57 protein-coding genes (2 of these 57 only partly in view) are annotated in these 57,671 nt (G+C 44.7%); 49 read left to right on the plus strand and 8 right to left on the minus strand.

The window, feature by feature from the left end; translation table 11 throughout:
• The 24 genes from CD05_RS19820 to CD05_RS0110845 all read left to right on the plus strand — a co-directional run.
• Positions 1–560, plus strand: the 3' portion of a protein-coding gene (locus tag CD05_RS19820) for a GNAT family N-acetyltransferase (protein ID WP_051588955.1). Its footprint begins 175 nt before the window's first position; only the last 560 of its 735 coding nucleotides appear in the window; its start codon lies beyond the left edge, outside the window; the stop codon is at positions 558–560.
• A gap of 532 nt (positions 561–1,092) precedes the next feature.
• Entirely contained in the window at positions 1,093–1,563 is a 471-nt protein-coding gene (locus CD05_RS0110720) for an RNA polymerase sigma factor (protein ID WP_051589118.1), read from the plus strand.
• Positions 1,553–2,518, plus strand: a complete 966-nt coding sequence (locus CD05_RS0110725) for a zf-HC2 domain-containing protein (RefSeq protein WP_028510494.1) — start codon at positions 1,553–1,555, stop codon at positions 2,516–2,518. The genes CD05_RS0110720 and CD05_RS0110725 overlap by 11 nt, the downstream gene beginning before the upstream one ends.
• 1 nt (position 2,519) lies before the next feature.
• Positions 2,520–3,452, plus strand: coding sequence for a DUF4097 family beta strand repeat-containing protein (locus CD05_RS0110730; RefSeq protein WP_028510495.1), 933 nt, complete (start codon positions 2,520–2,522; stop codon positions 3,450–3,452).
• Between the two features lie 44 nt (positions 3,453–3,496).
• Positions 3,497–3,805 carry a hypothetical protein gene (locus CD05_RS0110735; RefSeq protein WP_028510496.1) on the plus strand — a complete coding sequence of 103 codons (309 nt, stop codon included), beginning with the start codon at positions 3,497–3,499 and terminating at the stop codon, positions 3,803–3,805.
• A 447-nt stretch (positions 3,806–4,252) separates the two neighbouring features.
• On the plus strand, positions 4,253–4,960 hold the full coding sequence (locus CD05_RS0110740; protein ID WP_028510497.1) for an ABC transporter ATP-binding protein: 708 nt from the start codon (positions 4,253–4,255) through the stop codon (positions 4,958–4,960).
• Between the two features lie 12 nt (positions 4,961–4,972).
• The gene (locus CD05_RS18360; RefSeq protein ID WP_037322953.1) at positions 4,973–5,272 is read left to right on the plus strand and encodes a hypothetical protein; all 300 of its coding nucleotides are present in this window, start codon (positions 4,973–4,975) and stop codon (positions 5,270–5,272) included.
• A gap of 44 nt (positions 5,273–5,316) precedes the next feature.
• Positions 5,317–6,618: an ABC transporter permease gene (locus tag CD05_RS18365; protein ID WP_242841252.1), complete on the plus strand. Its 1,302-nt coding sequence runs from the start codon at positions 5,317–5,319 to the stop codon at positions 6,616–6,618.
• 20 nt (positions 6,619–6,638) lie between these two features.
• Positions 6,639–6,869 carry a DUF6809 family protein gene (locus CD05_RS0110750; RefSeq protein ID WP_028510498.1) on the plus strand — a complete coding sequence of 77 codons (231 nt, stop codon included), beginning with the start codon at positions 6,639–6,641 and terminating at the stop codon, positions 6,867–6,869.
• Positions 6,870–7,036: 167 nt separating this feature from the next.
• Positions 7,037–9,052 (plus strand): M13 family metallopeptidase, encoded by a 2,016-nt coding sequence (locus tag CD05_RS0110755; RefSeq protein WP_028510499.1) that lies wholly within the window; start codon positions 7,037–7,039, stop codon positions 9,050–9,052.
• A 1-nt stretch (position 9,053) separates the two neighbouring features.
• Positions 9,054–11,504 carry an FtsX-like permease family protein gene (locus CD05_RS0110760; RefSeq protein WP_028510500.1) on the plus strand — a complete coding sequence of 817 codons (2,451 nt, stop codon included), beginning with the start codon at positions 9,054–9,056 and terminating at the stop codon, positions 11,502–11,504.
• A gap of 16 nt (positions 11,505–11,520) precedes the next feature.
• The gene (locus CD05_RS18370; RefSeq protein WP_084262165.1) at positions 11,521–11,946 is read left to right on the plus strand and encodes an ATP-binding cassette domain-containing protein; all 426 of its coding nucleotides are present in this window, start codon (positions 11,521–11,523) and stop codon (positions 11,944–11,946) included.
• Positions 11,939–12,142 carry a hypothetical protein gene (locus CD05_RS0110770; RefSeq protein WP_028510501.1) on the plus strand — a complete coding sequence of 68 codons (204 nt, stop codon included), beginning with the start codon at positions 11,939–11,941 and terminating at the stop codon, positions 12,140–12,142. Before CD05_RS18370 ends, CD05_RS0110770 begins: the two co-directional genes overlap by 8 nt.
• Positions 12,124–12,618, plus strand: coding sequence for a DNA/RNA nuclease SfsA (locus CD05_RS18375; RefSeq protein ID WP_278244779.1), 495 nt, complete (start codon positions 12,124–12,126; stop codon positions 12,616–12,618). The genes CD05_RS0110770 and CD05_RS18375 overlap by 19 nt, the downstream gene beginning before the upstream one ends.
• Before the next feature lie 29 nt (positions 12,619–12,647).
• Positions 12,648–12,785, plus strand: coding sequence for a hypothetical protein (locus CD05_RS20365; protein ID WP_242841299.1), 138 nt, complete (start codon positions 12,648–12,650; stop codon positions 12,783–12,785).
• 470 nt (positions 12,786–13,255) lie between these two features.
• The gene (locus CD05_RS19825) at positions 13,256–17,479 is read left to right on the plus strand and encodes a hypothetical protein (protein ID WP_028510502.1); all 4,224 of its coding nucleotides are present in this window, start codon (positions 13,256–13,258) and stop codon (positions 17,477–17,479) included.
• Between the two features lie 524 nt (positions 17,480–18,003).
• Complete coding sequence (locus CD05_RS0110795) at positions 18,004–19,350, plus strand: MATE family efflux transporter (protein ID WP_028510503.1); 1,347 nt, start codon at positions 18,004–18,006, stop codon at positions 19,348–19,350.
• Between the two features lies 1 nt (position 19,351).
• On the plus strand, positions 19,352–19,735 hold the full coding sequence (locus CD05_RS0110800; protein ID WP_028510504.1) for a hypothetical protein: 384 nt from the start codon (positions 19,352–19,354) through the stop codon (positions 19,733–19,735).
• Positions 19,732–21,258 carry a hypothetical protein gene (locus CD05_RS0110805; protein WP_028510505.1) on the plus strand — a complete coding sequence of 509 codons (1,527 nt, stop codon included), beginning with the start codon at positions 19,732–19,734 and terminating at the stop codon, positions 21,256–21,258. The genes CD05_RS0110800 and CD05_RS0110805 overlap by 4 nt, the downstream gene beginning before the upstream one ends.
• 8 nt (positions 21,259–21,266) lie before the next feature.
• Positions 21,267–23,018, plus strand: a complete 1,752-nt coding sequence (locus tag CD05_RS0110810; RefSeq protein WP_028510506.1) for a hypothetical protein — start codon at positions 21,267–21,269, stop codon at positions 23,016–23,018.
• Positions 22,987–23,400, plus strand: coding sequence for a hypothetical protein (locus CD05_RS0110815; RefSeq protein WP_028510507.1), 414 nt, complete (start codon positions 22,987–22,989; stop codon positions 23,398–23,400). Before CD05_RS0110810 ends, CD05_RS0110815 begins: the two co-directional genes overlap by 32 nt.
• 990 nt (positions 23,401–24,390) lie before the next feature.
• The gene (locus tag CD05_RS20650; RefSeq protein ID WP_156947445.1) at positions 24,391–24,564 is read left to right on the plus strand and encodes a hypothetical protein; all 174 of its coding nucleotides are present in this window, start codon (positions 24,391–24,393) and stop codon (positions 24,562–24,564) included.
• 502 nt (positions 24,565–25,066) lie between these two features.
• Entirely contained in the window at positions 25,067–25,981 is a 915-nt protein-coding gene (locus CD05_RS19830) for a hypothetical protein (protein ID WP_028510511.1), read from the plus strand.
• Positions 25,982–26,059: 78 nt separating this feature from the next.
• The gene (locus CD05_RS0110845; RefSeq protein ID WP_028510512.1) at positions 26,060–27,286 is read left to right on the plus strand and encodes an IS256 family transposase; all 1,227 of its coding nucleotides are present in this window, start codon (positions 26,060–26,062) and stop codon (positions 27,284–27,286) included.
• Positions 27,287–27,488: 202 nt separating this feature from the next.
• Here the strand turns inward: CD05_RS0110845 and CD05_RS0110850 are convergent, their stop codons facing one another.
• Positions 27,489–29,384: a hypothetical protein gene (locus tag CD05_RS0110850; protein WP_028510513.1), complete on the minus strand. Its 1,896-nt coding sequence runs from the start codon at positions 29,382–29,384 to the stop codon at positions 27,489–27,491.
• Between the two features lie 129 nt (positions 29,385–29,513).
• Here CD05_RS0110850 and CD05_RS0110855 point away from each other — a divergent pair, with 129 nt between their 5' ends.
• The 7 genes from CD05_RS0110855 (at position 29,514) to CD05_RS0110895 (ending at position 32,869) form a co-directional block, all read left to right on the plus strand.
• Positions 29,514–29,768 (plus strand): C1 family peptidase, encoded by a 255-nt coding sequence (locus tag CD05_RS0110855; protein WP_028510514.1) that lies wholly within the window; start codon positions 29,514–29,516, stop codon positions 29,766–29,768.
• Positions 29,765–30,130 carry a hypothetical protein gene (locus CD05_RS0110860; RefSeq protein WP_028510515.1) on the plus strand — a complete coding sequence of 122 codons (366 nt, stop codon included), beginning with the start codon at positions 29,765–29,767 and terminating at the stop codon, positions 30,128–30,130. Before CD05_RS0110855 ends, CD05_RS0110860 begins: the two co-directional genes overlap by 4 nt.
• A 708-nt stretch (positions 30,131–30,838) precedes the next feature.
• Complete coding sequence (locus CD05_RS20655; RefSeq protein ID WP_156947447.1) at positions 30,839–31,015, plus strand: hypothetical protein; 177 nt, start codon at positions 30,839–30,841, stop codon at positions 31,013–31,015.
• Between the two features lie 215 nt (positions 31,016–31,230).
• Positions 31,231–31,650, plus strand: coding sequence for a Nif11-like leader peptide family natural product precursor (locus CD05_RS0110880; RefSeq protein ID WP_028510516.1), 420 nt, complete (start codon positions 31,231–31,233; stop codon positions 31,648–31,650).
• Between the two features lie 28 nt (positions 31,651–31,678).
• Positions 31,679–32,104 (plus strand): Nif11-like leader peptide family natural product precursor, encoded by a 426-nt coding sequence (locus tag CD05_RS0110885; RefSeq protein WP_028510517.1) that lies wholly within the window; start codon positions 31,679–31,681, stop codon positions 32,102–32,104.
• 27 nt (positions 32,105–32,131) lie between these two features.
• Positions 32,132–32,554, plus strand: coding sequence for a hypothetical protein (locus CD05_RS0110890; protein ID WP_028510518.1), 423 nt, complete (start codon positions 32,132–32,134; stop codon positions 32,552–32,554).
• A 39-nt stretch (positions 32,555–32,593) separates the two neighbouring features.
• A complete protein-coding gene (locus tag CD05_RS0110895) occupies positions 32,594–32,869 on the plus strand; it encodes a hypothetical protein (protein WP_028510519.1) in 276 nt (91 codons plus the stop codon).
• 70 nt (positions 32,870–32,939) lie between these two features.
• Here the strand turns inward: CD05_RS0110895 and CD05_RS20920 are convergent, their stop codons facing one another.
• On the minus strand, positions 32,940–36,977 hold the full coding sequence (locus CD05_RS20920) for a hypothetical protein (RefSeq protein ID WP_028510520.1): 4,038 nt from the start codon (positions 36,975–36,977) through the stop codon (positions 32,940–32,942).
• A 218-nt stretch (positions 36,978–37,195) separates the two neighbouring features.
• Positions 37,196–37,402: a hypothetical protein gene (locus CD05_RS20665; RefSeq protein WP_156947449.1), complete on the minus strand. Its 207-nt coding sequence runs from the start codon at positions 37,400–37,402 to the stop codon at positions 37,196–37,198.
• A gap of 176 nt (positions 37,403–37,578) precedes the next feature.
• On the opposite strand from CD05_RS20665, the gene CD05_RS0110905 reads away from it, so the two are divergent.
• Genes CD05_RS0110905 through CD05_RS0110925 form a run of 5 tightly spaced genes read left to right on the plus strand, consistent with a single transcriptional unit; the run spans position 37,579 to position 41,143 of the window.
• Positions 37,579–37,959, plus strand: a complete 381-nt coding sequence (locus CD05_RS0110905; RefSeq protein ID WP_028510521.1) for a GntR family transcriptional regulator — start codon at positions 37,579–37,581, stop codon at positions 37,957–37,959.
• On the plus strand, positions 37,956–38,834 hold the full coding sequence (locus tag CD05_RS0110910; RefSeq protein WP_028510522.1) for an ABC transporter ATP-binding protein: 879 nt from the start codon (positions 37,956–37,958) through the stop codon (positions 38,832–38,834). The genes CD05_RS0110905 and CD05_RS0110910 overlap by 4 nt, the downstream gene beginning before the upstream one ends.
• Entirely contained in the window at positions 38,834–39,604 is a 771-nt protein-coding gene (locus tag CD05_RS0110915) for a hypothetical protein (RefSeq protein WP_028510523.1), read from the plus strand. The genes CD05_RS0110910 and CD05_RS0110915 overlap by 1 nt, the downstream gene beginning before the upstream one ends.
• Complete coding sequence (locus CD05_RS0110920) at positions 39,604–40,311, plus strand: ABC-2 transporter permease (protein WP_028510524.1); 708 nt, start codon at positions 39,604–39,606, stop codon at positions 40,309–40,311. The genes CD05_RS0110915 and CD05_RS0110920 overlap by 1 nt, the downstream gene beginning before the upstream one ends.
• Positions 40,301–41,143: a type II CAAX endopeptidase family protein gene (locus CD05_RS0110925; protein ID WP_028510525.1), complete on the plus strand. Its 843-nt coding sequence runs from the start codon at positions 40,301–40,303 to the stop codon at positions 41,141–41,143. The genes CD05_RS0110920 and CD05_RS0110925 overlap by 11 nt, the downstream gene beginning before the upstream one ends.
• Positions 41,144–41,175: 32 nt before the next feature.
• Here CD05_RS0110925 and CD05_RS20670 read toward each other — a convergent pair whose 3' ends face one another.
• Positions 41,176–41,346: a hypothetical protein gene (locus CD05_RS20670; RefSeq protein ID WP_156947451.1), complete on the minus strand. Its 171-nt coding sequence runs from the start codon at positions 41,344–41,346 to the stop codon at positions 41,176–41,178.
• 277 nt (positions 41,347–41,623) lie between these two features.
• Between CD05_RS20670 and CD05_RS0110930 the strand changes: the two genes are divergently transcribed.
• The 6 genes from CD05_RS0110930 (at position 41,624) to CD05_RS0110960 (ending at position 47,815) form a co-directional block, all read left to right on the plus strand.
• Entirely contained in the window at positions 41,624–42,058 is a 435-nt protein-coding gene (locus CD05_RS0110930; RefSeq protein ID WP_028510526.1) for a hypothetical protein, read from the plus strand.
• A 239-nt stretch (positions 42,059–42,297) separates the two neighbouring features.
• The gene (locus CD05_RS20675) at positions 42,298–42,462 is read left to right on the plus strand and encodes a hypothetical protein (protein WP_156947453.1); all 165 of its coding nucleotides are present in this window, start codon (positions 42,298–42,300) and stop codon (positions 42,460–42,462) included.
• A 426-nt stretch (positions 42,463–42,888) separates the two neighbouring features.
• Entirely contained in the window at positions 42,889–44,208 is a 1,320-nt protein-coding gene (locus tag CD05_RS0110945; RefSeq protein WP_028510528.1) for a DUF4143 domain-containing protein, read from the plus strand.
• A gap of 245 nt (positions 44,209–44,453) precedes the next feature.
• Positions 44,454–45,710 (plus strand): macro domain-containing protein, encoded by a 1,257-nt coding sequence (locus CD05_RS0110950; RefSeq protein ID WP_028510529.1) that lies wholly within the window; start codon positions 44,454–44,456, stop codon positions 45,708–45,710.
• A 204-nt stretch (positions 45,711–45,914) separates the two neighbouring features.
• Positions 45,915–46,523, plus strand: coding sequence for an ATP-dependent Clp protease proteolytic subunit (locus tag CD05_RS0110955; protein ID WP_028510530.1), 609 nt, complete (start codon positions 45,915–45,917; stop codon positions 46,521–46,523).
• A 2-nt stretch (positions 46,524–46,525) separates the two neighbouring features.
• Positions 46,526–47,815: a VirD4-like conjugal transfer protein, CD1115 family gene (locus CD05_RS0110960; RefSeq protein WP_028510531.1), complete on the plus strand. Its 1,290-nt coding sequence runs from the start codon at positions 46,526–46,528 to the stop codon at positions 47,813–47,815.
• A 43-nt stretch (positions 47,816–47,858) separates the two neighbouring features.
• On the opposite strand, the gene CD05_RS0110965 is transcribed toward CD05_RS0110960, so the two are convergent.
• Positions 47,859–48,098 carry a helix-turn-helix transcriptional regulator gene (locus CD05_RS0110965; protein WP_037322956.1) on the minus strand — a complete coding sequence of 80 codons (240 nt, stop codon included), beginning with the start codon at positions 48,096–48,098 and terminating at the stop codon, positions 47,859–47,861.
• Between the two features lie 210 nt (positions 48,099–48,308).
• Between CD05_RS0110965 and CD05_RS0110970 the strand changes: the two genes are divergently transcribed.
• The 5 genes from CD05_RS0110970 (at position 48,309) to CD05_RS0110990 (ending at position 53,002) form a co-directional block, all read left to right on the plus strand.
• A complete protein-coding gene (locus tag CD05_RS0110970; RefSeq protein ID WP_028510533.1) occupies positions 48,309–49,013 on the plus strand; it encodes a zinc ribbon domain-containing protein in 705 nt (234 codons plus the stop codon).
• An 87-nt stretch (positions 49,014–49,100) separates the two neighbouring features.
• Entirely contained in the window at positions 49,101–50,291 is a 1,191-nt protein-coding gene (locus CD05_RS0110975; protein WP_156947455.1) for a hypothetical protein, read from the plus strand.
• Positions 50,292–50,347: 56 nt separating this feature from the next.
• On the plus strand, positions 50,348–51,199 hold the full coding sequence (locus tag CD05_RS0110980) for a hypothetical protein (protein WP_028510535.1): 852 nt from the start codon (positions 50,348–50,350) through the stop codon (positions 51,197–51,199).
• 165 nt (positions 51,200–51,364) lie between these two features.
• The gene (locus tag CD05_RS0110985; protein ID WP_028510536.1) at positions 51,365–52,030 is read left to right on the plus strand and encodes a hypothetical protein; all 666 of its coding nucleotides are present in this window, start codon (positions 51,365–51,367) and stop codon (positions 52,028–52,030) included.
• 78 nt (positions 52,031–52,108) lie between these two features.
• Positions 52,109–53,002: a hypothetical protein gene (locus CD05_RS0110990; protein WP_028510537.1), complete on the plus strand. Its 894-nt coding sequence runs from the start codon at positions 52,109–52,111 to the stop codon at positions 53,000–53,002.
• 142 nt (positions 53,003–53,144) lie between these two features.
• Here the strand turns inward: CD05_RS0110990 and CD05_RS0110995 are convergent, their stop codons facing one another.
• Together CD05_RS0110995 and CD05_RS0111000 are read right to left on the minus strand one after the other, a co-directional pair.
• Entirely contained in the window at positions 53,145–53,600 is a 456-nt protein-coding gene (locus CD05_RS0110995; RefSeq protein WP_037322958.1) for a GNAT family N-acetyltransferase, read from the minus strand.
• Between the two features lie 470 nt (positions 53,601–54,070).
• Positions 54,071–54,673: a TetR/AcrR family transcriptional regulator gene (locus CD05_RS0111000; RefSeq protein WP_028510539.1), complete on the minus strand. Its 603-nt coding sequence runs from the start codon at positions 54,671–54,673 to the stop codon at positions 54,071–54,073.
• 257 nt (positions 54,674–54,930) lie between these two features.
• Between CD05_RS0111000 and CD05_RS18390 the strand changes: the two genes are divergently transcribed.
• Complete coding sequence (locus CD05_RS18390; RefSeq protein ID WP_037322960.1) at positions 54,931–56,616, plus strand: recombinase family protein; 1,686 nt, start codon at positions 54,931–54,933, stop codon at positions 56,614–56,616.
• A gap of 7 nt (positions 56,617–56,623) precedes the next feature.
• Entirely contained in the window at positions 56,624–56,971 is a 348-nt protein-coding gene (locus CD05_RS18395) for a sigma-70 family RNA polymerase sigma factor (RefSeq protein WP_051588956.1), read from the plus strand.
• A 48-nt stretch (positions 56,972–57,019) separates the two neighbouring features.
• Here CD05_RS18395 and CD05_RS0111015 read toward each other — a convergent pair whose 3' ends face one another.
• On the minus strand, positions 57,020–57,671 hold the 3' portion of the coding sequence (locus tag CD05_RS0111015; RefSeq protein WP_028510540.1) for a CotH kinase family protein. 1,508 nt of this gene lie beyond the right edge of the window; the window shows 652 of its 2,160 coding nt (coding positions 1,509–2,160); its start codon lies off the right edge, out of view; its stop codon occupies positions 57,020–57,022.

Below are 57,671 nucleotides of genomic sequence, written 5' to 3' on the forward strand. Positions count from 1 at the left end.
AAGAGACCTTTCTGAATGATGTGTATTCTCTTATGAAAAGATCACAAAGGCGTTTTGTGTTGTTTTCCGAGAAAGAATACATAACTCGGTTTTTTAAAAAAATGCCGGACATACAAATAAATGAACGCTGTTTTTATGAATACGCAGATCAAGGAGTTTTGACTGAAAGCAGAGCATATTCGATAAAAAAGATAGACATAGAATTGCTCGGGCAGCTTGACGGAACGATTACACCTTCTTTTTCATGGAACGCCGATCAATTTCTCAAAAACGGATTCGGATATGCTGTCATGTATGATAACGTGCCTGTCTCATGGGCGTTTTCAGCAGCAATTTGCAACGATGAAGTAGATATAGGCGTAGAGACTGCCGAAAAATACAGAGGAAAAGGCTTGGCGAAGATTGCCGTAAACGAAATGATAAAAGCGATAATAGCATCAGGGAAAAAACCTGTATGGGCTTGTCACAGCAAGAATATCGGCTCTAAAAAACTTGCGGAAGGTTCGGGCTTTGTAATGACTTTACAATGCTCGACGATAGAGTTAATATCAGGTGAATAACTGCCCGACCACGAAAAGAGGAGACACAATGAACAGCTTTAAGGCAACACCGCCGGGCCACCGGCGGATACCTTTACACGCCATCCACTTGCAAATTTTCCGTCATATTACCCAAATTTACCTTGAAATACGTTAGTATTCCTGCGGTAAATTTAGCCAATCTGACGAAAAATTTGACTGCGTGTCTGACGTACAATGGTTGTGCGGTGTTGCCTTAAAGAAATATGTCTCCGCACAGACAGCAAGGATCCGTATGAGATACTTAAACTTATGATCTCCCAACCCGATGTGCCGATGCAAGGAGCTGTGCATCACATTCTGAACGGTGCGGCATTTTATAGTATTATTATAATAGTACAGACAGGGCAGAAAAAAAAATTTCAAAAAAAATAAAATTATTTTGTAACGAAATGAGACTTTCTCCGTCTAACCTATGTAACAGCAAAACCGCACAAAGACCGCCTGAAGGCTTTGTACGGTGTTGCCTAAAAGAAAGGAGGTGCAATGATAAGTGGACGAGTCCCTTGAAAAAATGTATGAGACCTGTTATATGAAGGTGTATTCCTTTGTGATGACCCTTGCCGGAAACAGAGAGACAGCGCAGGAAATAACACAGGATACCTTCTTTAAAGCGATGACATCAAAGCAGCCGTTTCGGGGCGAGGCACAGCAGCTTTCGTGGCTGTGTGCGATAGCAAAGAACCTGTATACCGATGAGCTGAGGCGAAACTCACGAAACGGCGGCGAGATACCCGAGGCAACTCCCGACGACAGCAAAGACCTTGAACAGAGCCTGACAGATAAAGATCAGTGCTTTCTGATACACCGGGCGCTTCACGAGCTCGAGGAGCCTTATAAGGAAGTCTTTCAGCTGAGAGTTTTCGGAGAGCTTTCCTTCTCTCAGATAGCGAGTATATTCGGGAAGACCGAGTCATGGGCAAGAGTCACTTATCATCGTGCACGGATGAAACTGAAAGAGAGGTTAGACGAAAATGAAAAATAACTGTGATATCATAAGAGATCTCCTTCCGCTTTATCAGGACGACATTTGCAGCGAAAGCAGCCGCAGCGCCGTTGAGGAGCATCTTAAAGAATGTAAGGAATGTAGTGATTATCTCGAATCTATGCGTAAAAGCGGAGAGATCGAAAGCATCATCGAAGCCGACCGCAGCGATGCTATCTCGGCACAGGCAAAGTTCTTCAAGCGCAAGAGTGCAGTCGTAGGAACGGTTTTTGCGGGAGTGTTCATGCTTCCCGTGCTTATCTGCCTTATTGTAGGGCTTGCTACCGGCGGAATATCATGGGTGATGATAGTTTTATCGGCTATGCTGATACCTGCATCGCTTATAGTTGTTCCGCTGCTCGTTCCTGAAAACAAGGCTTTGTGGACACTTGGCTCATTCACTGTCAGCCTGATGCTCCTTTTCGGAGTATGCTGTGCCGTTACGGGCGGCAGCTGGTTCTTTACGGCGGCATCATCGACACTCTTTGGGTTGTCGGTATTCTTTGCACCGTTTGCCGCAAAAGCAAAGCCTGTGTCTGCAATACTCGGCAACCACAAGGGTCTTGCGGTAATGGGGCTTGATACAGCGCTTTATATCATTATGATGCTCTGCATAGGTCTCTCAAACGGGCTTGGTGCAGGATACTATAACTTAGCCGCATTCATCTCACTTCCTATACTTATCTGGGCATGGGGGCTGTTTGCGATAATACGCTATCTCAAAGCAGGCAAACTTATCAAGACCGCCGCTGCGCTTGGCATTACAGCAGTTATAATGACAGTCAGCAGCCTTATATTCAACCTTGGCGAACACACATCACTTATCTATATAGAGACAGAAAATAACAGATATGAATTCGGAACATTTACAGCACTTGCAGTTGTATGCATGATAATCGGTGCAGTATTCACTCTGATAGGTATGCTCAGAGCAAAAAAGAGGAGGAACAAATAATATGAAAAAGACAGTTTTATTTGCAGTAATGATAAGTGTAGTAATGATGTGCCTTTGCGGCTGCTCGGCGGGCTTTGTAAACGGCTTTGCAGTAAGCTATGACAACGCAGACAAATACACGGCAGGCGACCGTGAGATAACAGATAAGATAGACACCCTTGATATTGACTGGGTAAGCGGAAAGGTAACAGTTTCCGCAGGCGGCAGCACGGTCAAGGTGAAGGAAACGACCGATGCAGACCTTGATGACAATCTCAAAGTCCACACCTGGGCAGACGGCAGCACGCTTCATGTAAGGTTCTGCAAATCTGGCGAGAGATACAGCAAAAGCGCAGAAAAGACTCTTGAGATAACCGTTCCCGCAGAGACTGTCTTTGAGGACATAAAGGTGAACACCTCGTCTGCCGATATAGTCTGCGAGGGTGTGGCTGCAAAGACCGCAGAAATGGATTCCTCATCGGGAAAGCTCACCTACAACGGCAACGCAGGCAGCTTTAATGCCGACTCATCATCGGGCAATATCAGCTTTTCGGGTATTGCATCTGATATTGACGCAGACAGCTCATCAGGCGAAGTAACTATTGACCAGAAGGGCGATGCACAGAGCATTGATATAAGCACCTCATCCGGAGAGATAGAAGTAGACTGCGAATACACAGACACTCTTAAAGCGAGCAGTTCTTCGGGCGATAAGGACATCACTCTCAGAAAGATGCCCAAGGAAGTGAGCGTTTCCTCCTCGTCGGGCAAGCTCGATATTACACTTCCCGAAGATGCAGGCTTTACAGCTGAGATAAACACCTCCTCAGGTGATGTAAGCTACGATCTGCCTATGTCAAAGACAGGTGATGACACCTACACCTGCGGCAGCGGCGAAAACAAGCTGAGCATAAGCGCATCGTCGGGTGATGTAAGGATAAACAAGTTAGGGTAACGATCGACAGATAAGAATGACAAAACGTGAAGGGAGGTAACACCATGAATAAACTGAACCTACTATTTCTGATACTTCTGTTTCCGTTCATCATAATCATTCGGCTGTTTACCCCGAAAAAAGACCGCAGGGGAAGAAAGCTAACTGACACAATTGAATGTAAATACCCCAAATGCAAGATCATCAGCATCAAGATGCAGCACGGCGGCAGTTCGTCTTCTGCAAGTGAAGCCGATAAGGCTCATGACCCGAAAGGTTCAGTTGTTATCATCGAAAATAACGGTGAAAGGCGGACTTTGCATCTTTCCTTTACAGATGACATCTGGCAGATCACCCAAGATGTCTCCGAATAATGAACTGAAAACGCAGCCGGCTATGACCGACTGCGTTGTATTTATGCCCTGTTTTCTCAAAGCTATTCAAAACGTGTTTATCCGAAAGCGCTGACAGCTTAACGTCAGACCGTTTTATGAAAACCTTGTCCATTCATTCCCGTTTCAACAGGTATCCGCAGGGAGTGCTGTCCTTTCAGGGTCATAATTCGCAAACACATAGAACCCCTGTGTCATTGATACCAAATCCGGGCAGGAGCATCGGCTAAAAAATGTACTAAGATCCGATTTTCCTCAAAATGCTTGACATGGTTCGGCTGATGTGCTATACTTTGGTTAGACATAACTAACTGTTATTCTGCGACGTAATGTCGCTTTTTCTTGCGGAATAAGTTAGCCAAAACTAATTAAAGCAGCCGGAATATCGGCGGAAAAGGTGTTATGTTAAAAAACAAGGAGAAATAAAAGATGGGAGAGACAGCTGTAGAATTTAAGGACGTTGTAAAGACCTACGGCAAGGGCGAGGGCGCTCAGACAGCGGTAAACAACGTCAGCTTCACGATAGACAAGGGCGAGTTCGTGGTGATACTCGGTCAGTCGGGGGCAGGCAAATCGACCGTGCTGAATATGCTTGGCGGAATGGATGTGCCGACATCGGGCAAGGTGATAGTGGACGGTCAGGAGATATCCTCATTCAATGACAAAAAGCTGTCGCAGTACCGTGCGGACGTTATAGGCTTCATTTTTCAGTTCTACAACCTTATCCCCGGGCTGACTGCTTACGAGAATGATGCACTGGTCAAGGACATAAAAAAGTCAGCGCTTGACGCAAACGAGATGCTCGACCGTGTTGGACTTTCCGACCAGAAGCACAAGTTCCCTGCTCAGATGTCTGGCGGCCAGCAGCAGAGGGTGTCTATTGCCCGTGCGCTTGCGAAAGACCCGAAAATAATCCTGGGTGATGAGCCTACCGGTGCGCTGGATTCGGAAACGGGTAAGATAGTTATCGACCTGCTGCAAAAGCTGTCCACAGAGGGCGGCAATACGGTCATTCTTGTGACCCACAATGCCGATATCGCAAAGTGCGCAAATAAGGTCATTCACATGAAGAATGCCAAGATAAAGTCGATAAAGACAAACGATCACCCCCTCTCGGCGGACGAGATAGAGTGGTAAAGGGGCAGCGGTATGCTAAAGAAAAAAATGCTGCGTGATATCAAAAGCAATTACGCACAGTTCTTCTCCATATTCATTCTTGCTGTTGTGGCGATGTGGTGCTTCACGGGGTTTCAGTCGGACGTTATCGGAGGACGGCGTGCTATGAGCGCATTTTCTGAAAGCAGTAATTTTTCCGACGGCTGGATATACGGCAGCGAATTTGACATTGAGCAGGCTGATAGAGTTAAGGCAACACCGAACAACCATTGTACGTCAGACACGCAGTCAAATTTTTCGTCAGATTGGCTAAATTTACCGCAGGAATACTAACGTATTTCAAGGTAAATTTGGGTAATATGACGGAAAATTTGCAAGTGGATGGCGTGCAAAGGTATCCGCCGGTGGCCCGGCGGTGTTGCCTTAATGCTATAGACGGCATAAAGGAAGTTCAGCTTCGTTGTGTAGTTCTCGGAAAGGCAGACGAAATTTACAACACCGCCGAGATATGGTGCTATTTTCAGAATGATAATACCGTCACAAAGCCTCATACTGTCAAGGGTGAAGACTTCGACCCGTCAGATACGGACGGAGTGTGGCTGTTCGAGGCTTTTGCAAGCACATGGGATCTAAAAGTCGGGGATAAATTCACTGTTCACGTTTTAGGGCAGGATATTGAAAATGAGATAAAAGGACTTATTGAGTCACCCGAGCATATCTTCTCCTGCGCTTCAAGCGACACAGACACGGATTTCCACAACATCGGGTTTGCGTATATATCGCAGAAAGTTCTGCCGGAGGAAATGCGCATAAACAACGAGATAGTTTTTACCTGTGAGGGCAAAGCGCTGTCTTATGAGGACGATATCGACACTGCCCTTGACGGCGGATATTCTTTTATTGCAGACCGCAAGAGCATCGACGGCTTCAACCGCCTTGTGGACGAATTAAATCAGCACGACAGCTTTTCCTACATATTCTCATTCGTGTTCGTGGCAATAGCTCTGCTTGTCATAACCACAACGATGAAGCGTATGGTAGCACAGCAGCGCACACAGATAGGCACTCTCAACGCCATCGGAATGAAACGGCGCAAGATAATGCTGCACTATCTCGGATACAGTTTTCTGCTATCGGCGCTGGGGTGTATCACGGGTGTTGTGCTGGGTATCTACACATTCGGCAAAATGATGATAGATATGTTCTCGGAGTTTTACCGTCTGCCCGACTGGAGCGGCGGCTTCAACTACAAAAGCGTTGTGGTGGCGGCAGTCATCGTGCTGGTATGCACAGGTGCGGCATATCTCAGCTGCTATCAGATATTGAAGATACACCCATCTGAAGCGCTTCGCCCTGCAACAGCAAAGACCGCAAAGCCCTGCATCTTTGAAAAGCTGCCATTCTGGGATAAGCTGGGCTTTACCTCACGCTACAGCCTGCGTGACATATCACGCTCTAAGCTGCGTGCGGTCATGGGCATATTCGGAACCTGTGTTGGTATGATGGTCATGACTCTCGGTCTGGGTGCTTTTGATACGCTGGGGTATGTGCGAAGCTGGTATTTTGACGATATTCAGAATTACAGCAGTCAGGTGATACTTGCCGACAGCTGTACCGTAGGCAACACCTTAGCAACAGTTATTTGGGTTATGTTTGGACGGTTGGTTTTACAGCAATAAAACCGAAAGGACAGATACAAATGATCGATGCGATGTTGGGTTACAGACAGGGTGAAATCCACTCCGCTGAGTTTTCTGACGAGTGGGGCAAGCTCTGTATCCCCTTTGAAGATTCACTTAGCGAGGAGCAGATCAATGTGTTCCACAAGATACTTGACTGCGTAAGCAATACCGCCGCCGCTGAGATGAGCACTGCTTACAAGGTCGGCTTCAAGGACAGCGTGGCTTTAATGATAGAAGTTCAGATATAACGAAATATATAAAGTGGTCTTGTTTTATGTTAATTCAGGGATAAGACCTTTTTTATATGCAACTCAATAATTTAATGTTCAGTTAATGTTTGGCAATTGTTCCGTTAAGAGTGCGGTAGTATCATACATATATCAAAGGAAAAAGAATACAAGAGGGTGTTTTGAAAATGAAGAAAACTAAAAGGATAATATCTTTTATTTCCGCACTTGCTGTTATTAGCGGAATGTTCTACGGCTGTACACCAGACAGCGCAAAGGAAACATCTGCTGAACCGGCTGCAGCTCATCAAGTTCTTGACGTATCGGCGATCAGAGCGCAGGACGACTTTTACGGATATATCAACGCAGAACATCTGCTCGGCACTCTGCCTGCATACGGCGAAATGACCTGGGGTACTTTTGAGGAAGTGGATGCACAGACTGTACAGGAAGTACTCGGACTTATCAGCGATATAGTTACATCGGAGAAAGAATATGAGCCGGACAGCGCAGAATATCTGATAAAAAATGTCTACGATCAGGCAATGGCATATGATGACAATGCCGCAGTTTATTCGGAGGTGCGCCGCTTGTGTGATAAGATAAACAGTGTCGGAAGTATCGGTGAACTAATGGAACTCTGGAAAAAGCTGTACCGTTCCTATGGAGCAAATACGCCGTTTCTGCCGATGGTAAGGCAAAAATATTTCAAGTCAGGCGAATTCGCCTTGCTGATAGACCAGAGCAAAGGAATGTGCGGAAATTCTTATGAGGACATATCCGACAGCGATGAAGCGTGTATCAGCATGAAAAACTACATGAGAGATATGCTGATGGCGATAAGCTATGATAAGGACACCGCCGACAGCAAAGCAAAGCAGGCGGTATATCTTGCACTGGAAATTGCCCGCAGTACCGATTTTTCGGCAGGAAAAGCGGCAAACCCATTTGCGGCTTTTGAATTTGTCAGCGAGGAGGATATGAACGGCATTTTCTCTAATCTTGATACAAGCGTGGTAAAGCTGTTCTTCGGGCTTGATGAAAACACCTATGGCGGCTGGTATGTAAAGGACAGAGGTCAGCTTGAAAAGATGAATGAGATGATGACAGAGGAAAATCTTGAAAGCTGGAAAACGATACTTATTTCCGAACTTGTGACGGCAAATATGGAGTTTTTAAGCACCGAAGCGGACAGCCTTTCGGAATACGGCAGCGGAGAGGAAAAGGAGTATTCCGTGTGTGTCAATACGATCGCATCAAATTTGTTTTTTGTAAATGACCTCAGCGCACTGTATGCCGAAAAATACTACACTGCCGAAGCGGACGCCGCTGTTCGTGAAATGTGCGAACAGCTAAGACAAAGCTACCGTGAACTTATCAGCGGTGCAGACTGGTTGACAGATGACGGACGCAAGGCGTTACTCAAAAAACTCGATAATATGAGATTTATCCTGCCCGATGCGGCAGTATCCGAAACCGACCCGACCCGTGCGGAACTGATAAAAGAAAGCTATCCGCAGACGCTCCATGCCATAAGGGAGCGCTACTATGATGACAACATTGGGAATATCGGTGCGAAGTTCGATATGACACGTCCCATAATGGCAACCTATGAAGTGAACGCAAACTACAATCCAAACAATACAGTTACCATAACTGCGGCGATCATGCACGCTCCTTTTTTCGACCCCAAAGCCGATATCGGAACGAACCTCGGCGGACTGGGTGCGATCATAGGTCACGAAATGGGTCACGGCTTTGATACGATGTGTATGGACTACAACGAAAACGGCGAATATGCTCCCGATTGGCTCTCTGATACCGACAGAAATGCATTTGTGGAAAGAGCAGAAAAAATGCAGGGTTATTTCTCCGGATTTACCGTGCTTGATATCTATCACGTTGACGGCGAGAAAACAAGCGGTGAGAATTATGCCGATTTAGGTTCAATGGAATGTATCGTGAATATACTCAAAGATGATAAGGAACAGCTGAAAAACTATTTTGAAAACTATGCAGTCACTTACGCTGAGACCAGAGTTGACAGCTATGCGATAGATGCCTTAGAGAGCGACGAGCACAGCCCCGGAAAGGTCAGGGTCAACGCAGTGCTTTCAAACTGCGAAATGTTTTACGAGATATACAATATAAAGGAGGGGGACGGTATGTACTGCGCTCCTGAGGAAAGGGTAAGCAGGTGGTAAAATGAGTCTTATAATCAAGCACACGCTGAAAAGTATGTGGGCGCACAAGATGCGTACCTTCCTTCTGCTTTTCTGCGTTAGCATATGCAGTCTTGCGGCGATGCTCTGCTTTGATATGTCGGGTTCTTTGGAGCAGGCGGTCAAGGCAAATAACGCTAAGGCGTTCGTCAAGGCAGACATCATTGTTACCGCCTCATACGATCTCGACGACGATTTTGCAAAGGGTATCCCCGAAAGCACAGTTCTGGAATTATCCACTGGATCTACGGTCTTTACAAAGCATATCGTCGGAACTTATGATATGCTCACCCAGAAAGCGTGCAGTATCAGCGGTGTGGATATTCCCAAAGCAAAGGAAATGGGCGTATTGCCGAATGACGCGGAGATAGGTGATATGCAGGCGGCACTTGCTAAGGACTTTGCCGATGAGTTTGGCTATTCCGTAGGCGATACGATAACCCTTTACAGCAACGCTAAACAGCCTGTTGACTTTACTGTCAGCGGTCTGTACGGCGATAACGTCGGGCTTTTCAGTTCGGGCGATACGATCGTGATAAGCAATGAGTCCATGAAAAGTCTTTACGGCGGTTCTGATACCGGCACAAGGCTTGCCTACATAGATATTGCAGATGATGAAGAAATAAACAGCGCAGTTCAAACGCTTGAGAGCAATTTGCCCTCGGCAAACGTGCAGGCGGTGTTTGAAAACGAGCAGACACAGGAAATGATCGGGAACATCACAAGGATATTTACTATACTGTTTGCGGTATGTCTGCTGCTTGTGATATTTGTAACGGTATCGGCATCTCAGAGGATAATCACTGAGAAAATGCCCGTGATCGGCACTTTCAGAAGTCTTGGTATATCGAGCAGACTGACATACACGGTGCTGCTGGGAGAGAATATAGCCTACGGACTGATAGGCTCGGCAATAGGCATATGTATATATTCCGTACTGCGCCCAATGATATACCGTTCTCAGTTCGGTTCTTCCGAAAATGCCGGAAAAATGAGCATCGGTGTGGTCGCAGGAGTGATAATATTCTGCGTAGCACTCGAATGCCTTTGCCCGGTCAAGGAGATCCTTTCGGCGGTAAAGACCTCTATCAGAGATATCATTTTCTCAAACAAGGACACGCAGTACAGACACGGCAGGGTTTCGACAGTTTCAGGCATTCTTCTTGCAGTCATTACCTTTGTAACAGCTTTCTTCTCGGAGAACTTTTTTGCAGGTCTGATCTGCTTTGTCAACACAGCGGTCGGTGCAGCACTTCTTTTTCCTTATGTACTACGCTTTATTGCAGGACTTCTTGTGAAGATATTTGACAGGCAGAATAAACCCATAGCAAGGCTCGCGGCAGTGGAAGCAAGGGAAAAGAAAAGCACGGTGGGCAGCGCGGTGCTGTGCTTTACGGCAGCAGCGGTGTGTATCGTGGTGTACAGCTTTGCGTCTTCAATGAGCAGCTTTTATATGCACGAAAACAGCTCCGCCGACCTGAACGTTAGTACAGACGGCGCTACCGAAAGAACACGTTTTTCCTATATAGAGGATATAGATGGGGTAGGCGAAACGGAATACGGTTATTATCAGAATAGTGTGATAGAGATAAACGGAGAGCAGACAACAAACGGAGTTCCCATATACGGCTGGAAGGACGGCGGTTATGAACTTTTCAGGGGAGTAGATGATATCCCCGACGACCTTGCATACGATGAGATCGTCATCAGCAAGGCAGTGGCACGGAAATACAGTCTTAGCGAAGGAGATACAGCTGAGATAACATTCAGAGCCGATGGCTTTATGCCTTATGTAAAGCAGCTTCGTGTCAGAGGCACATCGCTTACCGATCATGAAAATTCCAGCGGAATGACTGTAGTGATATCCGATAAGCTGTTCAAGGATATCTACAAGGATATACCCTCAAGTATCTATATCAAATGCAGTGACCCCGAAAAGGTACGTTCGGTCATTGAGGATCACTCCGCCGATATGGTGTCGGAGGTGCAGACATATGATGAATACCATGAAGCCGCAAGTCAGGACAGCGCAGGCTTAATGGCGATCATTGACGGCGTGATAGTGCTTGCACTCGGTATTACATTCATCGGCGTGGTAAGCAACTGCCTGATCGGTTTCGAGGACAGAAAGCGTGAATGTGCGGTGCTGTTGTCTACTTCATTGACAAGAGGAAAGCTGTCAGAGATGTTCTTTGCGGAGAGCGCTATAGCATCTGGTGCGGCGCTTGTTATGGCAGTTGTGCTGTCGATCTTTATGTACAAGGTATTTTTGAATATACTTGACGGACTTATGGTATCTATACCGATACACATGAGCATCACAAACAGCATCGTTCTTGGTCTGCTGATGTGGGCAGTGTTCACACTTTCGGCACTTTTCCCCATAAAGGCACTCAGAAAAATGAACATAGCGGCACAGCTTAAATATGAATAACGGAGGAAGGAACAATATGAATCTGATAGAAGTAACAAATGTAAGCAAGACTTTCGGAAAGGGCGAGGCTGCCGCTAAAGTGCTGAATAATGTATCTCTGAATGTCGCACAGGGGGAATTTGTATCCCTCATGGGAGCGTCGGGCAGCGGCAAATCCACACTGCTGTATCTGATCGGCGGACTTGACAGGGATTTTGACGGCACGATAAAGGTATGCGGCAAGGATATCACCAAAATGAAGGAGCGTGAGCTTTCAAAGTTACGCCTTGAAACGATAGGCTTCATATTCCAGTTTTACAATCTTGTGCAGAATTTAAGCGTTGAGGACAATATCCTGCTGCCCGAGCTGACAAAGGGTCGCAGCAGAGCAGAGCTGAAAAAAGACCTGGACGAGATACTGGAGATATGTGGGTCTGTGCTTTGGTCTGGTGTTGTTGTTTAAAAATCTGGACTATATCTATTACGATATACTCGACCCGATGCTCAATCCGAACGTTACGGATATTAATGCTAACACGCCATCACGGTGTGGTTATTTTATACTGAATATCCTTATCTTTGCGGCGTTTGCACTTGCTTTTTACAGACTGACCACAAAGGCGATAAAGCAGGAGAGCCTTTGTGCGAGGGTATCATAGAAAAACGGAAAAGCCAGTTTACAATGGTCATTCAATATGAGGGGCAGACTTATAATGCCCATTGTCCCACAACGGGCAGAGTGGGAAACCTCGATCTTTCGGGCAGACCTTGTTTAATGAGCAAAAGCAGTGATCCCAAGCGGAAAACGCCCTTTACCGTAGAAGCGGTATCGCTGAACCGTCCCGAAGATACGGACAAATCGTGGATCGGTATCAACCAGAACGCAGCGAACCGCTATGTGGAGCATTTTCTGACAAACGGCGGTTTTGCAGATATGGTAGGCACAGGAAATGAGGTACACAGAGAGCAGTTCCTCGGTATCTCAAAGCTGGATTTTCTTGTGGGCAATACCTATCTTGAGGTCAAAACGCCCTTGCAGCATTTACAGCTCGACATTCCCGACTATGTGAAAACGAAAAAGCAGACTCCTTTTTCTTCTACCGACAGAATAGGCAAAATGGTAGCAATGATATAAATTTCATTGTAAGCGGTGAGGGTATTGCGATATGTGACGGCAAGAAAGAAAAGCTGTCGGCAGGAGTATGTCATTACTGTCCTTATGGACATGAGCATAGTATCGTGAATACTGGAAAAGAGGATCTGATATTTTATACTGTGGTGCATAATGTTGTAACTGAATAAAAGGTATAGCCCTGAGATTTGCTCACACAAGCATTTCTCAGGTCTTTTCTTTTAGACGGTAGTTTTCCGCTCCGCAGGCTCGGACGGCTCTGAGGGGCATTTCCGTTTGCCTGAGGTGGCTGTCAAGCAGAGGTCCCCCACTCAACGTTTGCCGGGAATGTTCCGGCTACAAAAGCGAATGCCGGCACCCCGGCTGTCACACACTTCCATGGTTTTTTCATAGAACTCTCCTCCTTAAGCAGTATATCAAAAGAAACAAAAAACCGCCATATCACAGGAACATACAAAGGAAGCTGTAAAGGTCTTCCATTACCTTTGTCAGGCTAAAAAAGTATGTGATATCCTGTTAAAACTATTGAATATTTTTGATATGTATGATATAATTAAAAATATAATGTTGATACGGGATAGCAATGAAGATGAGCTGTGACAGTATCCCGGGAACGATGAATCATCAAGGGGGAATAATTATGAAAAGATCTTGGAAGCGTGTGACGGCAGGTCTGCTGGCACTGGCCATGGCGGCCGGCACGATACCGGCAAATGCCCAGTGGAGGGATATTCTCGTTAGCAGCGGCATTGTCGCCCATGCGATCGACGGGCTTGAAGGCGAGGGCACAAAGGATAACCCATACCAGATTAGGTCGTTGGACGATTTTCAAATGTATTTAAGTGTAAGCGAAGGAGATACCAAATATATCCAGCTCAAGGAAGACATTAATGTTAATGATTATATTACCATAACTAAGGATACATATATCACAGGCGATCATAAGCTTTATGCTCACTACAATATAAATATCAATAATGAGGCAACTGTTACTATAGACGGACCGACTGTCGAATGTGCCGACATCAACAATTCCATTTCCAGCACGCTGAATATTGTCAGTGGAGCTGTTAAAGTATATCGTATTATAAATTATGATAAAGCTGTTCTCAATATCACCGGCGGCTATTTCGATGGTTTAATTGAAAGAGCAGGTGTTGTTAGTATCACCGGCGGCAAGTTCAACAAAGATATGAATGAAGAAAATCTTATATCTTTTATCGACACAGATAAATATTTCGTATATGAAGATTCAGACTGGTTCCACGTCCTGCCGAAGAACCTCCCCTACAAGTCAGCTAAAACGGCTGGCACCAATGTCGTGTATACCGATGCAAAGGCTGAGACATATATCCCTGTCACAGATTCCAAGTCTGCCGTGACATGGACAAGCGGCACATATGTTGTGAGCGGCGAGGTTGAGATAGATGAGCGCATCACCGTAGACGGCACGGTTGACCTTATCCTCACAGACGGCGCTAAGCTGACGGCAAGCAAGGGTATCACTGTCGTTAAGGAGAGCGACAGCGTTATCAACACCCTCAATATCTTCGGGCAGGCAGCAGGCACGGGTGCGCTGATTGCAACCGGCGCACATGCTTCAGCCGGCATCGGCGGCGGTCTCGGAAAGCAAGGCGGCACTGTAACTATCAATGGCGGTAAGGTAACGGCGACCGGCTCCGATTATTCTGCAGCCGGTATCGGCGGCGGTTACAGTGGCGCAGGCGGCACTGTAACTATCAACGGCGGTAAGGTAACGGCGACCGGCTCCGATTCTGCAGCCGGTATCGGCGGCGGTGAAGGTGGCGCAGGCGGCACTGTAACTATCAATGGCGGTCAGGTAACGGCGACCGGCTCCGATTATGCAGCCGGTATCGGCGGCGGTTTCGGAAAGCAAGGCGGTACTGTAATTGTCAACGGCGGTAATGTTACAGCTGTAGGCGGTGGCTATGCAGCCGGTATCGGCGGCGGTTATAATGGTGCTGGCGGCGCTGTAACTATCAACGGCGGTCAGGTAACGGCTACCGGTGGCGTGCATTCGGTCGGCATCGGCAAAGGTGAAGGTGCTCCAGACAACGGAACACTCACTATCGGCGACAGCCTTGTATTACAGAACAGCTCAAATAACGCTGATTGGAAAAAAGTCGATAATAACAACGGATATGCACGCACTCGCTACATGAGAACTGCAAAGAAACTGGTTCCCGGGCAGTTTTTAGGTGTCGGAGATCAGATATTCTTTGAGGAGGACACTTGTATTGCTGCTGCCGACAAAACAGATAAGCTCAATGCGAATTACACCAGTATGCTGTATCGTGTGGAATTCAGCTCTGATAGAAGTGATTATTGGTTTTATTTTGACAGTGATATATATGTAATTGATACAAACGAAACTTTGCCAGTACCACATATCCTTGCAGCAATAACTATCCCAAGCGCACCGCTCACCCCTGCCCCCACCGGCTTCTGGGTATCAGACGGCTCGGGCACAGAGACCGACCCGTATATATTCGGTCTTACGCCAGTGCTGACAATAGGCGCCATCTCAGACCTTGAACTGACCTACGGCTATACAAGCGGAGCGCTCAGTGTTGATGCGGCGGCAGATGAGGGGTATACTCTCAGCTATCAGTGGTACAAAAACACGGCTGATTCCAACACAGGCGGCACAGCGATAAGCGGTGCCACATCTGCAAGCTATACTATACCCACAGGCAAAAACGCAGGCACGGAGGAGTATTACTACTGCGTTGTCACAGCCACAAATACCACTAAGACCGTGACAAGGACTTCCAATGCAGCAACAGTGACAGTCGCCAAGGCAGACCCGCTGACGACCGCCCCGACAGCCAAGGAAAACCTTAAGTACACCGGCACGGCGCAGGCGCTCGTCAATGCGGCTGTAAAAAAAGGCGGCACGGTGTATTATGGTATCGGTGCGATAGAGAAAAACGGCAATTACGTTTTAGCAGGCGATGACCTGAAAGTCGGCAGGATATTCAAGCCTTCCAACTACAGCGGCTTTAATTTCCCACAGGGCTACAGCGTGAAGATCGGAGAAGCTACTTGCGCTCCATACTCGGGCACGACAGTTTCGTCTGCCGCAGGAATGGTTAACGTGTTTTATGATAGCAATATCGATCTCCAAAGGTATAGGATCATGTACGGCAATCACCAATTCCGTGATTTAAGTGCCGGCTGTGATGCCCTGAAGATCACTGACATTAACGATGAACAACATCTTATCACCGTCGAAGAAGTCGATTCCGCAGCCGCTGTCAGCTGGGGCGAGACAGGCGCTCTCCCCACAGCAGCAAATGTCGGCACATATCCTGTATACTATAAGGTTGACGGCGGCACAAACTATAACGATGTTGCAGCAACAAAGATAGCTGATGTGACTATAGGTGTAGCCGATAACGGCTGGAAGACAGCCCCTGTCCTCGTAAGCGACCTGATGTATCTCGGAACACCTGTGAGCCTTATCAAGACACCCGGCACACCTAAGTTCGGCGAAGCAGATACTGCGCTCTACGCAGTAACGACGACCGACACAGCCCCTCTTGAATCTGCAGATGTATGGACAACATACGATAACATCAAGGCAAACGAAGCCGGAACATATTATTTATGGTATAAGAACTCATCTGCCAGCACCAACTGGAACGCTGTAGCCCCCACAAAGCTCGGCGCAGTGACCGTGACCCAGAAATCTGAACAGACCTGGACGATTTCAATGCCCGACTACAACTACGACGGCACAGCTCACGAGCCTGCTATCGAAGGCACTACCTACGGCAAGCTGACATATACATACTTTACCTCGGCAGGCATCTGCATCGGCACTACCGCTCCCACAGAACCGGGAGACTACAGAGTGGGACTTGCAGCAAGCGGCGATGAGACGCACTTCTCCAGATACGAGTCGGTAGAGTACACTATCAGGGGTGCAAGGTTCAACGCAGGAAACACAGTCAGCTTCAAGGATAAAGTCGAGTTTAACTTCCTCGTAGAGGCAACTGATCCAGCTGCTGTTGAGGGCGCATATGTTGTCTTTACATATGACCACTACGGCGAGAAGATGACCGTGAAGAAAGCCATTGATAAGAGCGACAGAAACGGCAAGTATTACCGTGTAAGATTACCTCTCACAGCCTCTGAAATGGCAGTAGATATCAAGGCAGAGCTCTATCTTGCAAGCCTTGACAAGCCCATAGACACCAAGACAAGAAGCATAAAGGACTACGCCGAAGCTGCAATAATGGCAGACCTTGACGGCGCAGATGTTTTAAAGGCAATGCTTAACTACGGCGGCTATACTCAGACTGCACTCGGTAACAATACAAGCCTTCTCGCAAACAGTGGTGAAGGCATAGCAGTTGATGTTTCCACTATTGTTCCTAAGAGCGAAACAACATTCTTAAGGCCTGTTGCTGCCAATGGCGCAAAGGTAACATACAAGGGCTCTACGGTCATGACAAAGAGCGATGTGTTTGTACGTCACTACTTTGGTGTTGACAAGAGCATTACTGCCGCAGAACTCAATGCAGTTAAGATCAATGTCGGCGATAAGGAGGTATCATTCAAGGAGCTCCTCAAGAACAGCGCCGGATATTACTACGATGTGGCTCCTGAACTCGCATATGATCTTGACAGAGAAACTGACAGGATAACCGTATACGGATTTGCAGGTGCAGAAACAGCAGACAGCGCTAATGCGATCAATATCGAAAACTACAATGTTATCGACTACTGCGAGGCTGTTGCAAATAATGCAGATCAGTCAGCTGCAAACAAGAACATGGTAAAGGCGCTCTACGCGTATTACAAGGCCGCAAAGGCTTATGTTGACAAGAGGTCATGAGCTGCCGCAAAACAAACCGATAACAAAGAAGGTGCTGTTGCACCGACAAAACAAAGAAAGACGCTTGACACACCAAAAAGGTAGTGCGGGCGTCTTATTTTGTAGAACGATCCAATTGTAAAACTCATTAAAAACTTCAGCAGATCCCTCTTCGGGTGTGAGGCTCTGGAGATGAGCGATGAGTAAACGGCTTATATCATCAACGTTAGTTTTGCATAGTTTCATCTGCGCACTTTACCGAAAAGCATATGCCGTGTACTTGAAACCTTGAAAAAATGAGGGCTGTCTGTTGACTTTATTGTCTGTAAATACTAAAGCACCTCTCTCAAATATCAGTGCTCTGCTTTGCAGGTCGGGTCGCTTGAATCATATGGAAAGAAAAAAGGCCTGTTTCATTGACATAGCAGAGAATTTTTGGTATAATGAGATAAGAAATACAGCTTTTTTTGGCATAAATGCAACACCTCACATTCTTCGTGCGCTATTGCCGAAGGATTTGTTGATAGATTTAAGAGGACAGGAAAATGATAAAAGATAAAACTCAAAATATGATAAAGATCGCTGTGCCTGCTGTGCTGGAAAGTCTGGTGACCGTGATCGTTACCACGATAGATACAAAGATGATCTCTGTTTTGGGCAAACAGCAGATCTCAGCAGTGTCATTTACGACCCAGCCAAAGCTCATATTCTTTGCGATATTCTTTGCGCTCGGTACGGCCACCTCAGTATTCACGGCACAGGCATTCGGAAAAAAGGACAAGGAAGAAGCAAACAGGTACTTTATCTCCGTTATGCGTATCTCAACAATTCTGGCAATTGTTCTGGGCATTCTTCTGGCTGTTTTTGCACGTCCCGTGATGATGCTTTGCAACAGGCAGCCTGATACCATTGATATGTCGGTATCTTTTTTCAGGATCGTGATGGGGTTTATGGTATTTCAATCCCTTTCCACCGTAATGAATGCCGCACTTCGTGGTCTTGGCAAAATGAAAGTCACCCTTTACTCCAACATCGGTCTGGGCATTGTGGATATTATTTTTAACTATCTCCTGATAGAAGGACATTTGGGATTTCCCCGTCTGGAGATCGCAGGTGATGCTATCGCTACGGTATTGGGTACTGTTGCCGCAACGATGATCAGCTTTTTTGCCATACGCAAAAACTCTGATTATTTAAGTCTTCGTTCTATCTTTGATCTGAAAACAAGATCGGGCAAGGACGTCACAAATAACATTCGTTCCAAAGCAGGCAACATTGTGTTTGAAAACATTTTTACAAGAATAGGCTTTCTTCTTTCGAGTATCATTACATCAGGGCTCTCGTCTGATAAAACGGCAGTCTATACGGTAGCCATGATACTTTTAGCTTATTCCTTTGCATTCGGCGACGGCATACAGAACGCTGTCATTTCCCTCACAGGGCGCAGCTTTGGAGCAAAACAATATGACGATCTGCGGCAATACTATCGGGTCAGCATAATGATCGGGATATTATGCTCTGTTTTTCTCTGTGCAGTTTATACAGGCGGCTCGAATTTCTTTTTCGGCTTGTATTTTAACGACAAGGACTCTGTTTCCGAGGGCTTTAAGATGAGCTGTATTGCTGCGGGGCTTACTATTTTGCAGATACTTCGTATTATAAATATAGGTACAATGAGAGGAATGGGAGAGGTCAAGGATCCGAGGCGTATTGCCACAGCCTGTGTGCTTTTCATCAATCCGGGTCTGAGCTTTCTGTTTACCGCCCTGATGAATATGGAGATATGGGGAATATGGCTTTCATCAATAATAACTCAGATGGTATGGTACATAGTTAGTGCTGTAATGTGCCGCAAGCACCTGAAACGGTATACGACCGAAAAGGAGAATTGATATGCTGATAAACTGTACAAATCACCCCTATTCCATATGGAGCGACAAACAGAAAAACGCCGCCAAGGAATACGGCGAAGTGACCGACCTGCCGTTTCCTGCTGTTCTGCCCCGGTATGACGGAGCTGATCTGCGCCGTCTGACGGAGGAATACTCCGAAAAGATCATCGAGATGAAGCCTGACGCTGTTATGGTGGCAGGTGAATTCACCCTTGCGTTTATGCTGGTGGATAAGCTATTGCAGGAAGGGATAAAGGTGATATGTACCTGCTCCACACGGCAGACGACTGAGGTAAAGCTGCCCGACGGTTCAAACGAAAAGAAAGCCGTATTTGTATTTGAGCGTTTCAGGGAATATGAGTATTACAGGGGGAAAACGGAATGAACGGGGATCTGATGAACAAAGAGGTACTATGTATTTTTGATACCAGACAAATACAGCGATATATCTTCCGTTCTAATTCATATTATGATATTCTGGGAGCAAGCGACCTTGTCAACGATATTCTGATAGAAGCGATAGAATATGCACTGAAAAACATCGACACGCCGCTTTCGGGATCTGAATATGATCTTTCGACCGACCCCGACGCTGCCTGTATCCCCTATTTCAAGTCGGAAAACATAAAGTTCCAGCTTATCATCTGCGCTGCGGGAAATGCTATGTGTATTGTAAGAACAGGCTCGCTTGCACAAAAGATCATACGGAAGATATCAAGGTATTATCTCGATAACGGCTGCACACTTAATATCGCAGCTTCGGCAGTAGAAAAAACAGATAATATGAGCGAAGATGTTTTTTCACTCTATAAAAAGCTGGATACTGTTAAGGCTTCTGCCGATAATTGCGAGCCATTAGGCGCTCTTTCTGTCGTTATGAAGGAGCATATCACGGGAGATCCCGTGATCGAGCGGGACGAGCAATACGGCGATCATATTGCTATGACATCAAAGCTCAAACGCAGAAAGCTGAGAGACCGCAGACACGATCTCGGCGTAGAGGACACTCACACGACCAAAGGTGAGGACGGCAAGGATTATCTTGCGGTCATCCATGCTGACGGAAACAATCTTGGTATCACCATAAGCAGGATACTTGAAAAGGCTGCCGATTATGAGGAGAGCATTCGTATCCGCAGAAGAATAAGCCGGAATATCATGACGCTGTATGATAAGGTCATGGAAAAGACGCTGGCTGAGCTGAGATCATACTGCGTCGAAAGCTGCGGCTCAGACACCGAATTTGACCGTGAGTTTCTTGTTATCCATCAGGCGGGAGATGATGTAAACTGCATCTGCAACGCATCTATGGCTTTTCCTTTTATCGAATCATTCTACAAAAATCTTGAGGGTGCATATATATGGGAGTCAGAGACTGTAAAAGTGCCGTTATATGTATGTACCGGCATTGCCTTTGTCACACCCGACAGCAGCTTTACTTCTGCCTTCACACTTGCGGAAAGCTGCTGTAAAAGCGCCAAGACAGAAGCCAAAAAAGAGCATAATCTGAAAAACGGACTTGCCGTTAACTGGATAGATTTTCAGGTATGCGACGATCCGAACTCGCAGGAACTGGGAATGCTCAGGCAAAGGTATTATGTAACTGATGACAATATAAGACTTTTTCTCAGACCGTATTGCATGGATACAAATCAGGACTCGTCTTATGAAATGCTAAAGCACAAAGTGCTGGGATTATCACAGCTGGAGCTGACAAAAGCACAAAGAAGCATTCTCAGGCAGTCATATGTTATAGGGCGAATGGAATTTGGTCATTGGGTCATGAGCATGGAAAAGAATGGTATTGACCTTGTTGCCGCTCTGGGCGCTCCTCTGTATAAAGACAGCGAATCCAAGCTGCACGCCGCCTGGTTTGACGCTGTCGAGATAAGTGATTTTTTGAGGTAGACTAAACTATGTATATTGTTCTTATGAAAACGATAGGTGAGGTCGCATTTGAAAGCTGTATAAAAATGTCTGTGGGCTTTCGCTGCGATGTTCCCTTTGATGATCTTGATCTTCCCTTCTTCTCCCTCAGCGAACTCTTCAAGGACAAGGGTATAGATATTGCTGACGCTGTGATAGGCGCCGCTTATCCGTCAGGATATACAAGTATTGTTGATGCAGTAAAAAAGCTGCGGTATGTATGTCCCGATTGCTCGCAATATATCAGGCGTATGTTTGTCAACGAGCATTATATAGAAAAAAAGGGCTACAGCATAAGAAGCCTTAAGGCAGGACAGGAATACTATGCGTATATCAGCTTTGATGAAGAAAAAATGCCTAAGATCAAAGAGCGTATAGAAAGCATAACTCAGCTTGGCATTGTCGATGAAGGTATAACTGGAGAAGTCTCTCTGACTATCTCACAGGTCCCAATGGTAAATGACAGCAGTCTTGATCTGTTGCCATTTTGCAATTACCGGAGTCTTGGATTTACGCTGATGCTGTCTACACCCACCTGTGTTTATTCACCTTTTTCCGAAGGGGCTTCTACATATTTGTATATTCCCGGGGGTGTGATAAAGGAAGGACTTAAACAGCTGATCGGACATACGGGAGCTGTCAATTGGGATGAGCTGCGGTGTGCCAATGCCTACATAGGCACCGAAGGGAAAAGACTGCTGCCCCTTCCTGCGTGTGTTTCTGCAATAAAGCTTGAACGTGAGCAACTTCGCTACCGCCTGTCTTCGGACAAGAGAAACGATGAAACGGAGCATCATACCGATCTTTCCGATGTATATTCAGAGAATGTAACGGAGCACCTTATTCGATATGTCCGTCCCGAAACAGAAAAAATAGCTGCCGCAAACGGTGAAACGCTCGATGCGCTGTCACCGGGTCAGATGTTTTGCGGCATTATCTACGGCTCAGACAGTGAGATACGCACAATTGCATCTCATCTGAACGATAACCCTGTCATCAATCTCGAGATGCTTTCTGCAGGCGGATATGGTGAAGCATATGTAAAAGTGACTGAGGTAAAGGAAGAAGAAACCAGAACAGAGGAGCCGGCAGTTTGCTTTGACATCTGCTGCTTATCAGATACGCTTATCATTGATGATAACGGAATGGCTGCCTGCCGTGAGGAGGAGCTTCTGCGGGAGATCGAGCGTATTCTCGGTGTCAGCGGAAAGCTCAGTATCGTCGGAAAGTATACGAATATCTGCAATGACCGCAGTGCCGGCAGAGCAGTCAAGCGCTGCTTTGCAAAAGGTTCTGTATTACGTCTGAGAACGACCGACGGGGAGCCTGTCAACATTGCGCCCATACATCACTGCTTTGTCGGTGAAAGAACAAACGAAGGCTATGGAGAACTGGCGGCTTTCCCCGCAGTTGATATGTACTACAGGATAGGAGAAGAACTGCCCCCCTACCGTCGCAGAATGGAATACAAAACTACTATCACAGACCTTAATAAAGGCTCGGAATTTACCTTGAATGTTCTGAAAAGTATTCTTCGTGACAGGATAAGGGGGCTGGGGTTCATTGACCGTTCGGAATACAAAAGCGGTATTCCTGCGGACAAGCTGTATCCTGCGGAGCTTATATCAATGATAAAAAACCGCTTTGACCCTTCGCTGTCCGAAGATGTGACAAAAAAATGGTATCTTGAAGGATTGGAGGAGAATGGGTATGATCAAGCTTCCTTTGGAAAAGATCCCTGAAAAAGGGTTTGTTTTGGCAGACTTTGCCGACACGACGGTTTTTGAACCATATGAAATAAAAAACGGAGAGCTTTGTTTAGGCAGCCGTAAGGTCTTTGAACAGCAAATACCCATCGAGTGTCATTTTTTTGATGAAACAAGTGAGCTGAGATTAGTACACAGAGAATCAAGAAACGACACGATAGAGATACTGCTGAGAGAAAGCGACGAGACAGATATGGATCAGGAGCTTTTGTATACGCAAGAGGTCCTGTTGAAGCAGGAATATACAAGCCGTGACGATATGCCGAAAAAGCTACGTATCATCAACCGTTTTGTTTATTCCGACAACGATACGCTGATACTGAACAATTACAGGATCAGCCTTCCGAGATATACCTGACCATAGCCTGCCGGCGCACTTGACCCTCTTGACTTTTGCATTTTAAACCCTTGCACATACCGTCTTACAAACGAAAACATAATATCATAAAATTTGAGGCCGCAGCAGCGGCCTCTTTTATTTACGGGATCATTGATCTGCATATTCCGGAGAATTGCGCCTGTATTCTGCATTGACACTACTATTCATCGTCAACGGCGCATTGTAAAGAACTGCTATGTTGTATGCTTTTGGATTTATTATTTTTGTTGTCACTTTGGCTAAGGCAACACCACACGAAGATTGTGCGGTGTTGCCTTAAATAGACTTTCTCCGACTTATAATGATAAGTAATAGCCTTCTTGCCTCTGACTGTTTTAAAATGAACATAATCCATACAATTCTCCTGTGGTCTCGTGTAAAGGAGAATGGCATGGATTTAGGCAACACCGCACGAAGATTGTGCGCAAATTGCGCAGTCAGCTTTTTCGTCAGATTGCACAGATTTTCCGAAGGAATACTACCGTATTTCAAGGAAAAAATGTGTAATATGACGGAAAAGATGCAAGTAAGTTGCGTACAAAGCCTTCAGGCGGTCTTTGTGCGGTGTTGCCTTTATATACATACAGCCATAAAAGCCAAAAACAAAAAAGGAGCGCAGGGCTGAATGCATATATGCAGCTTATTGGCTGCTTATCCATGCGCATTCGCCCGCAGTGCGGATGTGCGCTCCTTTTTTGCTTACCTAAATAATCTTCAATTTTCAAGTTGCTAATTTTTCACAAATAAAAAACGGCAAAAAAATGAGAGTTAGCGTAAGCTACACTCTCATACTACTTTTTGCTCTAAAACTACTATAGTTGTTATATCACATTTATACAAAAATGTCAATACCTTTCTGAAAAAACCACAAAACCCCCAAGCAGTGATTTATATAGACTCATCATATACATTATAATTATAATATCAGAAGCATATATCTTTAGTAAAGAGTAAAGGAGGCAAAAACCAATGAATATAATTATACATCTTCCCGAGACGAACGAGGGTATAGAAGAATTAAACCGTCAGGTAGCTCAGTGCCAGGCGGATATGATAGTAAGGAATATTAATAAGCTAAACACCAGCAAAAGTGAGAAAGAAAAGTTGCTTGATCAAGTCATACATAAACTTAAGCAGCAATAGCTATAAGTCAGCCGATACCGAAAGATGCCGGCTGGCTTTTTTCTATACAAGCCTATTCTATATAATTGAATTCATTTTAATTGATATATAACGAGGTGTTGACATTTCACAAAAAATATGGAATAATATATGGTTGACCTTATCATCGTATGTTTATATAGCCTATATAAATACAGAATTATACCACAGGTCCCGAATATAAAACTGTCCTGAAACCTTTTATTCTGAATATACGATCATATAATGATATATATGTAAGATACAATACTTCAATACCCAGAATTCAAGGACAACCAGTATCACTTAAGTCACTGATGCTTATTGGGCCAAAAATAATTATGCATTTTACCGAAAATCGTATATTCTTATTGATATTATATCAACGCAGCGATATAATATATTATGAGAGAAATACTATTGCTTATCATAGTCAGAATATCTTTTTTCAAAGACGACCGCAGAATACTGCGAAGAATAAAACCGTAATCAGAGGCGATGATAAATGACAAACAGAGCTGTTCTGCTGCTTGCTTTACTTGCGTTATTGCTCTTGGTGCTGCGCATTCAGAGCTCACATTCCGGCGAGAGCTTTCTTGATTATCTGCCGGAAACAGAATTCTTTTCTGATAACAAACAGACAAAGAATGTTCAACCGGCTCAGACGGCACGTCCTGTTCAGACGACCGCACCGCAAGTCACTACCCACAAAAGCAAAAAGAAAACGACGACAAAGAAAAAAGCTGTCAAGATACCCAAGCAGGAAGAAGTGCAGGTTTTCAAGGACGACCGCATTCCCGATTTTAAGCAGAACCATACACCTGAATACAAAGACGTAAAAGTCGAATGGACCTCACACGACCAGATGCACATATTTTCAATTACAATGCACCTGGATAGATATATGTATGAGTATTATCACTCACTTGCAAGGTATTACGACGAAAAAGACTATCAGAAATACATAGATGACAGCAACAACCGGGAGATACTCAAATCAATTGCCGACAGCCTTAAAGATCTTGCTGACGGTGCCGGATATGATGGGAGCCAGACGGCATTGGAAGCTATCAGCTTTGTGCAGGCTATAAAATATGTGTATGACATAGACTCTACAGGCAAACAGGAATTTCCAAAATATCCTCTTGAAACGCTGTATGATCTCGGAGGTGACTGCGAAGACACAAGTCTATTGCTCATCGGCATACTCAGAGAACTGAATTTCGGAACTTGTCTTCTCGATTATGATGACCATGTAGCTATCGGCATAATGGGCGAAGACTCGATAACCGGCTCATATTTTGAGGTTGACGGCAAAAAGTATTTCTACGTCGAAAGCACCGGCGAAGGCTGGACTGTCGGAGAGATGCCTGATGATGTTAAAAACAGATCTGCACAGGTGATAAAAATAACGGGCTGAGAGCCTCTGAAAAAAAGTCTGTAAAAAGTCAGCAAACTGTGATAAAATAGAATTAATATCACAGGAGGCTGATTTTTTATGGCAAGAAGAAAAAGAGAACCGATGAGCGAGGGCAAGAAGAACATAATAGGAATGCTGCTTGAGGAATACGACATCAAGTCGGCTAAGGATATTGAGGATGCCCTGAAAGACCTTCTCGGAGGAACGATCCAGGAAATGCTTGAATCCGAAATGGACGAGCATCTTGGATATCAGGAATATGAACGTTCCGACAATCCTGACTCTCGCAACGGAAAGAAAACCAAGAAGATACGCGGGAGCTTCGGCGAAACGGAAATAGAAGTGCCGCAGGATCGTGACGGCAGTTTTGAGCCAAAGGTCGTAAAGAAGCGACAGAAGGACATCTCAGGTATTGAGCAGAAGATAATTGCTCTGTATGCCAAAGGAATGACCACACGCCAAATAAGCGAAACTATCGAAGATATCTACGGATTTGAAGTCAGCGACGGTATGGTATCAGATATCACAGACCGCCTTCTGCCGCAGATAGAGGACTGGCAGAAACGTCCATTGGACGAAGTATATCCGATAGTATTCATCGATGCTGTACACTTCTCAGTGCGTGATAACGGACAGATCAGGAAGCTTGCCGCATATGTGATCCTTGCTGTCAGCATGACAGGTCACAAGGAAGTTCTTTCAATACATATCGGTGAAAACGAGAGCGCCAAGTACTGGCTCGGCGTTCTGAACGAGCTGAAAAATCGCGGAGTTAAGGATATTCTCGTCATCTGCGCAGACGGTCTTACAGGCATGAAAGAAGCTGTATCAGCAGCTTTTCCGCAAACTGAGCTACAGCGCTGCATCGTTCATCAGGTAAGAAATACGTTGAAATATGTCGGAGAGAAGAACAAGAAGGAGTTCGCAAACGACCTGAAAACGATATATCATGCGCCTTCCGAGGACGCTGCTCTGGAAGCTCTCGACCGTGTTACTGAAAAATGGGAAGACGATTATCCCAACGCTATGAAGAGCTGGTACAAGAACTGGGACGTAATATCGCCGATCTTCAAGTTCTCAGCTGATGTCAGAAAGGTGATTTATACCACCAACGCTATAGAGAGCCTTAACAGCGGCTATCGCCGTCTTAACAAGCAGAGAAGCGTATTTCCAAGCGATACAGCGCTCCTGAAGGCTCTGTATCTTGCAACGCATGAGATAGCTAAGAAATGGACCATGCCGCTGCGAAACTGGGGCAAAGTTCTGGGCGAGCTTGAGATCATGTACCCCGACAGGATCGGCTGATATCCAAAGAACCTTGACAAATTACAGTATCTATTGTATACTGTAAAAAAATCGGAGCGGCTATTTTCAAGCCGCTCACAACTTAACGTTTTTATCACAGTTTTTGAATTTACAGAGTTTTTTTCGCAGAGCCCGGGCTGATAAGTTTATAATAAGCAATAATGCCACGACACTTTTTCTGTGCCGTGGCATTGCATTTTTACTATTTTACCTTGACCTTCTTAACCGCAGAATATCCGCTATAGAACTTGGTCTTCCCTACCGTCTTGTAAGTGCGCACCTTAACATAATATGTCTTGCCCTTGGTGAGCTTAGATATAGTCTTGGAAGTGCCCTTGACATTGACAGATTTTGTCGTTGCCTTGGTAAACTTCGAGCTTGTCGAGTAGGTCACCTGATATCCTGTAACGCCCGACACCTTGCTGTATGTGACTTTCAGCTGCTTTGTCTTGGGTGATTTTGCAGTTTTTAGCGTAGTCTTCTTTGGGAGTATCTTGAATGTCTTGCTGGCTGTGCCTGTGTATGCGCCCTTGCCGGTTATGGTGACAGTCGCAGTACCTACGGCCTTGTTGTTCTTGTAGGATACTGTGTAGTCTGTGCCGCTCTTTAAGGTCTTGCCTGAGAGCTTTACTACAGGTGTCTGCTTGATAGCCTTGCCGGTGTAGGTCTTGTTGGAAAGACCGGAGATCTTTGCGGATTTAATGGATTGTTTTTCAGCAGGAACTTCATCTTTTACAATAAGATAAGAAACAGTATGCGTACCATAGAAATTGCCCTTACCTTTTATATCCATTGTTGCAATACCGACATTGATATTATTGGTATAGCTTATTGTGTAATCCGTTCCCTGTTTTAGTGTTGCACCATTAAACTTTATTGTCACCGCAGGCTTTATCTCTTTTCCTGTATAGCTAAAGCCAGTAACAGGTATATCAAAACTGCATTTTTCAATTGATTCCTGACCAATATTGAATTTATTAGTAATTGTTCCGGTATAATTGCCCTTGCCTGTAATTGTCTGCGTTGCTGTTCCGGCATTAACATTATCCTTGTATGTTACAGTATAGTCTGTTCCTTCAACAAGTTTTACAGTTCCATTATAAAAATCTCTAACAGGATAAGTTTGTGCTTTGCCGTTATAATTAATACCATCTACACCTCTTTCAGAAGATGTATTATAATTACCGAAAGATTTATAGTATGCGTTTTGAATATCTGTTAAATCATAAAAGAATATGTTATATGAAATCTTAGAATGCGTAGAACTATTCTCAATTGAAGAAACTTTATACATGTCGGCATAATCTTTTGAGAGAATAAATAGAATACTATTGCTTTTTGTGTTTATTACCATGTTTCTGTCAATACCAGGGCCTTCTCGCGTTCCTAAATATCCCATAAAGTAATTGTATAATCCATAATACTGTGAAAAGGTAATTCCTTTGGGAATCTTTATACTTTTAATATTTTCAGTGTTCACAAATGTATTATTTGAAAGAGCAATTACTTTATTACCCTCAATTGTTTCAGGAATAACTATTTCACTTTGATTTCCTGTATATGATACTATTACAGCATTATTATTCTCTATATAATACTCAAAACCATTATATCTTTTTAAATCTGAATATATAACAGTATAATCGCCATTGTCATTAATTGGATTAGAAAGAATAACACCATTATTTGACGCACCATAACAATTAATTGTAAGCCCTTTTACAGGGCTTTCAAACTCCGTCTTACTAATGTAAGTTGATCCACGCAGTTGAACACCTTTAGGAATAGTAATGCTTTTGAGCCAGTCGCAACCATCAAATGCATTTACATCAACATATATCACCGTCTTACCATCAATTACACTTGGAACAATAACATTAGTTTCCTTGCCTGTATACTTGAGTAATATGTATTCATCATTATCCCAAAGCCTATAATCATAATTTCCACTATGAACTATCGCATATGGGTCTTGTTCTGAATTCTGAGCAAATGCTTTCACAAACGAAAAGTCATTCTCCATATTATCCGGCAGCACCGCCGCACCACCAAAAACAATCGCTCCTGCGAGAACCGACGCTAATACTTTCTTAAACATACCAACACTCCTTTGCCAAATTTTTTGTATCTCTATTATAACATATTTACAAAAGCACCGCAAGGCTGATAACCGCCAAAAACGCCTCTGCCCCATTGTGTATAACAAACAAAGACCAAAGCGCCCGTTATGTCAAAAAATGATCTGCGTGATGTTGACGGCAAAAACTACGTCACCCCTGTAAAGGATCAGGGCTACTACAGCTGCTGGGCTTTTTCAACAATAGCAGCCGCAGAAACAAGTATACTTTACGAGGCAGGCTATGACCTTAAGGCAATACCGCACGAAGATTGTGCGCAGATCACGCAGTCAGATTTTTCGTCAGATCACCCAGATCCGCCGCAGGAATACTACCGTATTTCAAGGTGGATTTGGGCGATATGACGGAAAAGCTGCAAGTAAGATGCGTACAAAGCCGTCAGGCGGTCTTTGTGCGGTGTTGCCTTAATAATTTACAAGACCCGGAAGACAATATCGACCTTTCAGAGAGGCATCTTGTGTGGTTCAGTTCTACGCCGCTTCCTGAGGATAACTATTACTGCCCTATGCAGGCAGGTGAGGGCGGCTGCCGCTACGTTACTGAGAACGAGCGTGCAAAAAATGACCCCGACAACAAAGTGATCAATACTGATATTTTTGCCGGCGGCACCTTTTCACTTGCAACGACTGCTTTCTCAACACAACAGGGACCATGCGAGGAAAAAGCCGCACCTTTTCTTTCGACTTTTACAAAAACGGGATACTGAGGATATACTATGTGACTGAAGACCCGTCAGAGAAAGAGTATGATGATGAGCACCCATACTCGCCCGAGCTTATTGAGGAGCACGAATACAACACCGCTGAGGAGCTTGACAAGCTGCTTTAAGGCAAAGATCTTGTCGATCTCAGCCTTGTCATTCTCGATACGGTCAAGCACCGCCGTAAACTGTTCGCATTATGAATAGAAATCCGGTGTTGAATTTAGGCATAAGGGAGAACTGCATATTCGTCCTCCGTTTTGGTGTTAAGGCCATTATACCATACACTGCGCAACAAATCTATAAATTTTCCGTGATTTATAAAAGCCGGTACTGTATTTTTGTTATTGTATACAAAAACGAGGGCTGAATTTTGTTAGTAAATTTCGTATTATTTTTTGAATATCTGTTTATTTGTTTTCGGAAATATGGTATAATGTATTTAAATAAAGGCCGCTGCAAAAAGCCCCGATCTGCTGCACTTCTGCTGCGGTCGATGTTTTATGATACAGTCGAAAAAAGAATCAAAAGATCATGCACCCGAAAGGAACTTTGAAAGGTATTAATTATAAGGAGGGCTTTTACTATGGCTAAGAAAATCAATACTGATGAAGCTGTAAAGGACTTACCGCCCGAATTACTGCAAAAAGCAAACGCCTGCAGCTATTCCCGGATGTAGGCGGCAGAAAAATATTTTTAAAGGAGGAAAACACTATGACAAACGAATTCAATTTAGAGGACTACATCAAGAACTTATCCCCCGAATTACAGGAAAAGGCAAGACAGTGCAAGACCAAAAATGAGCTTATGCAGCTTGCAGCAGACAAAGACTTGGAGATACCTATGGACACACTTGAAGGCGTTGCAGGCGGTTTATATTTACAAAAGTAAATAGTATCTTGCCCCAAATGCGGACAAGAGTATCCTAAAGATTTGGGAGAATGCCCGAATTGTTCAGGTGGCGGCGGTTTAGTCGTAGGATTGCACTGTGATAAATGCGGTAATGATTTCAACTTTATGTATGAACTCGGTAAATGCCCTTACTGCAAAGCTGATATTAAACGCTGATTTCACTTAATACTTTTTAATAAGAGGAGGAAAACACTATGACAAACGAATTCAATTTAGAGGAGTACATCAAGGACTTATCGCCCGAATTACAGGAAAAGGCAAGACAGTGCAAGACGAAGGACGAGCTTATACAGCTTGCGGCAGAAGAAGATGTTGAGATACCTATGGAAGCGCTTGAAGGCGTCGCAGGCGGCTGCACTTCAAAAGGCTGTGAACATAGTTTTCAGGAGACCGAAAGAATTGGTATGCTGCCATATCTGGGGTCAAACGATAAGCATATTATGTATAACGGCAAGGTCGTTGATAGTCTGATGACTAAAGTATGCAGCAAATGCGGAGAAACTCGTTACTTAATTGTACCCTCCGTATCGGCGACGACGGGATTTGTTCTTATAGAACCTATTGAGATAAGCCAATCCGAATATAATGCACTTAAAGCACAGAAGACTTGGTAAATCATAATCATATAAGGAGGAAAACACTATGACAAACGAATTCAATTTAGAGGAGTACATCAAGGACTTATCGCCCGAATTACAGGAAAAGGCAAGACAGTGCAAGACGAAGGACGAGCTTATTCAGCTTGCGGCAGAGGAAAATGTTGAGATACCTATGGAAGCGCTTGAAGGCGTCGCAGGCGGCTGCACTTCAAAAGGCTGTGAACATAGTTTTCAGCAGACCGAAAGAATTGGTATGCTGCCATATGTGGGGTCAAACGATAAGAATATTATGTATAACGGCAAGGTCGTTAATAGTCTGATAACTAGAGTATGCAGCAAATGCGGAGAAACACATTACTTTATTGAACCCGCCGTATCATTGCGTAGTGGATATGGTACTATACTTATACAATATATCGAGATAAGCCAATCCGAATATAATGCACTTAAAGCACAGAAGACTTGGTAAATCATAATCATAAAGGAGGAAAACACTATGACAAACGAATTCAATTTAGAGGAGTACATCAAGGACTTATCACCCGAATTACAGGAAAAGGCAAGAGCCTGCAAAACAAAAAATGAGCTTTTAGAGCTTGCTGCCGATGAAGATATGGAGATACCTATGGAAGCACTTGAAGGCGTGGCAGGCGGCTGCGGCGGACATGAATGCAACGCAGACCGCGTCATTGAAAGATATATATTTGCGTCCCCCTTCCCCATCATCAAAGGAATTGAATGTGCTATGGTGACAATGCGCGCGTGCAGTGAATGCGGAAATGCAAAATTTTTTTGTTGCGAATCTTTCACCTTCGGACAAGGCGCACAAGCCGAGTTGTCAGAGGCTGAATACAACTCAGTCAAGGCTGCAAATAAAGAGTATATTCCGCATTTCGGCGGAGTCTCTTCGCTTGGTTAAAAAGCTATGCGATGAAACGGCAGGAGATAATAGCTATGAATGAAAAATTTGAAGAATACATCAAGGACTTATCTCCCAAAATTACAGGAAAAGGCAAGACAGTGCAAGACCAAAGATGAGCTTTTACAGCTTGCGGCCGATGAAGATATGGAGATACCTATGGACGCACTTGAAGGCGTCGCAGGCGGCTGCGGCGATGAGCAGCTTAGCTGTCCCTACTGCGGCAGCACGGATATTAGTTCAGAACCTGTAAACGGCCACGGCACCAGACTGTTTTGCCGGAAATGCGAAATGGCTATCAAAACAGCGTTTTAGTATAAGATACATGAACAACAAACACCGCCGTTTCACTAAGAAACAGCGGTGTGTTTTTGTTATTCAGTTATTATGCTCTGCTGTCAACATAAGCCTTTGCGGCCTTGTAGTAGGAGTAGAGAGCCTTTGCCATGTTTTTGCTTGCATCGGTCTGCTTGCTGCTGCCTGCAACAGCTTCGCAGTAGTCGATGACGTTGTAGTTTTCGATGCTGATTGCATTTTCGCTGTCAGCAGTCTCTGCGCCTGCGAAGCCGTAAACAACTATCTTGTCGTTCTCCTTGTCGAGTTCGTAAGCAAGCTGCGGAGCAACATCATAGTAATAGCCGGTGTTGTTCTTGGGGAGGTCTTTGAGTGCTAAGACTTTATCGCCGACCTGTATTTTCACAGCACTAAGCTCCTTGGCAGTCATGCTTGAATCTACTGTGAAATAGTGGCGGACATAAACATCGCTTACTGTCATAGCTGTCGAGCCCTTGTAAGTCACCTTTGCGCCCTGAGCAGATACAGGTCTTAGGAACGGTGTAGCACTCTTGGGTGCTACGGCCGATACATCAACTGCAATGCCTTCCCCACTGTTTGCGAGCAGGGTCGTATTGTTGTTAAGTGCAGTCTGAGTATAGCCACCGTAATTTAGCATTGCCTTAAGAACTTCTGCTCCGTCGAGGTTGGATTTTATTGCTGCCTCGGCATAGTCTTTTATGCTTCTTGTCTTGGTGTCTACGGGCTTGTCAAGTGTCGGGAGATAAAGCTCGGCCTTGATGTCGATAGCCATTTCAGAGGCTGTCAAAGGAAGTCTTACACGGTAATACTTACCGTTCTTGTCGTCCTTGTTGATAGGCTTTTTAACTGTCATCTTTTCACCGTAGTGGTCGTATGTGAAGACTACATAAGCGCCTTCAACTGTCTCTGCGTCTGTCGCTTCTACGAGGAAGTTGAACTCGACTTTCTCCTTGAAGCTGACGGTGTTTCCGGCTGCGAACTTAGCGCTCTTTATAGTATACTCTACAGATTCGAGCTTCGACGGGTGTGTCTCGTCGCCGCTTGCCGCAACGGATACTCTGTAGTCGCCCGGCTCGGTAGGTGCGGTAGTGCCAATGCATATTCCAGCCGATGTGAAATATGTATATGTCAGCTTTCCGAAAGTCATGCCCTTGATAGTCGGCTCGTGAGCTGTGCAGTCGTAGACATAGTCGGGCATTTCGATTGTCCAGAGCTGAGCCTGGGTAACTTTCACTGTCACGCACTTAGGCGCTGAATCAGTATAATTCTTTCCGTCGCCGGTCGCCTTGTACCACACATAATATGTGCCTGAGCTGTTGGCAGTGATCGTTGCTGCGTCGGTTGTCCACTCGCCTGTGGGGACAGCTGTTGCACTCGTGCCGAGCTGATATTCGATAGTGCAGCCTGTCTGTGCCTCGCCAGCATTTATAAGCTGCACCGGGCTGTTTTCCCTGACAGGGTCCTTGGCTGTCGGGGCAGTCTTCACAGCTGAGGCTTTGCCTATCTCGACATTCCCGATCAGTGTCGGAGCGATGTCGTTGTGGTTATCATCGCCGACTACCTTGTAGCATACGGAATATGTGCCGGCGTCTGTACCGGTGGGAACAGAGTCATACCATACTGTGGTCTTTTCGCCGTCAATATAATTGTACGCTTCGAGCATGACCGTGCTGCCGTCGTTGGACGCTACTATCATGGCGTTATAGGTCTCATTGTTGAACGACATTCCTCCGCCGCCGATCTCTCTCAGCTCAATATGATGGTATGGCTGTATACTCTCCAAATAAGCATAGACCATATAATCAAACTCGTATGGCTCAACCTCACCCTGAGAATCTCTGTATTTTACTGTACCGCCGGTGAATTCGATCCTGCTGGCATTGTTACGAGTCACCTGAAGCACATCGCCTGCTTTGAGGTCAGCAATATTTACAGTTAAAGTCTCGCCGTCCGCTTTATGTACTGTCGGATCGAACGTCAGACTGTAATACATCGTGCCGCCGGTGGCTGTGCCTGCATTAACAAGCGCCTGTGCAGAGCCTGTGTACTTAAGGCCTGTCTTGGCTGTCGGGGCGGCTACGAGAGAATCAGCCTTGCCGATTTTCACATCTGCTATCTTTGTTGCAGCTACGCCCTGATAGCCTGCGTTTGCGTCTATCCTGTAGTATACGGTATATGTGCCGACGTCTGTACCGGTGGGTACGGTTTCAGACCATAATTGTGAAGTATTCAAGGCATCAGACCATAATTGTGAAGTATTCACAGCTTCAGCTGTAATAGTTTTATTTACCGTGTCAATGGCTGTAATACGGAGAGCATCTATATTCTCCGATAAATATACACTTTGGGCAAAATTATCTTCACTTCTACTACTTATCCAGCATTTCCCATATTTTAAAAAAAGTTTGATTTGGTTATCAAGATTCCATGCATTGTCTGTTAACGGCAGATAGGTTGTTTCTGCAATAGTCAGTTTATAGTCTTTTGGAAATATGATGCCTTTATTATCGGCAGGCTGATAAATATCATTCACATTCATATTCTCAATCGAAAGCACTGTATAATTTCCAAGTGAGATCACTTTTAGATACTTTATCGTGCCGCCGGTGACTGTGCCTGCTGTCACAAGCTCCTGTGCTGTGCCTGTGTAGCTAAGGCCTGTTACGGCTGCCGGGGCGGTGTATGTGGGATAGCTCCAGCTGCCGGCAGACACTGTGGTGTTATCAGCGAATGTGATAGTATACGCAAGCAGTGTGCCCTTGCCTATAAGCTTAACGCCTGCAAAGGTGATACCGTCTAACTGGCCTTCGGCTGTGTATTTTTTAATGCCGGGTTTATTAATATTAAAAGGAGTGTATTTTTTGTGGTCATCGCCTTCACCATTCTGATAAACGACCTGACCCCAGCCGTCTTGTGCAAAAGACTCTATATCCATAAGCACTTCGATCTTCTTGATGTTTTTACCTGTAGTACCCGGGAAGTCATACTGCAGCTTATTCTGATCGTATGCTGTAGAAGCTGCATTAAATTTGTGGATACTGCTGTCCATATAATACGTCTTGCCGACATCGGGCGTGCCTTTAAAAGTACCGCCGGTGTTTTCAAACATATTGGTTAGAGCATCGAATGCTGACGTTTGACCTATTGTGTATGTATACTTGTATTCGTCATTTTTGGTCTCAGACAGTCTGATACCTGTGCAGCCTGAAAACATATTGCGGTAGCAATAATTCGCCAGCGTTGTTGCGGGCAGTGCCGGTGCTGTTGTCAGACCGGTGCAGCCGAAAAACATATTTTCGTAGCACTCACTCGCCAGCGTTGTTGCGGGCAGTTCCGGTGCTTCTGTCAGACCGGTGCAGCCGTTAAACATCGAGTAGTAGCAAGAATTCGCCAGCGTTGTTGCGGGCAGTTCCGGCGCTGTTGTCAGACCGGTGCAGCGGGAAAACATATATAAGTAGCACCCACTCGCCAGCTTTGTTGCGGGCAGTTCCGGTGCTGTTGTCAGACCGGTGCAGTTGTAAAACATGCTATTGTAACATCCGTCTGCCAATTCAGTTGCAGGGAGTGCCGGTGCTGTTGTCAGACCGTCGCAGTAGGAAAACATAAATATGTAGCAATAATCCGCCAGCGTTGTTGCAGGAAGTTCCGGTGCTGTTGTCAGACCGTCGCAATTGTTAAACATATATGCAAAGCAGGAATTCTCCAAGCCGCTGAACTTGCCTGCATCATCTAATCTCAGCGAGCATACATCGCCGCTGCAAGCTACTTTTCCCTCTGGAATAGACACATGATGATTATTATCGAATGTCACATCTGTCCCTTTGAATTTGACGGAACTGCCGTTGCTGAGGTTGATTGCTGTGTCTGAAGTATAGTCAGTGAAACCGGACCCTGAATCATATTGCAATGAGCCACTGGCAACCTTTATCTTGACCGTAGCGGCACCGTCTACTGCCGTAAATGTCAGGTAATCCGTTACCTCATCACCTACATTATACGTATTGCCCGCCGCATACACCCGAACACTGATATCGGGCATCAGCGTCAGCACCATTAACAGCGACAGCACAAACGACAATAGCCTTGTCTTGCGACTTCGTGTTTTCATTTTTTCATTCCTCCTTGTTATGTACGGCGGCTCAGCGCTGGGATCAACAGACATTGAAATAATATGTCTATTTATTATACTATATCATCATTGTAACATATTCTGATATAAAACGCAATACTTTATGAACAAAAAAATACTTTTAATAAGTTTTCTGCGAGGTGCGGCTTTCCGGCATAAAAAAACCGCCGTCTCGCAGGAAACAGCGGTGGTTTTTGCTATTCAGTTGTCATGCCGTCTGTGAATTCCGGTGCGCTGTTAGTTGTTGTCACCATAAACTCAATATCAAGAGAAGGATCATTTCCAAGCGTTGTGCCGCATGATGTGAGCAGACGAACAGGCGTGCCTATTGCGGCACTCCCACTAAAACATAAATCAACAGTATGTATGGTCGATATTGCGATATAAGGAGCGATGCTCTCCAATATTTGGAGGACATCGCTTTTTGCATATATTATGCTATTTCAAAAAATCCTCAAAAACCCCTTGACAAATTGTAACACGCCTGCTATAATTGTATACATAGAGGTTATACAATTTAGACTTTTGCGGTAGTTGCAAATGCTGTGAGAGCCTTGACCCCGAAGGAGTGTACACTTAAATGAATATCAACATCAGCAACGCATCTGGCGAACCGATCTATTTGCAGATCGCAAACCAGATCAAAACACTGATACTGGAGGGAAAGCTGAAAGAGGGCGAAATGCTGCCCTCAATGCGCATTTTAGCCACTGAACTCCGTATCAGCTTTATGACAACGAAGCGTGCCTACGAGGAGCTTGAACGTGACGGCTTTATTGAAAGCTACACAGGCAAAGGCTCTTTTGTAAAGGCACAGAACCTGGAGCTTTATCGTGAGGAGCAGATCAAGCGGATCGAGTCCCTGCTTATGGAGGCAGGCGACACAGCACGCAATGCAGGTATCACGATGCAGGAGCTTCATGAGCTTCTTGACCTTGTAAACGGAGGGGATCAACTATGACCGCATTTGATAATGCGATTGAGATCAAGGGCGTGACAAAGCGTTACGACGGCTTTACGCTCGACAATATCAGCTTCGATGTACCGAAGGGCTGCATTATGGGCTTTATCGGGCAGAACGGTGCAGGCAAGACCACAACTATCCGCAGTCTTCTGCATATCACAAACATTGACAGTGGCGAGATACGGCTGCTCGGTCTCGATCATATCAAGGACGAAACAGCGATCAAAAAGCGTATCGCTGTGGTATTTGACGAGCTGCCGTTCCATGATGTGTTCAATGCAAAGGATATGGCTCGCATCTTTGAGGGTATGTATCCCGAATGGGACAATGCCGTATATACGCAGTATTTGGAGCGTTTTCAGCTGCCTAAGAAAAAGAAGATCGGGCAGTTTTCCAAGGGCATGAAGATGAAATTGCAGATAGCCTGTGCGCTGTCACATAATGCGGAGCTGCTTGTCATGGACGAAGCCACGACAGGTCTTGACCCCGTTGTGCGTGACGAGATTTTGCACATCTTCATGGAGTATCTGCAAAACGGTGAGCGCTCTATCCTCATGTCCTCGCATATCACCTCCGACCTTGAAAAGATCGCAGATATGGTGACTTTCATTGACAAAGGCAGGATACTTCTCACGGGATATAAGGACGAAATCATAGAATCTCATGGCATTTTGAAATGCGACAAGGAGAGAATCGCAGAAATTGACGCTGAGGATATTGTAAGCATACGCCTGAACAATTTCGGTGCAGAGGTCATGGTGCATGACCGTGAGAATGCTTCCTACAAATACCGTGACTGCGTGATCGACCCGGCAAGCCTTGACGACATTATGCTCTACTATGTTCACCGTGATGTAAGGGAGTGGTCATAATGAAAATGTACAGCTCACTTGTTTACCGAGAACTCCGGCTGACACGCAAGCGTTTTCTCCTGATGCTGATCCTGTTTCTTCTGCTGGCACTGCTGATGATATCACCAATTTTCTTCGGCTTTTTCTCTATGCCTGTAGAAGGTGAGGATTCGCCTAAGGATGTGATCCCTCTTTTCGTGGGGATAATTACTCTGACAGGCAGCTTGCTGGCAGGCACAAACAACGGCATACAGAAAGCTGATATCAGTTCAGGCTGGAAGCGGTATTCTTTTATCTTGCCGCCGACAGCAAAACAGCAGGCGCTATCCGATCTTCTCGTTAAGTTATGCTATATCCTGTTATTCGGAATGTTATCAGCGGCGTTTGAATTGATATATACCGTTGCAGCAGATTATACCAGCTACGGTATTATGCTGTATATTTATATGCTGAATATTTATCTCGGAGTTGTCTGTGTTGTGATGTTGGTCGATATCGCATACAGCTATATTATGATGTTTGCAAATGATAAAAATGAATTAAAGCTGATAGGTATTCTTGCGTTTGTCGGTGCAGGAGTGATACTGAAAGTACTTGGCTTGTTCCCGGGATTTAATAAACCTGAGCAGTCTGCTGACAGCGGTGTCCTGATCTCAGATGCGGCATTTAGCAGGTTTGAAGCTTTGTTATTATCAGGAAAAACAACATTATGTTTAGCAGCAGCATTTGCAGTTATATGTGCCTTATACTTCCTTGTTATGTGGCGGTCGCACGAAAGGAGAGAGCCGTAATGACGGGACTTGTTTACAAGGAATGGAAGCAGAACCGCCTGTATATATTGTCCATGATAGTCTGCGGCTTTGCTCCGCTTATCGTGCTGCTTATCATGCATGACGAGATAAAGGACATCGGTGACACGCCCATTCGCATCGGAGGACTGATCGCAGGCTTTCTTGCGGCAGGGGCTTTGCAGATGCTTGTTCTGTGTGGTGATGACCGCAAGCTGTGGGGCTACTGGATCACCGCAACTCCCGACGGATACAAGGGCTTTCTCCGTGTGAAATATGAGATGATCTTCGGTATGATCGTGGTTTTGATGTTCTCGGTGCAGTTTGTTGATATGGGTTATTGTGCGGTGGCTGCCGATATGGGAAAGGAAGAAGTCGGACAGATCAGCGGAATCGCACTTCCGCTCTGCTTTGTTCAGATACTTCTTCGTGCAATCGACATTCCGTTCGTTTACCGCTTTGGCAGTAAAAGGGGCAGCTTTGTAAAGCTCACCTGCTTTGTGGCTGTTGCGCTGTCCTTCTCTGCATTATTTGTGATTTATCAGGAGAAATCTGATCCTTTCTTTAAAATGGGCATTGGTGTATTCACAACAGAAAACAGCTCGCTGCTCCTGTCGGTGGGGCTGGTGGTATGTCTTGCCCTGTACTATCTTTCCTACCGTATCACTTGCAGACTGTATCTGAAAGGGGTGGAGCAGTATGACCACTAAAAAAGAGAATGCTAAGCGCCTCGGGATCTATCTTTTGACCGTGTTTGCGATCATGCTGATATTCGTTCTTTGTATAAAGCCCATGAGCACATCAAACACGGTATTCTACATCATATACATGATCTTCTCGTTTTCTCCTGCCGCTGCAAGCCTCATCACAAGAGCTGTCACCAAAGAGGGCTTTCATAATATGAAGCTGCACCTGAAACTCAGCGGCAATTTCAAATGGTATCTGCTGGCTTTCGGACTTCCGCTGATCTGCTTCTCCGCTAAATTCCTGCTTCCTGTTATCATAAGTGGTCATGCTGACTGGCTCGGAGGTTTTACGGCTCAGAATGTGCTGGCAAGTGTATTTACCCTTGCAGCAATGTCGGCGGTCATGTCGATCGGTCTGATCGGTGAAGAACTGGGCTGGCGTGGGTATATGAATCAGAAAACGGAACCGCTGCTCGGCACAGTCGGAACTTGTATCGTGGGCGGCATCGTGTGGGGGCTGTGGCATCTGCCAATGGATATTGCAGGCTGTAACGGTGCAATATCCGATGCCATGTCCATGTGCGGCGGAAGAATGATACAGCTCACGCTTTTCGGCGTGTTCCTGATGTGGCTGACGAAAAAGACGGACAGCGTTTTCCCAGCGGTGATCGGGCATTATATGTTCAATGAAAGTCAGGGGGCGCTGGCAGATCTCTTATATCAGGGCAATATCCCCGAAAATGCCGACCTTGGTGTGATCGCAGATGTATTTGAGTATCTGCCGATGATCGTGGTGGCAATGGTATCTATGATAATACTTTGTCATGATAAAGGCAACACTCCCAAAACTGTATAACGAATCAAACGCTCTCGGTGTGTCTGAGAGCGTTATTTCTTTTCAGAAGGATTATTCCCCATTATCATCACGGACGGCTCTGAGAGTATTTTACCGGGCTTCGGCGCAGTTACTATGCTTGGTGGGCGGCAGTCTGGTGAAACTATTTCCTCGGCTCTCCCTGAGCCGATTTTGAATGTCGATATGCTTATCGTTTCATTCAAATTTCTGCCCTGCCTGACCGCCCATGAAAAACACCCTTCACTTATCTACCGTGAAATTTGAGGTTTCGGGCATGATTTTCTGAAAAGTTTACAGTTTGTTCATGGCGATTCTACATCCCCCATAGTTGGGGCACGGGATCTCTGCCCCTGATGACGGGGATTTCAGAGGGTGGATTTCTCGGAAATGGGATTGCTTTTTCGTGGGCGGTGTGATATAATTTAGAGGTAGAGTAAGCACTCAGCTTGCTCGTGAAAATCGGAATTTAGGTGGCAAATAATGAAGAAAAGATATTGTATAATAACCCAAACACTTCTTCTGCTGTGGTTTTTTCTTGATATGACAGGTGTCTATTTCAGCAATTCATATCTGGTCACACGGTCATATAAAGATGACGGATTATTTTTTCTTATTTATTTAGTAGCGATGATATTATTCATCTTTAAGGAAAAAATCGGGAAATGGGCTGTTTGGGTATGGACATCATTATGGTTCGTAATTCAATTTTTATGCCACGAATGGTACACTATTTTTAGCAAAGGTGTAATGGGTTCACTTGAAGATAAGATAAAGTATTTCTCAGGTGCTATAAAGTGGATTGAAATTGACGGAAGATATATACCCGATGTTTATCATACCATTTTGCACATTCTTATTCTGGCGGTTGTTATTACAACAGCACTATATATCAGAAATTCAAAAAAGCGAGTATAAATTCTGATTTATCTTAGCAACAAAAACTGAATATCAATATCATATGCAGAGCAACACCAGCTCTGCATTTTTTATGCCCGATTCAAAATTCCCCATAACAATTTCACGATAAGAAAAGTTTTATGGCGCACGGGGGTTCATGCGCACTGCGAATAGACTTTCACCCCGAAAGTGCGCTATAATTTTAGTGTGGGGCTGGAAGTTCAGCTCGACAAAAATTTCAGAATGGTGGTGATGATATGGCTGCGACTTCTATCGCTGACAAGCTGGCGAAACTCGAAAATAAGATCGCAAAGCGTGAGAAAACTATCGCTGAGGAGCAGACACAGCTCGACAAAGATTTTTCTTACCCCGATGATGTTCCCGAAACTATCAGACAGCAGAATTTGATATGTTATGTTTAGTCTGACTTGGCGGCATAAGTATGTGTGACCTCGTACTTTTTACACAGTAAAGCACTAACGTGCTAAACTGTTCCAAAAGTACCGCTCACCTTCGGAGAGCTTTCGGTCGTCTCCCGACAGGGCAAGGCTGCCGCCCTGCACCTGCTTTTGACTGTTTTTTCTATCATTGGTATCCCCCCCTTCTTTATTGACGGGAGTGTTTTTCGTCCCTTCGCAATATATAGTGTAAAAGATGTTAGTTTTTTCTCGGAAATCATATAATAAGAGACATTGATTCAAGCTGAAACACACCAAATTATGCAAATCTATCAAGCTGTAATACTATAAAAGATGCATTTTAGAAAAATAAGGCACTCCTGTTTTATGCATACGTCTTGATTTTCAATCTATAATATGATATAATAGTACTTGAAAGAGGGTGTTTATATGCTTAAACGTAAGATGTATGAAAAGCTGCTTGACTGGAAGAACAACAGAGGTCAGCACTGTCTGCTTATCAAGGGTGCAAGACAGGTGGGTAAGACTTACATTGTCAGAGAATTCGGCAAGTCTGAGTATAAGAGTTTTATCGAAATAAACTTCCTTGAACACCCCGAATTTAAGATCATCTTTGACGGAGACCGTTCTGCTGAAACTATTTTCAAAAACATCTCCTATAATATACCGAATGTAAAGCTTGTGCCGCATAAAACCCTGTTATTTCTTGACGAGATACAGAAGTGCGCCAATGCACGAACTGCTCTTAAATTCTTAGCACAGGACGAAAGGTTCGATGTGATTGCATCCGGTTCTCTGCTTGGGCTTGCTTACGGGCGTGACGATGATAAAGAGGTTGAAGAAATCGAGTCAATACCTGTCGGGTATGAAAAGCCCATTATGATGTATCCTCTTGATTTTGAGGAGTTCCTTTGGGCTTATGGGTACGGTAAGGATACTATCAGCTATCTCAAAAGCTTCTATGACACAAAGGAAAAAGTGCCGGAGCAGATCAATGAAAAGTATCTCTCTCTTATCAGAGAGTACATTGTTGTCGGAGGTATGCCGGAGGTAGTGGCCGATTTTATGGAGAACAAGGACTTTTCAAGGGTGCAGGAGATACAGGATAAGGTGCTTGCTTCTTATGCAGATGATATCTCTCAGCACGCTAAGGGTTCGGAAAAGGTCAAGGTGCGCAGCTGTTATGACAGCATTCCACGGCAGCTTGCAAGAGAGAACAAGAAGTTCAAGTACAGTGAGATCGAGAAGAAAGCTGCTGCCAGAAAATTTGGTGACAGCATACAATGGCTTAGTGATGCGAGCATGGTGAATATCTGCCTAAATACGACTACACCTCAGCTTCCTCTTAAAGCATATGAAAAGGACAATGAGTTCAAGGTTTATATGAATGATACAGGTTTGCTGATGGCATTGTATGGCTTTACCACAAAGCAGGCACTTCTCAACAATAAGCTGAAGGGTGCTGCCAAGGGCGGTATCTATGAGAATCTGGTTGCTCAGATGCTCATTCAGAGAGGATATTCTCTGCACTATTATAAGCCTGATGACAACTCCGAGCTGGAATTTGTTATTGAAAAGGATATGGAGATAGCGCCTGTGGAGGTCAAGGCAGGTAATACAGCAACAGTTTCTCTTGATCGCTTTATCGAAAGATTTGGATCAGCAAATGCATATAAGGTTGCAGGCAGCAATGTAGGTATTAATGGTGTAAAGCTAACTATACCTCATTATATGGTAATGTTTTTATAGGCAACACCGCTGGGCCATTGTACGTCAGACACGCAGTCAAATTTTTCGTCAGATTGGCTAAATTTACCGCAGGAATACTAACGTATTTCAAGGTAAATCTGGGTAATATGACGGAAAATTTGCAAGTGGATGGCGTGCAAAGGTATCCGCCGGTGGCCCGGCGGTGTTGCCTATAGCATCATGATCCCGATCTGATTTTATGCTGCTGCAAAGACCTGAATTATAAGACTACAGAGGACTTCACTATGTATGATATATTTGACTTATTCCACCAAACGGAAAACTATTTTGACATAGTTTACAATGACATATTCAAGATGAAAGCCGACGTGCTTGTGTTTTCGGATACGCCTCCTCATCTGAAGATGGAAGGATCGCTTTGCAAGGAGATATACCGCCGCGCAGGTTTGGACAGAAGTGAACTGAAAAAAAACTGGCTCGATCTTCTTAGTGCACAGCAGGACGATCAGTTTTTATTCGTGACCGAAGGGGAAAAACTTGGTTATAAATGGCTGTTTCATATCGATGTCCCGAATTATTATGAAAATATCAGGGGCGAAAACAAACGGCTGGCGAATTGCTATAAGTTTGCTTTACAATGCGCCAGCGAACTGAATGCAGAGTCGATAGTATTTCCTCTGCTGGGTACGGGCAGCAGCAAGTATTCCTTTGATCCCGTGGAAGCTTTCGACATAGTAAGCAGCTATATAAATGATAATGCCGGCCTCGATTTCGATTATATGAACATTACTTTTGCGATAAATGACAGGGCACTGTATGACAAGCTTAAAAGGTTCGAGAAATTCAGAGATATATTTATCTGGGGACGACGGTACGATATAGATTCCGATATATTCAACCTCAGTGGTGATACCGGTCCGGGCATTTACTATCCGTTTCGCAGCAGCGATCTCAGAGAGATCGATAAGAGCAGAATGTTCAGGAATTTTGAAAAAGAAGAGCAGGAAAGAGAACAGAGCTATTTCAGGATATGTCAGGAGATAAAAGATCAGCGCATAAAGTATCTCAAACAGAACCCTCAGAAGACAGACAAGGATTTCTCCATGCAAATGATATCTGACGTCATCATCGATTGGCTGAACACTCCAAAAGAGGATTATTCCGGCGACCATTACGAACGAAAGGACAGAAGCGCCTCAGAGCTGGCTGAAATGATCTGTGCTGTGCCGTCAACGGTAACTACTCTGAGTCTCGGCAAAGGTAAATTTCCCTCCCGTGATCTTCTGATAGCTCTCGCTATCGCAATGAAACTGAACCGTGAGGAACGGGTGAGATTTATCCTCTACCGCAATGAGGACGAGCGCTATCCTCACGGTACAAAGGAAGAGGTCATCGAAGGGATACTTAACGATTATAATGATTTTCCCGACTATGATACAGTCAACCAAAAGCTATATAAAATGACCGGTATGACAATACGAAAGCAGCCGGGCAGGATAACAAAGCAGAAGGACAAGGAAAAAGAGATAGAACATCTCTGAACTAATGCAAAAAGCAATACATTTTACTTAAGTAGAGATGTTTTCTGCATTATCACTTGACTCAGCTCTAAAGCTATCAGACAGCGTCGCACTTGCGGCGCTTTTTTTATGCCAACATTTTGTTTCTAAAGGAAAAACAAAGTCCTCAGATAATATGATATGATGTAATCACAGAAGAAACACACGACTACAAGGAGGCAGAACATGAATAACAGGATCATTCTTTCAGCACCCAGCTATATCCACAAGGGCGCAAACTCAACTTCATCTATCTCGCTGAAGGACGAGCTTTTATCAAAGCGGATAATACTCATAAGCGGCGAGATAAACGACGAAACGGCTGTGAATGCGTTTATGAGCTTTGGCTATCTCACCCAGTCGCCCGAGCCTATCAAAATGGTGATAAACTCGGGCGGCGGAAAGGTAAACTCGGGGCAGGCGATCTACGATTTTATGCAGGGGTGCAAAAACGAGGTGCATACCCTTTGCTTAGGTAATTGTTCGAGCATGGCGGCGGTACTGCTTGCGGCAGGAACTAAGGGGCACAGATATATCCTGCCGCACTCAGAGGTGATGATACATGAGGTGCTCATAGGAAACGGCATAGGCGGCTCGGCGACGAGCATATCAAAGATATCCCAGTCGATCAACGAAACGAGGGATATAATGAACGGTATCCTTGCCAAGCACACTGGCAAAACGATCGAGGAGATAAACGAGGCGACATCGTTTGACAACTTTATGAACGCAGAGCAGGCTGTTGAGTTTGGCATCTGTGACAGGATAATAACGAACATTTTTGAGGAGGTATAAAAATGATGAACAAGATAACACCGGAGGATCTGCAAAGGATATTCGCAGAAACAGAGGAGCTCGGAAACGCAGAGGTCGAGTTTATGATGGGGAAATTCATAGCTGCCGAGGGCTGCGAATACAGCCTTGATGACTATGAAACGAACCTTAACAACAATGTACTGATAGTCGGCGGCTCGGGGACGGGGAAGACAAGGAAAATAGTCACGCCAAACATAAAGCAAGCGGTGGGTTCATACTTTATCTGCGACCCTAAGGGGCAGCTGTACAAGGTGTGGGGCAAGTACCTTGTGGACAAGGGCTACAAGATAAGACTGGTAGATTTCATCCACCCCGATATGTCGGACGGCTACAACCCAATGGATTACCTTAAAATATCGCAGGACATAGCAAAGCTCGCATCGGTGATAACCAACAGCAAGGAATCGGAGGGTACACGCTGCGACCCATACTGGGACAGAATGACGGTACTGCTTTTGTGTGCGATAATCGGCTATATGAAGGAAACGAACAGCAAGGAGATGACCTTCCGTGAGATACTGCGGCTTGTAAGGCTTGGCGAGAGAGAGGACAGCGATGACAAGCGCTCGGAGCTTAGAAAGCTGTTTGACAGCCACAAGAAGAAGCACCCCGATAGCTGGGCGTGTGAAAAGTTTGAGGCGGTAGACACAGCCCCCTACAAGACATATGACACTATCAGGAGTACGCTTGCCGCTAAGTTTTCGCAGTTTGACACCGAGGAGCTGAGGCTTATGATGAAAAAGGGAGGCTTTGACTTTACATCTGTTGCAAGGGAAAAGACAGCGGTATTTGTTACGGTCAGCGACACGGACAGGACAATGGACACACTTGTAAACATTTTCTTCACACAGGCGATGAACGAGCTTTGCAGCTTCGCTGACGATAAGTGCAGCGACGGCAGGCTACCGATACCGGTAAGGTTTATCCTTGATGACTTTGCCACAAACTGCCGCATAGATGAGTTTCCGAGAATGATCTCGTCGATCAGGTCAAGGGCATTATCGGTAATGCTTATGATACAGTCAGAAGCACAGCTAAGGCAGGGGTACGAGCATGATGCACAGACGATAATCTCAAACTGCGACACCTACATCTACTTGGGCGGCAATGACGTACAGACAGCAAAGGTAGTCAGCGAGCGCTGCGACAAGCCGCTTAATGAGGTGCTGTATATGCCGGTTGGACACTGTTGGGTGTTCAGGCGTGGGTCACAGCCTAAGTTTGCAAGGCTTGCTGATCCTGATAAGAAGGACAGGGGCATGGACAAATAAAATAACAGGTCTGCCGGGGACACACCCGGCAGACCCGTAAATATCAGCGTTCGTCTTTGTTTTTTTCTTTTTCGGGCGGATAATACTTCAAGATATCCGTCAGATCGCATTCAAGATAATCACAGATGCGTGTTAGAACATCAAGATCAATGCGTGACATTTTGTTATTGCAGTAGGCATTGAGCTGCGTCTGCTGTAAATTGCAGGCACGGCATATCTTGTATTTCGATACTCCCTTTGATTTTCTGAAATCATCAAGGGTTATAACTATCTTTCCTGACATAAATGTTCCCTCCTTGTATTATATGCAGCTTTATACATATTATACAAAGGCAGGGAACATTTATAAAGATATATTTATGTGCTATGTAGAAATATACATATATTTTTGTCGGTTCAGTTGTTTATTTATCCAGCTTTTGCTATAATAATTAAGAGCATATATATAATATGCATATATATACATATATATAATCATAACGGAGGAATGATCATGTTTTGTAAAAAATGCGGATTCAGGCTTGACGATGATGCAAATTTCTGCCCCAAGTGCGGCACGACCGTGAGTGATGATATTAAAAACCGGGTCTCACAGCAAACAGACACGGCTGAAAAAGAAAACACCTATACATATGAACTTAGCTGTAAAGATATGTTCGACTTTAATGTTCATCTATATAACAACTACATCAGCGGTGAACAGGAAATGTTTGATATCTTAGTTAATATTATAGATTCTATTCTCAAAGCAGCCACATCAGAAATTATTCCTGAAATGGAATATAAAAAGTTTAAAAGCGGATTAAATCATGGCTTTGAGACTATCACCAATCTGATCAACTGTATCATAGATGCGCAGCATACTTTAGTCAGATGTTTGGGTTCAGGCTCTGTACTTGATAATGAATTAAATGATTTATGGGCAGGGTATTTTGAATGCATAGACACTATCAAGAATAGTTTCTTCTCACTTTATGATAGAGCTAAATATCAAGTTATTGATTATGATAGTGCTGAAAGCTTTAAGATCGAATATAGAGCAGCAATTCAAAAAAGAGAAATGCTGCAAAACATCGCCTCAGACAAATCAGGAAAGCTGTTCAGCCTAATTCTGACAGATTCATTTGACGCATTGCGTTACAGCGTTGAGCAAATGAAGCTTGCTGCTCGTCTTGAAAACCAAACCCCCGAAGTGTAATGATAGAAGGATGATAAAATGATTTGTACAAAATGTAGATTTATAACTGATGATGACAGTGTATTCTGCCCCAGATGCGGTGAGAAAATGGCATATTCGGCAGAGGGCCGCGAGGCTGTCGCAAGGCTTTTCAAAAGCTTTAATAATACAGTTCCTGAAAACGGGATAAAGCTCGCGGCGGACGTATCTTCACCTCAAAGCAAAACCGCAGATAATGGCAGTCGATCGGATCATACAAGCATTGCCGGACTACCCCCGATCAGTACCAATGCGTATGTCAAGGATCCGAATAAGATAAAGCACAACAGCGAGTCTGAAAAGCGTATAGCATCCGGTAACACACTTGATATTATAAAGGCACTTACAGGAAAGATTATAAAGTCTGTAAAAGATGACACAGACCGGATCAGTGATGTATATAAAGATGCGGCTGAGCAAAAGCTATCCCGTTCAATAAGAAAATCTATCAGAGCTGACCATGCTCATACTCAAAAAGAGATAACGGCATATAAAAACGCTCTCAGGCAGCTGGAACAGCGGCTTGCTGAATTTAAAGGACAGAATACTTTATTTTCGCAGAACTTAGATAAGCTTTGGAACAAGCTTGATGAGCTTATGGCTTCATATGACAGCAAGGTCAATGATCTGCTTGAATACTCCAAGCGCGGTTCATTAGGCAGCAGCGAAAGCGCTTACGGAATGCAGTTTGTGAGCGAATGGAAAACTGATATAGATTCGATCATCAGCCAAATAAGGCTATCAGAGATCAAAATGGCAGATATGCTGCTCAGCTGCGATTATGATACTACTCTGTTTCTTAAATCACTGAAAAACACAAACGCAGCTGAGTTAAAAAAGTATCAAAAGAGCGTAATAAAGAGTTATAATTCATCAAGATTCAACGCAGCAAATATAAAGTGTATGCTTTTGGTAATAGCAGGTTTGGTGTTATCCTATTATTTCTTTAAAACAATAAAAAGAGATACAAGCATAGAAGTGCATATTATAGGCAGTATATTACTGGGCAGCTGGGCACTTGGTTTTTATCATATCTATCATTTTGAAAGTTTTAACGATTCAATAAATTTTTCTCTTTCCTTAATCAAAGAAACTTGGTATTTTATAATCTTTCCGCCAATTTGGGGAATAATGTGCTTTGGAGGTTTATTTTCAGTAATGTGCTGTACTATTTTCGGATTTTTCACAGGACCTATATATATGGTGCTTGACCCTATCCGTTTTCTTTTAGGAAAGCAATGCATCAGTCAGGATCAATAAAAACATCGTTATTTATGCCAAAAGGCTAAAATATTAAAACAAAGGAGCAAATGAAAATGAAAAACACAAAAATATTAACAGCAGCGCTTGCAACTATGCTTATTCTTGCAGGCTGCGGTGACGCCTCGGACAAGGAGAAAACGGTTGAAAGCGGATCGTCTGTGACAACTACCACTACAGCATCAGATACCGAGAGCGAGATCACAACACAAATAGTTGATGAAAGCTCTGAAGAGGATACTACAGAGGACTTCCAAATAGACAAGATACCCGTCACCATATCCGACTCTGAATACAGCGAACACAACTATACCTGCAATCTGGGGCTCGTTTCAGAAGGCGGAGGAGGAGGAAAAGGGTTTTCTTACGATATAGAGGCTCCCGGTTTTTATGACCTGCCGCTCTCAAACCTACTGAGCGGTAATCAGTTTGAATTGACAGACGTAGAAAAGATGTCGTATAACGATCCTTCAAACGGTTTCATATTTAACGGAACTCCTTATATAACTTTTAAGTACAAAGATGAAAAGAACGGTGATCTTACGCCTGTTCCCAGTGACAAAGCTACAGCGGTCTATGTTGAAACTGCTGTTAATGAAGAGGGAGAGGAGATCGTTACAGGCTATGCTTACAGCATTGAGCACGCTTATCTGAAACACCCCGTAAAATTTGCAAATATAAGAGACAAAGAGGGTGATCACCAAATACAGTCCTTTATTCTCGGGGACAGCAAGGAAAAAGTCGAAGAACTCATCGGCAAGGGGTATGAATACAAAAGCTTTGCCTTTTACAGCACCGAAGAGGGTGAAGGCGAGAATATGATGAAAACATATACCATTATCGAATACGGCGAAGATGATACTGTACAAAAAGTAATTATCCTTGCAAGAGATCTTATGGATCGATAAAAAAAACTCCTACCGAGACTAAGACTGGATCTTTGGAGGAAATGTGGTGAGATACGAACACTACAACGGCGACGAGCTCGACGCCTATGAAACATACGAATACACCTATTGGAACTGATTTATGCGGCTATACACCTGATATACCAATCAAAAGGAGATATAACTATGAACATTGAAATCAAAAACAAAATTGCAAATCTTAGTGTACCGGAGTTTGTGAACAATTACTTTTACTTTGAGAATCTTGCTTATAACGGTATGCTGTATGCGGGAGTTCTTGAGGAATATAACGGCTATAAGAGCGTTATAAAAAACGTTGATGACGCCGTAATGTTCCTCGAAAACAACACCTGTGCGAATTTCGATATGACAACGTTTGAATTCAACGGCGGAAAGACCGTTGCCGAATACGAAAAGGCAAAGGAGATGTACTCTGCTCTTACCTGTGACGGCAACAGGGAGTTCAGAGAATTCCTTGACGCAGAGGCTATGCCCGATATGCAGGCAATTGATATAGGCAATAATAAAACCCTCTATCTGCCCGATTATGAGAGTGACAGAGAACTAATGCAGACTATTATAGAGGGTAAGGGCAACGAGTATCTGCTTGCTGTACGCAACGAGGATACACTCCCCTCTCTTGATAATTATTCTATGAAAGATATTCTCAAAGCGGCGGATGAGGCAAAGGAGATCATGATAAACCTTGAAGTTAAAAACCCGAGAATGCCTGTTATCGGCTTTCTTCCCAATGAGAAGATATATATTATCGAACAGAAAGAGATAGATGAGGTAGAAAAGAGAATAATCAAGGAGCAGGAATCCATATAAGAAAAGGATCACCGATAAAAGCTAAGAAATAGAGTAAAGGTTATAAAAGCGATCAAATAACCGAAAGGCAGTGATAATATGAGTTTATTCAGAAGAAAGCCCAAAGAGACAAAACCGACGTATGATGAACTCATCAAGACTTCGATTATGCCACCCTATGAATATGTTCCGGAAGACCATCTGTGGGCATTTCTTGAAACATATAATATTGAACTGACCAGAGTAAAGAACGGTGAATACACCGTTACTCTTGCTGACGGTCAGTCTGTTGAGGTATCTAATACAACTGAAATGGTACAGGCTATGAAACCTGTTATTGATGAAAAAGTGTTGAAAATGATAAATATGTACTCAAACAAAGATGTCACATTGGAAAAGTGTCTTATAGACAGAATGGCTCTTTACGGCAGAAGTGCATTGTTCCATAGTGAGGAAGACGCTAAGTTATATGATGCTATATATGACAAAGGCTTACATTTCTACGAGTTTGCAGACCTGTTCGTAAACAAAGCAAATGGCATCAATCTTGATGAATTCTATCAGAGCAAATACGAAGTTCCTTCTTTGTTTGAGGAACTAAATGTTCTTGAAAACGATGAGGTCTTCTGCCTGTACAATTTCAACAGCAATCCCGATGAGATGGTCGAGTTCTACGCTCATAAGGGCGAGGACTTAGAGGGTAAGCCAGTTACCGAGTATTCACTCTCCCTTAATCATACATATCACAGATTTCCAGAGGATAAGTGGAGATTTTGTATGGTGGGGAGTATCGACGGTGTAAGCATTGAGAATGTTGAAGCCGAACTGGAACACTTAAAGGACGACCAGACGTTTGTGAAAAACCCTTATTACAAAGTGGATTTCAACGGCAGGTATCCTATTTCGGAACTCAAGGAATGGATAAAGACCTGCAACTATGAGAAGGCTATGAAAGAAACAGCCAAAAAGATGATAAAGGGATTTGGCAAATAAAAAGTCCTTGCAGTGGGGGGAGTTTCAGAATATTCGCCGTTGTCACCAAGCTTATACAGAACCGTTCTTTCCTTTGCAACCGGAAGTGTAGAAAGAAGGTTTTTTGGATTTCCGTCATATTTAAGGTTGCTTTTTGTATGCATTATCCAAATGTCTTTCTCTTTGAATAATATACAAAACCCCTGTCCCGTTTTATTTCCGTATATCCCAGTTTTGTATAAAAGGAATTTGTTCTTATATTCCAGTCGGGTGTGTCCAGGGTGATCTCTTTTAACCCGGTAAACATTGATTCTATTTGCTGCATCAAAAAAGATCCGTAACCCTTACGGAAATGCTCCGGCGCAACAAAGATCCTGCCGATGTTCAGTACGTTTCCCTGCAAAAACAGGATCGCTCCGCCGACGATCAGTCCTTCTTCTGTCAGTTTATACAGATGTCCTTGTCTTGCCATCTGCGTATGAAATGAGACCGACATATACCCGGGCGGACCTTCTGCCGTCGCTCCGCCTACGAAAACATCACTGTCAAATGCACGCTTGGAAATACCGGTCAGTGTCAATGCATCTGATGTATCTGCTTTTAATAACTGCAAACTCATAAACCGCACCTCACTTATACACTATATAATCTGTATTCCATCTGGACGTCAAACGGTTCCTCTGCCGCCAGTTCCTCATTGATCTCCTCCGCAGGCGTACAGCCAAGTGTCCGGTATGCCGGATGATCTGCATATTCTCTTCCAAAGCCCAGTCGATAGCCTGATTGATTCGATCAATGATCTTTCTGTAATTCTTAGGCAACACCGCACGACCCCTGTGCATCAGTATGCGCAACCTCAACTGGCGTTGAGGCACAGATTTTCGTCAGATTGCCTGAATTCGACGCAGGCTTGCAAGCGAAGTTCACTTCGCTTTACGCAACGTCAAGGAGAATTTGGGTAATATGACTGATAAGCAGGTCGTCAAGCAGGCTTGACACGGCAGATGATGTGCAGAGGCGTTAGCCGCGGGTCGTGCGGTGTTGCCCTTAGTTATGTCATTTTGAATGTCAATGACGACGAGTGCTTTATTATTCATTTCTATCACTCCCATAAGTTTTGATAAAATGCCGGCTGAACTCTTTGATTTGTGAAATAGCCTCAGCCGTTTTTTCAGGTTCACGGTCACATAAATGAATCAGATCAGAGATCGGCGCAGTATAGGCAAACGCAAGCATTTTTGGGTCATCGTTCCTCAGCAAGCCTTTGTTCATCATGCCGTCAAAAATATATGTGAACATCTCTGTCAACCCCGTCAGAAAGTGCTTTGTTGCAAGCTGTCTTGCACGTTCATCACGGTACTGCTCAATAGACAGCAGCTTTCTTGTCATCACAACACGCTCATCATGCACGGTAAAATCCACCATTCGCATAGTCATCTCCACCAGCCCGTCAAGCGAATCCGGCACGGGCGGCAGATTTTCCGCCGAGCCGAAACATCGGTTGTAATAAGCGATCATCTCGTCCAGCAGAGTATTCCAGATATCCTCCTTGCTCTTAAAATGCTTGTACATCGACGATTTCACAAGCCCCAGCGAGGCAGTCAGCTCACGGATATTCGTACCGTCATATCCCTTCTGCGAAAACTGTCTGAGAGCTTCATCAAGTATTCTTTCCTTTGTATCCTTTGCCATAATTTCCTCCGATTATAAAGAGTGACCTATCGTTCACTTGCTATCTATATTATAGCGAAAGGTCAGTCACTTGTCAAGAGCTGGTTTTACTTTGCTCAAAAGCCGATACCACATCTGTTTTCCGAAATCATGCTATTGCCGTTTTGGAAAACAGATGTTTTTTATCCCTCCCCTATTGACACCTCCCCTCACTGTATGATATAATATCCATAACGATATATAACAATATAGATATATTCACAGAAAGGGCTGATAAAATGGCTGACACACGCAAATTTGCTATCTATAGCCGTAAATCAAAGTTCACCGGCAAGGGCGAGAGCATCGAGAACCAGATAGAGATGTGTACCCGTGAGCTGAAAGCGACCTACCACATCACCGATGATGATATCGTGGTGTTTGAGGACGAGGGCTATTCGGGCGGCAACACAAACCGTCCGCAGTTTCAGGAAATGATAAAGCGCTGTCACGAGGGCGAATTCAGGCTCGTCATATGCTACAGGCTTGACAGGATAAGCCGTAACACCGCCGACTTTGTAAAGACCTACGAAGAGCTTAAAGCAAACAACGTCAGCTTTCGCTCGGTGAGCGACAATATCGACGATACCTCGCCTATGGGCAAGGCGATGATGATGATATCGTCGGTGTTTGCACAGCTTGAACGTGATATTATAACCGAGCGCATAACTGACAATATGCGTGAGCTTGCAAAAACAGGCCGCTGGCTCGGCGGCAATCCGCCTACGGGTTATGAAAGTGTCGGCACAGTCGGCAGCGTGACAGTTGACGGCAAGATACACAAAGCGCAGATGCTCAGACAAAAGCCTGAGGAGATAGAGATAGTAAAGACTATTTATGACAAGTTCCTTGAGCTGCGCTCTATCACAAAGGTAGAAACTTATCTTTTAAACAGCGGTGTAAAGACCAAGACGGGCATCAACTTCTCACGCTTTGCGATAAAGACGATACTTCAAAACCCCGTGTATCTTATAAACGACAGCGATGCATATGCATATTTCAAAGAGAACGATATGCAGGTCTACGCCGACGAGAGCGACTTTGACGGCAAAAACGGCGTGCTTGCTTACAACAAGACCTTGCAGATAACAGGCAAGTCGATAAAGCAAAAAGACAGGTCGGAATGGATAATAGCTGTCGGCAAGCACAAGAGCGTTATTCCCGGCAGCAAGTGGGCAGAGGCGCAGCACTTACTGGGACTCAACAAAAGCAAATCCTACCGCAGGCAAAGAAGCAACGAGGCGCTGCTTTCGGGGCTGCTTTTCTGCGCTGACTGCGGCAGCTATATGCGCCCCAAGCTATCGAGCCGAGTAAACAAAAGAGGCGAGCGTGTTTATGACTACCTCTGCGAGATGAAGGAAAAAAGCCACGGCAAGCAGTGCAACATGAAGCGCATAAACGGCAACGACCTTGACGAGCAGGTGATTGATGAGATAAAAAAGCTGGGCGCTGACTCCTCCGAGCTTATGAAGCTGCTGTGCTCATCGAGAAAAGACCTGACCGAGAGCTTTACAGATTTTCAGAGCGAGATAGACAAGCGCCTTGCCCTTAAAAAGAAGACCGAGGGCGAGTGTGCGAACTTAGTCAACGCCCTGACCCTTGCAGGCGAGTCGGGTGCGGCTGATGATATCATCAAAAAGCTCAACTCACTCCACGAGCAGATAGACAGGCTCGATATGGAGATAGCTGAATACTCCCGCCTGATAGACAACGGCAAGATAACCGACGAGAGCTTTCAGAGCCTTGCCGAAATGCTCACCAGCTTTGCTGACAACATCGACGGGCTGAATGTTATGCAAAAGCGTGACCTGATCCGCTGCTTTGTAAGCCGTGTCGAATGGGACGGCGAGAACGTACACATATACATTTTAAGCAGCGACAAAGCTCCCTTGACCAAAAAGCCGCTTAGCACGGGTAGCAAATGAGATACTCATGCACTTTCGCTCGGGCAGGAAAAGTGCGAACGACATACACTTTTCCGAGCCGATAGACTCTGACCGTGACGAGGGCGGCCTGACGCTTATGGACATGATAGCCGACGATGAGAACATCATCGACACCGTAGAGCTGCGGCTGTCATCGCAAAGGCTTTATGAGTGCATCGAGAGCGCACTCTCAGGCAGGGAGAGGGAAATCATCATCCTGCGATACGGGCTTGCAGGCAAGCCGCCGCTGACCCAGCGTGAGGTCGCCAAAAAGCTCGACATCTCACGCTCCTATGTCTCACGGATAGAGAAAAAAGCCCTCGGCCTGCTGAAGGAAGCCTTTGATGAAAAATAGCATAAAAAGGACACGCCACATAATTTGTGCCGTGTCCTGATTTTTATGCTATTTTACCTTGACTTTCTTGACAGCCGAATATCCGCTGCAGAACTTGGTCTTGCCTACCGTCTTGTAAGTGCGCACCTTGACGTAATATGTCTTGCCCTTTGTGAGCTTAGATATAGTCTTTGATGTACCCTTGACATTCACGCTCTTTGTGGTCTTCTTGGTAAACTTAGAAGAAGTCGAGTAGGTCACCTGATAACCTGTAACATTTGCCACCTTGCTGTATGTGACTTTGAGCTGTCTGGTCTTGGGCGATTTGGCAGATTTTAGTGTCGTCTTCTGCGGGAATATCTTGAAGGTAGTCTTGACTGTGCCCGTGTATGCGCCCTTGCCGGTTATCGTGACTGTTGCAGTACCTATAGCCTTGTTGTTCTTGTAAGAAACGGTGTAGTCAGTGCCGGCTATAAGGGTATTTGAGCCGAGCTTTACGACAGGCTTCTGAGTTATTGCCTTGCCGGTGTAATACTTGTTCTTAACGCTGCTTACCTTGGCTTTGGCTATGCTTGTGCGGACAAGCTTTTTGGTGTAGGTGTCCTTGTAGCTCTTGCCGCACTCGGAGCATTTGTGCAGGGTGTAGCCCTGGGCATTGTAGGTGGGCTTTACTACCTCGGCGGTGTACTTGTGCTCGCCTGTTGCAGGAATCTTTTCGGTG

The sequence above is a fragment of the Ruminococcus sp. NK3A76 genome, from assembly GCF_000686125.1.
Classification (GTDB): domain Bacteria; phylum Bacillota; class Clostridia; order Oscillospirales; family Ruminococcaceae; genus NK3A76.

What these genes read in the sequence shown, in the direction of transcription:
- CD05_RS0110720 (WP_051589118.1), top strand. Translation starts at nt 1,093, where the DNA reads ATGTATGAGACCTGTTATATGAAGGTGTATTCCTTTGTGATGACCCTT.
- CD05_RS0110725 (WP_028510494.1), top strand. Translation starts at nt 1,553, where the DNA reads ATGAAAAATAACTGTGATATCATAAGAGATCTCCTTCCGCTTTATCAG.
- CD05_RS0110730 (WP_028510495.1), top strand. Translation starts at nt 2,520, where the DNA reads ATGAAAAAGACAGTTTTATTTGCAGTAATGATAAGTGTAGTAATGATG.
- CD05_RS0110735 (WP_028510496.1), top strand. Translation starts at nt 3,497, where the DNA reads ATGAATAAACTGAACCTACTATTTCTGATACTTCTGTTTCCGTTCATC.
- CD05_RS0110740 (WP_028510497.1), top strand. Translation starts at nt 4,253, where the DNA reads ATGGGAGAGACAGCTGTAGAATTTAAGGACGTTGTAAAGACCTACGGC.
- CD05_RS18360 (WP_037322953.1), top strand. Translation starts at nt 4,973, where the DNA reads ATGCTAAAGAAAAAAATGCTGCGTGATATCAAAAGCAATTACGCACAG.
- CD05_RS0110750 (WP_028510498.1), top strand. Translation starts at nt 6,639, where the DNA reads ATGATCGATGCGATGTTGGGTTACAGACAGGGTGAAATCCACTCCGCT.
- CD05_RS0110755 (WP_028510499.1), top strand. Translation starts at nt 7,037, where the DNA reads ATGAAGAAAACTAAAAGGATAATATCTTTTATTTCCGCACTTGCTGTT.
- CD05_RS0110760 (WP_028510500.1), top strand. Translation starts at nt 9,054, where the DNA reads ATGAGTCTTATAATCAAGCACACGCTGAAAAGTATGTGGGCGCACAAG.
- CD05_RS18370 (WP_084262165.1), top strand. Translation starts at nt 11,521, where the DNA reads ATGAATCTGATAGAAGTAACAAATGTAAGCAAGACTTTCGGAAAGGGC.
- CD05_RS19825 (WP_028510502.1), top strand. Translation starts at nt 13,256, where the DNA reads ATGAAAAGATCTTGGAAGCGTGTGACGGCAGGTCTGCTGGCACTGGCC.
- CD05_RS0110795 (WP_028510503.1), top strand. Translation starts at nt 18,004, where the DNA reads ATGATAAAAGATAAAACTCAAAATATGATAAAGATCGCTGTGCCTGCT.
- CD05_RS0110800 (WP_028510504.1), top strand. Translation starts at nt 19,352, where the DNA reads ATGCTGATAAACTGTACAAATCACCCCTATTCCATATGGAGCGACAAA.
- CD05_RS0110805 (WP_028510505.1), top strand. Translation starts at nt 19,732, where the DNA reads ATGAACGGGGATCTGATGAACAAAGAGGTACTATGTATTTTTGATACC.
- CD05_RS0110810 (WP_028510506.1), top strand. Translation starts at nt 21,267, where the DNA reads ATGTATATTGTTCTTATGAAAACGATAGGTGAGGTCGCATTTGAAAGC.
- CD05_RS0110815 (WP_028510507.1), top strand. Translation starts at nt 22,987, where the DNA reads ATGATCAAGCTTCCTTTGGAAAAGATCCCTGAAAAAGGGTTTGTTTTG.
- CD05_RS20650 (WP_156947445.1), top strand. Translation starts at nt 24,391, where the DNA reads ATGAATATAATTATACATCTTCCCGAGACGAACGAGGGTATAGAAGAA.
- CD05_RS19830 (WP_028510511.1), top strand. Translation starts at nt 25,067, where the DNA reads ATGACAAACAGAGCTGTTCTGCTGCTTGCTTTACTTGCGTTATTGCTC.
- CD05_RS0110845 (WP_028510512.1), top strand. Translation starts at nt 26,060, where the DNA reads ATGGCAAGAAGAAAAAGAGAACCGATGAGCGAGGGCAAGAAGAACATA.
- CD05_RS0110850 (WP_028510513.1), bottom strand. Translation starts at nt 29,384, where the DNA reads ATGTTTAAGAAAGTATTAGCGTCGGTTCTCGCAGGAGCGATTGTTTTT.
- CD05_RS0110855 (WP_028510514.1), top strand. Translation starts at nt 29,514, where the DNA reads ATGTCAAAAAATGATCTGCGTGATGTTGACGGCAAAAACTACGTCACC.
- CD05_RS0110860 (WP_028510515.1), top strand. Translation starts at nt 29,765, where the DNA reads ATGACGGAAAAGCTGCAAGTAAGATGCGTACAAAGCCGTCAGGCGGTC.
- CD05_RS20655 (WP_156947447.1), top strand. Translation starts at nt 30,839, where the DNA reads ATGACAAACGAATTCAATTTAGAGGACTACATCAAGAACTTATCCCCC.
- CD05_RS0110880 (WP_028510516.1), top strand. Translation starts at nt 31,231, where the DNA reads ATGACAAACGAATTCAATTTAGAGGAGTACATCAAGGACTTATCGCCC.
- CD05_RS0110885 (WP_028510517.1), top strand. Translation starts at nt 31,679, where the DNA reads ATGACAAACGAATTCAATTTAGAGGAGTACATCAAGGACTTATCGCCC.
- CD05_RS0110890 (WP_028510518.1), top strand. Translation starts at nt 32,132, where the DNA reads ATGACAAACGAATTCAATTTAGAGGAGTACATCAAGGACTTATCACCC.
- CD05_RS0110895 (WP_028510519.1), top strand. Translation starts at nt 32,594, where the DNA reads ATGAAAAATTTGAAGAATACATCAAGGACTTATCTCCCAAAATTACAG.
- CD05_RS20920 (WP_028510520.1), bottom strand. Translation starts at nt 36,977, where the DNA reads ATGAAAACACGAAGTCGCAAGACAAGGCTATTGTCGTTTGTGCTGTCG.
- CD05_RS0110905 (WP_028510521.1), top strand. Translation starts at nt 37,579, where the DNA reads ATGAATATCAACATCAGCAACGCATCTGGCGAACCGATCTATTTGCAG.
- CD05_RS0110910 (WP_028510522.1), top strand. Translation starts at nt 37,956, where the DNA reads ATGACCGCATTTGATAATGCGATTGAGATCAAGGGCGTGACAAAGCGT.
- CD05_RS0110915 (WP_028510523.1), top strand. Translation starts at nt 38,834, where the DNA reads ATGAAAATGTACAGCTCACTTGTTTACCGAGAACTCCGGCTGACACGC.
- CD05_RS0110920 (WP_028510524.1), top strand. Translation starts at nt 39,604, where the DNA reads ATGACGGGACTTGTTTACAAGGAATGGAAGCAGAACCGCCTGTATATA.
- CD05_RS0110925 (WP_028510525.1), top strand. Translation starts at nt 40,301, where the DNA reads ATGACCACTAAAAAAGAGAATGCTAAGCGCCTCGGGATCTATCTTTTG.
- CD05_RS0110930 (WP_028510526.1), top strand. Translation starts at nt 41,624, where the DNA reads ATGAAGAAAAGATATTGTATAATAACCCAAACACTTCTTCTGCTGTGG.
- CD05_RS20675 (WP_156947453.1), top strand. Translation starts at nt 42,298, where the DNA reads ATGGCTGCGACTTCTATCGCTGACAAGCTGGCGAAACTCGAAAATAAG.
- CD05_RS0110945 (WP_028510528.1), top strand. Translation starts at nt 42,889, where the DNA reads ATGCTTAAACGTAAGATGTATGAAAAGCTGCTTGACTGGAAGAACAAC.
- CD05_RS0110950 (WP_028510529.1), top strand. Translation starts at nt 44,454, where the DNA reads ATGTATGATATATTTGACTTATTCCACCAAACGGAAAACTATTTTGAC.
- CD05_RS0110955 (WP_028510530.1), top strand. Translation starts at nt 45,915, where the DNA reads ATGAATAACAGGATCATTCTTTCAGCACCCAGCTATATCCACAAGGGC.
- CD05_RS0110960 (WP_028510531.1), top strand. Translation starts at nt 46,526, where the DNA reads ATGATGAACAAGATAACACCGGAGGATCTGCAAAGGATATTCGCAGAA.
- CD05_RS0110965 (WP_037322956.1), bottom strand. Translation starts at nt 48,098, where the DNA reads ATGTCAGGAAAGATAGTTATAACCCTTGATGATTTCAGAAAATCAAAG.
- CD05_RS0110970 (WP_028510533.1), top strand. Translation starts at nt 48,309, where the DNA reads ATGTTTTGTAAAAAATGCGGATTCAGGCTTGACGATGATGCAAATTTC.
- CD05_RS0110975 (WP_156947455.1), top strand. Translation starts at nt 49,101, where the DNA reads ATGGCATATTCGGCAGAGGGCCGCGAGGCTGTCGCAAGGCTTTTCAAA.
- CD05_RS0110980 (WP_028510535.1), top strand. Translation starts at nt 50,348, where the DNA reads ATGAAAAACACAAAAATATTAACAGCAGCGCTTGCAACTATGCTTATT.
- CD05_RS0110985 (WP_028510536.1), top strand. Translation starts at nt 51,365, where the DNA reads ATGAACATTGAAATCAAAAACAAAATTGCAAATCTTAGTGTACCGGAG.
- CD05_RS0110990 (WP_028510537.1), top strand. Translation starts at nt 52,109, where the DNA reads ATGAGTTTATTCAGAAGAAAGCCCAAAGAGACAAAACCGACGTATGAT.
- CD05_RS0110995 (WP_037322958.1), bottom strand. Translation starts at nt 53,600, where the DNA reads ATGAGTTTGCAGTTATTAAAAGCAGATACATCAGATGCATTGACACTG.
- CD05_RS0111000 (WP_028510539.1), bottom strand. Translation starts at nt 54,673, where the DNA reads ATGGCAAAGGATACAAAGGAAAGAATACTTGATGAAGCTCTCAGACAG.
- CD05_RS18390 (WP_037322960.1), top strand. Translation starts at nt 54,931, where the DNA reads ATGGCTGACACACGCAAATTTGCTATCTATAGCCGTAAATCAAAGTTC.
- CD05_RS18395 (WP_051588956.1), top strand. Translation starts at nt 56,624, where the DNA reads ATGCACTTTCGCTCGGGCAGGAAAAGTGCGAACGACATACACTTTTCC.